Raw genomic sequence first — 45,525 nt, 5'->3', positions numbered from 1 at the left:
GACACCGGAACGGTGAGGGAGCGAGTTCGCGCCCTGAGCCACGATCGTCTGGACCCCCACGCGCGAAGGAGCGAGCGAGCGTGACCCTGGACACCGGAACGGTGAGGGAGCGAGTTCGCGCCCTGAGCCACGATCGTCTGGACCCCCACGCGCGAAGGAGCGAGCGAGCGTGACCCTGGACACCGTCAAGCACGCCTCGGGGAGCCCCGGCACCGAGCAGCCGTGGGCCGAACTCGGCCTGAAGCAGAACGAGTACGAGCAGATCCGCGAGATCCTCGGCCGCCGCCCGACCGGTGCGGAACTGGCCATGTACTCCGTCATGTGGTCGGAGCACTGCTCGTACAAATCGAGCAAGGTGCACCTCAAGCAGTTCGGCGACAAGGCCCCGCCCTCCGACGCCCTCCTCGTCGGCATCGGCGAGCAGGCGGGCGTCGTGGACGTCGGCCAGGGCTACGCCGTCACGTTCAAGGTCGAATCGCACAACCACCCCTCGTACGTGGAGCCTTACCAGGGCGCCGCCACCGGCATCGGCGGCATCGTCCGCGACATCATCGCCATGGGCGCCCGCCCTGTCGCCGTGATGGACCCGCTGCGCTTCGGCGCCGCCGACCACCCCGACACCAAGCGCGTGCTGCCCGGCGTCGTCGCCGGCATCGGCGGCTACGGCAACTGCCTCGGCCTGCCCAACATCGGCGGCGAGGTCGTCTTCGACCCCTGCTACCAGGGCAACCCGCTCGTCAACGCCCTCTGCGTCGGCGTCATGCGGCACGAGGACATCCATCTCGCCAAGGCCGCGGGCGTCGGCAACAAGGTGATCCTCTACGGCGCCCGCACCGGCGGCGACGGCATCGGCGGCGCCTCCATCCTGGCCTCCGAGACCTTCACTGATACATCAGCGGCTGACGCCGCGGGCGCCAAGCCCAGCAAGCGCCCCAGCGTGCAGGTCGGCGACCCCTTCCAGGAGAAGCTGCTCATCGAGTGCACCCTGGAGGCGTTCCACGAGGACCTCGTCGTCGGCATCCAGGACCTCGGCGCGGCCGGGCTCTCCTGCGCCACGTCCGAGCTGGCCTCGAACGGCACCGGCGGCATGCGCGTCGAACTCGATGTCGTACCCCTGCGCGACGCGACGCTTTCGCCCGAGGAGATCCTCATGAGCGAGTCGCAGGAGCGGATGTGCGCGGTGGTCGAGCCCGCGAAGGCCGACCGCTTCCTCGCCATCTGCGAGAAGTGGGACGTCACCGCCACCGTCATCGGCGAGGTCACCGACGGCGACCGGCTGGAGATCTACTGGCACGGCGAGCAGATCGTCGACGTGCCGCCGCGCACCGTCGCCCACGACGGCCCGGTCTACGAGCGGCCGATGGCCCGCCCCGGCTGGCTCGACGCGCTCCAGGCCGACGACGCAGCGAAGCTCCCGCGCCCGGCGGACGGCGCGGAGCTGCGCGCGCAGGTGCTGCGGCTCGTCGGCTCGCCGAACCAGGCCGACAAGTCGTGGATCACCTCGCAGTACGACCGCTTCGTCCTCGGCAATACCGTCCTGGCGCAGCCCGAGGACTCCGGCATGATCCGGATCGACGAGGAGACCGGCCTCGGCGTCGCGCTGGCCACCGACGGCAACGGCCGGTACGCCAAGCTCGACCCGTACGCGGGCGCGCAACTGGCGCTGGCGGAGTCGTATCGCAACGTCGCCGCCACCGGCGCCCGCCCGCTCGCCGTCACCGACTGCCTCAACTTCCCCTCGCCGGAGGACCCGGCGGGCATGTGGCAGTTCGCCGAGGCGTGCCGCGGCCTGGCCGACGCCTGCCGCACCCTGGGCACCCCGGTCACCGGCGGCAACGTCTCCCTCTACAACCAGACCGGCGACCAGCCGATCCACCCGACGCCGGTCGTCGGCGTGCTCGGCGTGATCGACGACGTGGCGCGGCGCACCCCGATGGCGTTCGCCCAGGAGGGCCAACTGCTGTACCTCCTCGGCGAGACGAAGGAGGAGCTGGGCGGCTCGGCTTGGTCGCAGGTGGTCCACGACCACCTCGGCGGGCTGCCGCCGGCGGTCGACCTGGAGCGGGAGCGGCTGCTCGCCGAGATCCTCATCTCCGCGTCACGCGACGGCATGATCGACGCGGCGCACGACCTGTCGGACGGCGGTCTGGTGCAGGCGGTGATCGAGTCCTGCCTGAAGGGCGGCCACGGCGCGCGCCTGGTGGTGCCCGAGGGGCTGGATCCCGCGGTGTTCCTCTTCTCGGAGTCGCAGGGCCGCGCGGTGGTGGCGGTGCCGCGGAGCGAGGAGATGCGGTTCACCGACATGTGCGGGGCGCGCGGGCTGCCGGCGACACGGATCGGCGTGGTCGACGGGGACGCGGTGGAGCTGCAGGGGCAGTTCACGCTGCCGCTGGCGGAGCTGCGGGAGACGTACGAGCGGACGATCCCGGAGCTCTTCGCCTGAGCCCGGAGGGCCGTCCGCTGCGGGGGCGGGTCAGCGCACAGGCTCCGACCCGCCCCCGAGGGCGTCCACGGCGCGGTAGATCTCGGCCTTCAGCCCCTCCGGGTCCGGTACGTGCCGGAGCGTCATCACGCCCTGCTCGGACGCGGACTGCACGTTGAGGGTGCCGTAGCGCATGATCCGTTCCCACAGGTTGGCCCGGAACGACACGTCGTTCACGCGCGACAGCGGGATGCTGCGGCCGGACTTGGAGAGGAAGCCGCTGCGCTTGTGGAGGCGCTTGGTGGTCAGGATGTACATCGTGCTGCGCCACTGCAGCAGCGGCACGAGCCAGAAGTAGCAGGCGAAGATCGCCGCCACCGCCAGCACCCCGAAGCTCGTGTACGTCCCCCAGTCCTCGTCCGTCGGCAGCCACCAGACGAGCGCCCCGGCGGCCACCGCGATGACGCAGAGCGCGAGGAACTCGTTGACCAGCGTGGTCCAGTGCTGGCGGGTCACGTACACCAGCGACTCGTCTTCTGCGAGGTAGCGGTCGGCGATAGGCATGCGCGCATGGTGGCACACGACCGGGTTGTCACACATCGGCCGTACGCTCCTGTCATGACGACCGCCAAGCGCAGCGGCGCCCGCAGGGCACGTACGTACGACCCGGACAAGACGTGGACGGCGCTCACGGCGCAGGTGCGCGCGCTCAGCGCCGCGGCGCACGCGCTGGACGAGCGCCGGCTCGCGCTGCCGTCGGGCCTGCCGGGCTGGGACGTACGGCTGCTGCTGGCGCATGTCGCCGGCGAGATCGAGACGGTGCCGCGGCTGCTCGCCGAGCCGCCGCCGGCGGCGGTCCGGGCGGCGGTCGACCTGCCGAGGTGGGCGGTGTCGACGGCGGGCGCGGCGGACGACCTGGCGGCGGGCGCCGTACGGGACGCGGAGCGCATCTCCACCGCGTACGGGGACGGGCCGGCGGCCCTCGCGTCGGCGCTGGACGCGGCGGCGGAGCGGCTGGCGGCGGCCGCGCCCGAGGCGGTACGGAGCGACAGGCTGCTGCCGCACCGCTTCGGCCCGATGACCGCGCTCGACGTGACGGTCACCCGCCTCGTCGAGCTCGTCGTGCACAGCGACGACCTGACCCGCGCCACCGGCGCGGACGTCACGCTGGACCGGGGCGCGGTCGCCGCCACGGTCCGCGTCCTGGCGGACGCCCTGGCGGCGAAGTCCCCGGGCGCGGCGGTGGAGGTCCGCATCCCGCCGTACGCGGCGATCCAGTGCATCGAGGGCCCCCGCCACACCCGGGGCACGCCGCCGAACGTGGTGGAGACGGGCCCCCTGACGTGGATCCGGCTGGCGACGGGGCGTACGGAGTGGGCGGCGGCGCTGGAGGAGGGCTCGGTCGCGGCGAGCGGCGAACGGGCGGACCTGAGCGGGGTGCTCCCCGTGCTCGCCTGACGCGGCGCGTGGCGCGCGCACCGGCGCCGGAACCGTCATCGAGGACGCTGCGGGCGGGCGGCGGGTGTCAGGGCCCCAGGGCACGGGTGAAGTCGCCGCGGGCGACGCGTGCCGCCAGCGGGTCGCTCACCAGCGAGCCGTAGCCGGTGGCTGCCCACAGGCTGCGCTCCGCGGGGACCTCGAAGTACGGCACGTCGCGGCCGTCCATCCGGTCGGTCAGCACCTCCGGGGCACGCCGGGCCTGGACCGCGGCGGTGCACGCGGCGCAGGCCGAGACGCGGAGGTGGTCGCGGCGGCCGAGGGGGCGCCACTTGACGCGGCGGGCACCGCGGCCGTGCAGGGGGTTGAAGAAGCACAGCGGCAGGGCGGTCCGCGAGCCCTGCAGCGCGTCGCGGCCTTCGAGGACCAGGGCGAGGACGCCCGCCAGGTCGGGGCGGCCACGGGCGCCGTCGAGCACGGTGCCGGCGGCGGCGTAGGCGTCCAGCGCGTGCTGGAGGCCGGCCGGGTCGGCGTCGTGCGGGCGGACCTGCGCCGCTTCGCCGAGGGTGATGACCTCGGCCTCCGCGCGGCGGCGCAGATCCGCCTCGTCGGCGGCCGCGGCAGCGGCGAACACCGCCCGGGGGAAGGTGAACGGAGCCGGGCCCCGGGCCGTCCGGCGTCGACGTACCAGGAGCAGCCCGGCGAGCCCGGCCAGCGCGACCGCGGCGGCGGCGATCAGGGCGACGGTGCCGACGGCGTCGTCGGAGGACTCCGCGGCTTCGGTCCCGGCCGGCTCCGGGGTGCCCGGGGTCTCAGGAGTGGCGGCCGTCGGCGTCGGCGTCGGAGTGCGCAGGTCGGCGGTGGCCTCTTCGTAGACCTCGTCACCGTTGCCCGCGGCGACGATCTCGACCGCCTTGGCCAGCCGGGTGCCGAGGCCGGCGTCCCGCATCTCGTCGAGGTGGAAGACGGCGGCCGCGGCACGTCCCGCCTGGTGCTTGCCGTGCGGCCACTCCCAGCCCTCCAGCGTGTCGGGGAGGTCGCCGGTGGTGAGGATGACGGCATCCCGGCCCAGCCGGTCGTGCACCGCGCCGGCGAGCTGCCGGGGGTCGCCGCCGAACGCGTCGCCCGTCGTCAGCGGCACCACCACCGCGTACAGCGGCAGCCCGGTGTCCTCGATCTGCGCGACCAGCTCCCGCTGCCGGGCCGGCGGGAGCGCGGTCTCGTACCCGTCGTCCACATACACCGGCGACCGCCGCAGCGCGTCGGCGATCTCCTGGGCGGCGCTGGGCTGCGCCATGGCGGAGCCGGAGCCGGGGAGCACCGCGACGGCCACGGCGAGCAGGACGGTGAGCAGGGCGGCCGGCAGGCGGCCGGCGGAGTCAGTGCGGTACACCGGCGTACTCCCGGACCTGGCGGATGAGTTCGGTGATCCCGGTCGCGGCGGCGGCCAGCGGTCCGGGGACGGAGTCGTACGGGAGGGGTCCGTGCGGGGTGGGCAACTGCAGGCGCATGACGTGCGGCGGAGCGGCGGCGTGCCGGCAGGCGGTGCAGAGCGGTACGGGGCCTGGCGCGTGACCGGGTACGGGCCCGGGCGCAGAGCCCGGTGCCGGTCCCGGCGCGAAGTCCGGCGCGGCGGCCTCGGGCCCGTGCAGCGGGTTGGTCGCGCAGCATCGGTAGTCGGCGGCGGCGTGGGGGGCGCCGCCGAGCGCCGCGTGCCCGGCGCGGGCCAGCACCAGGGCGCAGACCAGGGCCTCGGGGGCGGCGTCCCGGTCGACGTGCCCGTCCTGCCGCCCGTCCACCACGAGGAGCGCGGCATCGAGGCAGTCGGCGGCCCGGATGACGCCCGGACCGTCAGGAAGGCCGCCGTGGCCGCCGGGGACCCCCGCTGCTTTCCCGGGGCCGTCCGCCACGGCCGCGTACCGCTGGGCGAGCGACCGCAGGGCTTCGTCCGCCGCCCTGTGCAGCTCCGCCCGTCCCGGCGCGCGGAAGCCGTCCGCGCCCGGTGCGGTCACCGCTAGGGCGCCCGGCCGCCCGGCCGGAAGCTGGGCGGGCAGCGGCACCCACATCGCGGCGCGGTGCCGCCGCCGCGCCCGCATCGGCGTGCACGCCGCGACCACCAGGCCGAAGAGCACCAGCGCGAGGAAGGCGCCGACGCCGAGGCCGGGCCCGAAGTCCGCGCCGAACACCGACGGCAGCGGCTCCGGCTCGTACTCCTCCTCCTCGTCCGCCGGCAGTTGGTACGGGGGCTCTCCCGGCGTGCTGTTCCGCGGCGCCTCCTCCAGCAGGGTCATCAACGTGCCGAGCCGCTCGGGGAGCCGCAGGTCGTCGACGTCGGAGTCCACGTCGGCTCTCATCACCTCGCGGGGCAGCTCGTCTTCGAGGTGGTCGCTGTCCAGCAGCGTGGCGTAGTTGGCGACTTCGATGTCGCCGACGTACGGATCGGCGACGACGTAGACGCCGTCGCGGTCGAGCTGCTCGTGCAGCCGCCGCATCAGCTCCACGGCGTCGCCGCCGGACTCGTCCTCCCGCTGGGTCGGCACGATCGCGACGAAGACCCCGTGGTCGAAGCCACGGATCCGGTCGAGCAGTTCACCGCGCTCCGCGGCCTCCAGCACCCGCTCGCTCTCCGGATCGGCGTAGAGCGGCTCCCGGGCGAGGCCCGCCCCGACCCGCTCCACCCGGAGCCGCAGGTCGGCCTCCGTCGGCGGGTGCGCCGCGGACGGCCCGGGCTCGGGGCGTGCGCCGGCCGGGGTCGTGGAGCGGAACCCGTACCGCTGGCCGGCGACCACCGCGACCAGCACCGCGACCAGCACGGCGGCGACGATCTCCGGTCGCCTGCGCAGCCACGTCCCCATCAGCGCCGCCCCGGTCCCGACGCGTGCGGGAGCCGCCGCAGCCGCCGGACGTAGGCGCCGACGAGGAGGATGAGCAGCGGCACCCCGGCCAGCGAGATCCCGGTGACGAAGCTCTGGTTCTCCCGGTCGGTGACCGACACGTCGTCGGTGCTCTCCGGCTCCTCCGGGGGCGGGGTCCGGTGCAGCGGCTCGGGCGTGGCCGTCGGTGACCGCCCGTCGGGCCCGCCGCCGTACTTCTCCCGCGCGGCCTGCGCCCGCTCGGCGACGTCGTCGGAGGTCAGCGCTTCGACGAAGAGCGCGAACGACTCGATGGGCCAGGCGTCGAAGGGCATCTCGTACGTGACCACCGACCTGGCGTCCTGCACCGGCACGTCCACCCCGTAGGACGTGGCGTCGATCCATGACATGCCGGCGTCGATCAGCACGTACAGCCCGTCCTCGCCGAGCCGGTCGTGCACGGCGGCGAGCAACTGCTCGGCGAACGCGGGCGCGTTCGGCAGCACGAGCACGTACGTCGGCACGCCGGTCCGGTCGGCCGTCTTCGCGAACTCTCCCGTCGCCGAGCGCGGGACGGCCAGGGGCACCTGATCCGAGATGTAGACGGGGTTCTCGCGCAGCCGTTCGGCGAGATACCCGGCCTGTGTCTCTGCGTCTTCCGCGGCGGCCTGCCCGGCACCGGGCCCCAGGGCCAGCACCAGCCCGGCGACGAGCCCGGCCACCCCACGCCCTCGACCCCGCAAGTCCCCCAACCCTCCCCGCTTGTGCCGGTTTCCGACTCTACTTCGCCACACCGGCACGCGCGACGGCATGGCGCGGCCTGACCGGTGGTCCGGTCCCCTTGACGGTCGTCCGGTGCTGAAGACTGGAGCGCATGGAGTTCTTCTGTTACCACCGCGACCGGCCCGGCTCACTGGAGCTGCGGTATGAACTGCTGGAGGAGCACTGGTCCTACATGGACCGGTACGCGGCGGAGATGATCGCGCGCGGCCCGACCACGGCAGGCGACGGTGAGGTGCCGACCGGCAGCGTGCACATCCTCGACCTGCCGGATCCCGCCGCCGCCCGCGCGTTCGCCTTCGGCGAGCCCGGCTGGCAGGCGGGTGCGTACCGCGACGTGATGCTGCGCCGCTGGCGCAACGCCCTGGGCCGCACGATGTGGGACTTCCCCGGCGGGCGTACGGGCGGCGACCGCTACCTCGTGCTCGGACTCGGCGCCGGTGAGGCGGTCGACCTGGACCTGCCGCGGGAGCGGGACGAGTTGATCGCGTACGGGCCGCTGCTGTCGGACGACGGCGACAGGTGGCTGGGCACCGCCGCGCTGCTGCGGGCCCCGGACGCGGCCGCGGCGCGGGCGGTCCTCACGGCGGCCGCGTACGCCGCGGTCGAGGTGCACGACTGGCACTTCGGCGGCCGGCCGGAGTGAGGCCGGCCGGCCGCCGATCGCACCGCGGCCGTCACGCGGGGGCGGGCCGCTCGGGCAGCGCGGCCGTCCCGGGCTGCTGGTCCGTCGCCGGTTGCCGGGACTCCTCGGGGCGTTCGGTCTTCCCGGGGCCGTCCGCCAGCTTGAGCCAGACGACCCCCGCGATGATCACCGTGAGCCAGAGGGCCTTGGCGGGGGTGAGGGACTCGTCGAAGAAGACCGGGCTGAGCAGGGCGGCTCCCACGGCGCCGATCCCCGCCCACACCGCGTAGCCGATGCCGACGTCGACGGTGCGCAGGGCGACGCTCAGGGCGTAGAGCGTCAGCAGGAAGAAGACCACGGCGACGAGCGACCACGAGAGCACCGTGAAGCCCTCGCTGCCGCCCACGGACAGGGCGTAGCCGACCTCGAAGACGCCGGCGAGCAGGAGTACGAGCCACGCTCGCGCGCGGGCGCTCATGCCGCACCGCTGAGCTGGAGGCCGACGACTCCGGCGATGACGGCGGCGATGCCGAGGAGCTTGCGCCAGCCGAGGCGCTGGCCGAAGAGGAGGACGCCGAGGACGACGATCCCGACGCCGGCGACGGAGGTCCAGATCGCGTAGCCGGCGCCGACGTCGAAGGTGAGCAGCGCCCGGCTGAGGAGGTAGGTGGCGACGCCGCCGCTGATGAGCGTGGCGGCGGTCCAGGCGGGCCGGGTGAAGCCCCGGGCCTTGCCCGCGGACAGCGCGACGGCGATTTCGAAGACGACGGCGAGGCCGAGATGGAGCCAGTGCATGGCGGTTGTCCTTCCTGGCGGCGGGTGACGGAGCCGGCACCCGATCGTCGGACTTCACACCGGTGTCAAGTGCAAGAATGGACACCCGGCGACCAGCCAGGAGAGGAGTCATGCGCATCGGCGAGCTGGCCGCCGCGAGCGGCGTCAGCACCCGTTCCCTGCGGTATTACGAGGAGCAGGGCCTCATCCGCTCCCGGCGTACCCCCGGCGGGTGGCGGGACTTCGACGGCTCCATGGTCGAGCGGGTGGTCATGATCCAGCACCTGTTCGCCGCCGGCCTGTCGAGCACCACGGTCCACGAGGTGCTGCCCTGCCTGGAGGCCCCGCCCGAGGAGCGTACGGGCGTGATGGAGCGGTTGCTCTCCCAGGAAGTCGAGCGGCTCGAGGCCAAGCGACGGGACATCGACCGCGAACTCGACACCCTGCGGGCGCTCCGCGCCGAGACGGCCCTGGTCGGCGAAGCCCCGTAACCGGGCCCGACTAACCGGGCCCGACCGCCCCGCCGGCGGGCCGAGCCGGTCGGGCCGGGAATTTCCGGCCCCATGTCAGTCCCGGCCGGTGCCGTGTCAGCCCAGCGTCTCCCGCAGCCAGGCCCTTTCCGCCCGGCTGGTCGCGCGGGCGACGGTGAGCATGCCGCGCCGGTACGGGTCGTCGGTGTCGCCGGCACTCAGCGGGCGGTCGCCGTCGTGGAAGAAGCTCGCCGGCTGTTCGAGGAAGTCCAGCCGGCGGCGCAGCACCGCGTGCTGGTCGGCGGTGTCGGGCAGGCGGGAGAGGAAGGCCAGGACGGTGAAGAACCGGCTGCTGTCGCTGACATCCAGGCCGTCGGCCTCCCGCAGCCGGCGCAGCAGCTCCTCGCGGCCGGCGTCGGTGAGGCTCAGTGTCTGCCGCTGCGCGGCGGAGGCGCCCGGCTCGGTCCGCCGGTCGAGCAGCCCGGCCCGGACCAGCCGGTTGATCGCGGGGTAGAGGCTGCCGTCGCTGACCGGCCGGGTGTGGCCGGACAGGTGGGCGATGCGGCGGCGCAGTTGGTAGCCGTGGAGCGGCTCCTCCGCCAGGAATCCCAGGATCGCGAGTTCGAGCATGGTGTTACTCTCGCACATCGAAACGAGGTGTATCGAAACGATGTACGGGAGACGGGATGGCGATGACGTACACCGAGGAGTGGGTGACCGCGCGGGCGCGTACGGCCTACGAGAGCGGCCGGGCGTCCTTCCATGTACGACCCGAACGGACAGCGTTGCTGGTCATCGACATGCAGGACGAGTTCGTCCGCCCCGGCTGGAGCCCGTACTGGGTCCCCGCGGCCACCCGGATGGCACCCCGCCTGCAACGCCTGATCGAAGACTGCCGGGCCGCCGCTGTCCCGGTGATCTGGACCATCTTCGACGACACCCACCTCGGCCTGGACCGCCCCCGTGCCCTGCGGTTCCTCCCGCACGCCGACACCGACTGGCGCCGCCCGGGCCCCGCCGAGGTCTGGGCCCCTATGGGCCGCCGCCCCGACGAAGTGGTGATCCGCAAGCCCTCCTACGGCGCGTTCTACGACACCCCGCTCGACACGATGCTGCGCAACCTCGGCCGCGACACGGTCATCGTCACGGGCACGCTCACGAACTACTGCTGCGGCACCACGGCCCGGCAGGCGTACGAACGCGGCTACGAGGTCGTCTTCGGCTCCGACGTCACGGCCACCGACGACGAGTCCCGCCAGGAACCCGAACTCGCGGTCCTGCGCAAGGGCTTCGCGCTGGTCCTGACCGCCGGGGAGATCACCGCACGCCTGGCGGCGGCGACGGGCGGCGTGACCGCGTCGGGCATGGTGCCGGCGGTCGATCACCCGCCGACCCTGAACTCGGCCCAGACCGCCTTGCCGGGGCCGGTACGTTCGCTGACGCCCCATTCGTCGGCGAGGGCCGCGACGACGTGGAGTCCGCGGCCGTGGCAGTCGTCGCGACCGGGTGTGCACAGGCGGGGAGGGCCGTCCCCGGCGTCGTGCACTTCGATGCGTACGGCGTCGTCGCGGGTGGCGACCCGGACGAGGAAGTCCCGGCCGCGCGGCCCGTACCGGACGGCGTTGGTGGCGAGTTCGGAGACGCAGAGGCGGATGTCGTCGGCGGTCTTGGCGTCGACGTCGGGGTCGAGCAGGCTTGCGACGAAGTCCCGCGCACGACCCACCGCCCTCGCCCTACGGGCGAACTGCCGCTTCCCGGCAAGCCGGTTGCCGCCGTCTGGGGCGGGCGGATCCACGGCCGGGCCCGCACCAGCGATCCGGCCACGGTGATCGAGACTCGCGCCCCGGGGTCTGCGCGGAAGGGGTGTGAAGGTGTCGACGGTCGTGCTCTGAACGGTCTGGACGGACTGCTGCGATTCGTTCGCCATGTTCGTCTCCCTGGCGATGGGGCAGTGGGGGATGGGGGCAGTGGCAGGACGGCGTGCAACTGCCGGTGACCAGGCAATCCGCTGGCGCCCTGCGGGACCACAGCAACTTCGCCGCAATTCGGCCCCACCGGTACCGCAACGGGTAGGCTGACCAGGGGAGATGCGCGATACGAAGCGGTGAGGCCATGGCTGTCAGGCGCGTACGTATGTCCGAGCGTCGACGATCCTTGGGGCATTCGCAGGAAGACCTGGCTGAACGTGTCGGGGTCGCGCCGTCGACCGTGCAGCGCTGGGAAAGCGGCGAGAGCAACCCGCAGCCGTGGCAACGTCCGAAGCTCGCCCGCGCGCTGGAGGTGACCCCCGCCCAGCTCACCGCGCTCCTCGGCACGTCTCCGGCGCGCTGGGCTGCGCTCGACGCGGAAGCCGTGGACGACGAGACAGCGGCATGGGAGTTGGCGCGGCGCGTGCACGTGAGCGACGTGGGCGGCGAGACCCTGACGCAGCTTGAGCGGGCCTTCGACGAGTTAGCCACGGCCTACCCGGTCACGCCCCCGCAGGTCCTCCTGCGGCGAGTGCGGAAGCACACTGCGTACGTCGCGCAACTCCTCGACGAACGGGCGACCCTCGCGGAGCGCCGCCGGCTCCTCACCGTGGGCGGGTGGCTGTCGCTGCTGGGCGCGACAGTGCACGTCGACCTCGATCAGCGGGATGCGGCGACAGCGCGCTTGGGGACTGCCGCGACCCTGGCGCGCGAAGCCGAGCACCGCGAGATAGAGGCGTGGTGCTACGAGACGGACGCGTGGCGCGTGCTCACTGCGGGGGATTACGCCCGCGCTCTCGAACTGTCCCGCGCGGCGCAGTCCCTGGCCCCCGCCGGTACGTCCGCGCTGGTCCAGGCGACGGCGCAGGAGGGGCGCGCGCTGGCGAGGCTGGGCGAGGCGCGGGAGACCTACGCGGCCATCGAGCGCGTCCAGCGGATGTCCGCGGCGATGGGGCTGTCGGAACGTCCGAAGGAGCACCACTACCAGTACGACCCGGCGAAGGCACTCGCCTACACGGCGACGACGCTCGCGTGGCTCGGCGACCGCGGTGCGGAGCCGTACGCGCGCGAGGTGATCGCCCGGCTGAGCCCGTCGGACGACGTGCAGAAATGGCCGCGCCGGGTGGCCTCCGCCACCATCGACCTCGCTCTGGTGCTGCTCGCTGACGGCCGGCTCGACGAAGCGTGCGATGCGGCCCGGCTGGCGATGCTCAGCGGGCGGGTGGTGCCGTCGAACCACTGGCGCGCGCTGGAGATCGTGAACGCAGCGGAGTCGCAAGCACTACCGGAAGCGCCCGACTTGCGTGAGGCGTACGAGGAGATGCGGGCGCCGTCGAACCCGGACGGCTGAGCAGGGCTTTACTGCTGGGCGGGCTGGGTGCCTTCGGGGAAGGCCAGGCCGCGCAGGGCGAGTTGCTCTACCGCGAAGCGGCCTTCGACGGTGGCCTCCACGTCGAACTCGTGCGCAACGGTCGGCTCGTACCCGATCAGTTCGACCGCGCGGCTCGGCAACTGCTGCCGGGACGCCTCTTCCGACTCCCACAGCAGCACCGCCCCCCACCGGTCGGCATCAGGGTCGGAGAGCCACATCTTGAAGCGAAGTCCGGGTACGTCCGCGAAGGCGGAGACGGACTCCTCGCGCAGGTAGTGGCGCAGGGATTCGATGGTCTGGCCGGAGTCGGCCAGGTCCCACCAGACGATGACGGCGTGCACGGAAAGCCTCCCGGTCGGCAACGTGGCTCCATTCTCGATCCTGGAAGCCGTCAGAGGTGGGCAGCCGGCCCGCGGGTGCGGCGCGTCGGCGGCATGGGAAGCTGATCTCATGCCCGTCAAGCTCGCCTGACGCGTCGAGAGCGCCGATGGCGACAGTGACAAGCCTCACTGTCCGTACGGGGCACACCCCCGTGTGGGCGTCCGATCTTCGGGCTGTGCCCCGGGAAGAGGCCGCCCGCGTGGCAGGGACGCTGGTCACCTGGCTCGGCTGGTTCAGATCCAGACGGGTTACAGTGGTCTTGTGCGTGGTGACGGACGACTCAACCACGACCTGCTTCCCGGCGAGAAGGGCCCCCAGGACGCCTGCGGCGTCTTCGGCGTCTGGGCCCCGGGTGAGGAGGTCGCCAAGCTCACCTACTTCGGACTGTATGCACTGCAACACCGGGGACAGGAGTCCGCGGGAATCGCGGTGAGCAACGGTTCACAGATCCTCGTCTTCAAGGACATGGGCCTGGTCTCGCAGGTCTTCGACGAGACATCCCTCGGCTCCCTCCAGGGCCACATCGCCGTGGGTCACGCGCGCTACTCGACCACCGGTGCCTCCGTGTGGGAGAACGCGCAGCCCACCTTCCGGGCCACCCCCCACGGGTCGCTCGCGCTCGGCCACAACGGCAACCTCGTCAACACCGCCGAGCTGTCCGAGATGGTCGCCGCGCTGCCCCCGGACGGCGGCTCGCGCAGCGGCAGGGCGGCGGCGACCAACGACACCGACCTCGTGACCGCGCTCCTCGCCGGGCAGGTCGACGACGACGGCAAGCCGCTCACCGTGGAGGAGGCCGCGCCGCTGGTGCTGCGGCGGGCCAAGGGCGCGTTCAGCCTCGTCTTCATGGACGAGCAGACGCTCTACGCCGCCCGCGACCCCCAGGGCATCAGGCCGCTCGTGCTCGGGCGCCTCGACCGCGGCTGGGTGGTGGCGTCGGAGAGCGCCGGGCTCGACATCGTCGGGGCCAGCTTCATCCGCGAGGTGGAGCCGGGCGAGCTGATCGCGATCGACGAGAACGGGCTGCGCGCCAGCCGCTTTGCCGAGGCAAAGCCCAAGGGGTGTGTCTTCGAGTACGTGTACCTCGCCCGGCCCGACACCGAGATCGCCGGCCGGAACGTCTACCTCTCCCGCGTCGAGATGGGCCGCCAGCTCGCCGCGGAGGCCCCCGCCGACGCCGATCTGGTGATACCGACGCCCGAGTCCGGCACCCCCGCCGCCATCGGGTACGCGGAGGCCAGCGGCATCCCGTACGGGGCCGGGCTGGTCAAGAACAGCTACGTGGGCCGGACCTTCATCCAGCCCTCCCAGACCATCCGGCAGCTCGGCATCCGGCTGAAGCTGAACCCGCTCAAGGAGGTCATCGGCGGCAAGCGCCTCGTCGTCGTGGACGACTCCATCGTCCGCGGGAACACGCAGCGTGCGCTGGTGCGGATGCTCCGCGAGGCCGGCGCCGCCGAGGTGCACGTGCGCATCTCGTCGCCGCCCATCAAGTGGCCGTGCTTCTTCGGCATCGACTTCGCCACCCGCGCCGAGCTGATCGCCAACGGCATGTCGGTGGAGGAGATCTGCCAGTCGCTGGGCGCGGACTCGCTCGCGTACATCTCCACCGACCGCATGATCGAGGCCACCGGCATCCCCAAGAACGACCTCTGCCGCGCCTGCTTCGACGGCGAGTACCCGATGGACCTGCCCGACCCGGAGCTGCTGGGCAAGCACCTGCTGGAGACCGAGGTCGCCGGCGGGCGCGACGCCGCCGACGCCCTGCGCCGTCCGTAGCGCCGGCGCCCAGTCCCCATCCGATCCCAGGTGAACGACCCGGAGGACCCCAACGCCATGTCTGGTGCCAGCCAGCCCCCCGCCCCCGGCTCCTACGCGGCGGCGGGCGTCGACATCGAGGCCGGTGACCGCGCCGTCGAGCTGATGAAGGAGTGGGTGAAGAAGACCCGGCGGCCGGAGTCGGTCGGCGCGCTCGGCGGCTTCGCCGGCCTCTTCGACGCCTCCGCGCTCAAGCGCTACGAGCGCCCCCTGCTCGCCTCCGCGACGGACGGCGTGGGCACGAAGGTCGCGGTCGCGCAGCGCATGGACGTGCACGACACGATCGGGCACGACCTGGTCGCCATGGTCGTCGACGACTTGGTGGTCACCGGCGCCGAGCCGCTGTTCATGACGGACTACATCTGCGTCGGCAAGGTCGTGCCGGAGCGGGTCGCGGCGATCGTCAAGGGCATCGCCGAGGGCTGCGTGCTAGCCGGCTGCGCGCTGGTCGGCGGCGAGACGGCGGAGCACCCCGGGCTGCTGGGCCCCGACGAGTACGACGTGGCGGGCGCCGGCACCGGCGTCGTCGAGGCGGACGCGGTATTGGGCGCCGATCGCATCCGTACGGGCGACGCGGTCGTCGCGATGGCCTCCTCGGGCCTTCACTCCAACGGGTACTCGCTGGTGCGCCACGTCCTGCTGGACCGCGCGGGCTGGGCGCTGGACCGGGCGGTGCCGGAGTTCGGCCGCACGCTCGGCGAGGAACTGCTGGAGCCGACGAAGATCTACTCGCTGGACTGCCTCGCGCTGCTGCGCGCCACCGAGGTGCACGCCTTCTCGCACGTCACGGGCGGCGGGCTCGCCAGCAACCTGGCCCGGGTGGTGCCCGAAGGACTGCGGGTCGTCATCGACCGCGGGACCTGGGCGCCGGGCGCCGTCTTCGACGTGGTCGGGGAGGTGGGCCGGGTCGAGCGGGCGGAGCTGGAGCGGACGCTGAACATGGGCGTCGGCATGGTCGCCGTCGTGCCGCAGACGTCGGTGGACGTGACGCTCGCGCTGCTCGCGGACCGCGGGGTCGACGCCTGGGTCGCCGGAGAGGTGCGCGGGCAGGAGGAGACGGGGACGGGTGGTGTCGAGCTTACGGGGGACTATGCCCGCTGAGACGGCCGCCGCCGGCGTGTACGCCGCGTACCGGGCGTACGGCGCCCGCGTCGCGTGCGCGGAGTGTGCCTACGGGCCCGTACGCCCTGAGTGTGCGGACGGCTGGGCCCGATTCACGGCAGCAAAAAGGGCCCGTCCGGGGGTGCCCCCGAGCCGAGCTCCGATTTGCTGTCTGCCGTTCAGGCCCCGCGACGCTGCTCCGACGAGCCGGCCGAGTCCTCGCCGCCGTCGTCGTCGTCCTCGTCCTCGTACAGCTCCGCGTAGCGTGCGTACAGGTCGTCGTCGGGAGACTCTTCCTCGACTTGCTGCTGCTGTTGCTGTTGACCGTTCGACGGCGGCTTCGTCGTCGATGCGCCCAGCTCTTCGGCAAGGCGTGAGAGGTCAGTCCCACCGCTGCTGTACTTCAGCTGGCGGGCGACCTTCGTCTGCTTGGCCTTGGCCCGGCCGCGCCCCATGGGTCGACCCCCTCAAACGACGGGGCTCGGTGGCCCCAGAGTCTGACACGCGTTCATGATCGGAAGCGGACTCTCCGTTAAGAGAGACCGTCCATCGGGGTTCAACGGTACCTGTTTCTGCACCCTGACGGTACGTCGCTGGCAGCACGGGCCCCGCCGCCGATCCCGGTGGAGCCCGCGTCCCCGCTGGTCAAGACCCGATTCTATCGTCTGACGAGGAGCGACCCGCCGCGCGGTGGTGAGATGCGTTACGTGACGTCGCTGCTTTGCCTTGGCGAATGCGCACATTCCCCTCGCCCGCCCCGCCGTGCGTGGGGCGGGCCGAAGGGCGCCCGGGGGCGTACGGCGTTCAGCCGCGGCGCCTGGCCTCCGCCATGCGCTGCTCTGCGATCCGGTCCGCCGCCACCGCCGGGGGTACGCCGTCGGACGCCGCCCGGTGGAATATCTCCACCGTCGTGTCGAAGATCCGCGCGGCCTTCGCCCGCGCCCGGTCCATGTCGAAGCCGTGCAGCTCGTCGGCGACCTGGATGACGCCGCCCGCGTTGACCACGTAGTCCGGGGCGTAGAGGATCCCGCGGTCGGCCAGGTCCTTCTCCACGCCCGGGTGCGCGAGCTGGTTGTTCGCGGCGCCGCAGACGGCCTTCGCGGCGAGCACGCGCACCGTCTCGTCGCTGAGCGCCCCGCCCAGCGCGCACGGCGCGTACACGTCCAGCGGCTGGCGGATCAGCGCGTCCGTGTCCGCCACCACGGCCACGCCGGGGTGCGCCGCCCGTACCCGCGCCACCGACTCCTCCCGTACGTCGGTGACCACGACCTCCGCGCCGTCCGCCACCAGGTGGTCCACCAGGATGTGCCCCACCTTGCCGACCCCGGCGATGCCGACCCGCCGGCCGCGCAGCGACGGCGTGCCCCACAGGTGCTCGGCCACCGCGCGCATGCCCTGGAAGACGCCGAACGCCGTCAGGACGGAGGAGTCGCCGCAGCCGCCGTTCTCGGGCGAGCGGCCGGTGGTCCACCTGTTCGTACGGGCGACCACGTCCATGTCCTCGACGTACGTGCCGACGTCGCAGGCCGTGACGTAGCGCCCGCCGAGCGAGGCGACGAAGCGGCCGTAGGCCAGCAGCAGGTCCTCGGTCTTCGCCTGGTCGGGGTCGCCGATGATCACGGCCTTGCCGCCGCCGTGGTCGAGGCCCGCCATCGCGTTCTTGTAGGACATGCCGCGGGAGAGGTTGAGCGCGTCCAGGACCGCGGCCTGCTCGGGGTCGTCCGACGAGGCGTAGTCGTGGAAGCGGGTGCCGCCGAGGGCCGGGCCCAGGGCGGTGGAGTGCAGGGCGATGACCGCCTTGAGGCCGGTCTCGCGGTCCTGGCAGAGGACAACCTGTTCATGTCCGCCCTGATCGGAGCGGAAGAGTGTGGAGAGAACGTCGGTCACGGTGGTGACTCCGGTTTGGTCGCGGGCTGCTGCCCTCCAGGGGTGGGGAGGGCAGGTAGTGGCTCAAGCGTAGAGCGGCGCCGCCCTCCGGGACCCCCCGGCGGGGTCTCGGGTCCCCAGGAGGCGTCCCCCCGGAGGACTCAGCACCATAGTCTGCGGGAGACTCGGATACGTACGTGGGCGAGGGGAGAGGGTGTGGCCGTGATGTCGTCACTGGTGATCCCGTACGCGACGTATCTGCGCGTGTACGAGCCGCTGGCCGCCTTCCCGGAACCCGAACGCACCCACTGGTACCGCTACGCCGCCCGCGAAGCCGCCCCCACCAGCCAGGACGAGCTGCTGCGGGCGCTCGCCGGGCTGGCCGGCACCCCGCCGACGGCGGCCCCCGCGCACGAGAGCGGCGACGCCTTCGTCGCCGACGTGGACGGCGTGACGTGCGTGTGCCCCTGGCGCACCCGGCTGCGGAGCTGGCTGGCGCTGGACGAACTGGTCGAGGAGCTGCCCAAGCCGGTGCTTGAGGCGGCGCTGCCCGAGGTCGTACGGGAACAGGCGCTCGCCGATCACGCGCGCTGGCGGGTGGAGAACCCGGACGCCCGCCCCTGGATCAGGTCCGCGGTGTGGACGGTGCCGATGCGCTGGTTCGTGCTCTTCTCCGACGAGGAGCGGGAGTACGAGACCGGCGAGCGCACCCTGCTGCGCTACCGCACGCCCATGGTGCAGGCCAGGCGCCGGGTGGCCCGCGGGCTGAAGGCGCTGCGCGACGCGGTGGGGCAGGCGCCGCTGGTCGAGGGTCTGGTGGACGTCGGAAAGTGGCTGGAAGAGTTCCATCCGCGGTCGCTGGTGGAGCTGGACTACGGCGGCCTCGTGCACGTCCTGCCGAAGGAGCACCTGGCGGAGGACCGGTCCGCGGCGGAGGTCGCGGAGGGCATCGCGGCGCTGGCGGCCGGGGACGAGGAGCGGGCCGGGCGGGCGTACCAGCGGCTGACGGACCGCTGGGGCGTGGTGCGCGAGCGGCAGTTCGCCAGCTAGGGCGCTCCGGCGGGGCGCTTGGCGGCGGCCGGACGGGGGCGCCGTCGGGGGTCCTGGCAAGGGGTCGGACAGGCGCTCACTAGTGCGACGAACAAATCCGGACTAGTGTCCCGCCATGCCTCGGTACGGAAGGGGCCGTTCGGTCCCTGCCCCTGGGGACGTTGGTCCCGGACGAAGGTCCCGAACCAGGCTATTTGGTCAAGCGTGATGGAAAGCACGTACCTGGGTCTTGCCGTCACCGCGTAGCCTGGGTGACGATATAGGGCAAGGAGTCCAGATGGGGTATGTTCCGTCCAACTTAGGGTGGAATGCCGAGCATTGATCCTCTCGTGGGAGACCTTGTGGCCCCTGGTGGTGCTGTGACTGATCGTCACGAAGGTGTGACTGTCCGCTATGGCACGGTCCAGCGGGATCCGTCGAGGTTGAACACCTCAGAGGGCAATTCCATCGGTTTGGCCGACGCCGCTGGACAGATGGTGTAGTTGTAGTGCCGAGGACAAGACGTTCGTCCTATTACCGACTCGACCCCCGTTGGCCATATCGGTCAACGAGGGTCAAGGTGCAGAATTTAGAGGAAAGAACCGAGAAGGTTCGGTTCTCCCGAGGAGGCCGCTCATGACCGCTCGCACCCCTGACGCCGAGCCGCTGCTGACCCCCGCCGAGGTAGCCACGATGTTCCGCGTTGACCCGAAGACGGTCACGCGCTGGGCGAAGGCCGGCAAGCTCACGTCTATCCGCACGCTCGGCGGGCATCGCCGCTACCGCGAGGCGGAGGTCCGTGCACTGCTGGCGGGCATTCCGCAGCAGCGCAGCGAGGCCTGACCCACCCGCGTCGCCGGGGCCGGCCGGGACCCCCTAGCCCGGCTCACGCCCCTCGCACCACACGCGACGCAGCGTCATCGATCGCGCTGGACTCCGCCGGGTCCAGCGCGATTTGCCGACCGGCCCCCAGTGGCCGCCCTCCCCGGGCGGCCGCCGGGGGCCGTTCGCGTACGCGACGTCCGGAAGTGTCGGTGCCCGTCCGGGCATGGGTGCAATGGCATATACAAAATTGACCTGACCTAAGGGGGACGTAAATCCGCATCTTTCGAAACCGAATGAGTGATCCCCGTCACAGTCGTGACGGCTTGCGGCCTTGGTCTCCGCTGCGATAGTGACTCCTCGTCAACTCCTGCCCTACGCCGGGAGCGTTGCCCCGTCCCGCGCGGCCGTCTCCGCGGCGTCGTTCGCCCTCGCGCCGTCGTTCGCGTCCGCGATCTCCGGCGGCTGCCCGGACTCCATCGCCAGCCGCAGCAGACGGCTGCAGACGGCGCAGTGGGGGGTGAGGTGCCCGTAGGACGAGGCGGCGGAGAGATGGGCGCGCAGAAGGGCCTTGGTCTCGTGTCGCACCGTCGTCGTCATAGCCGTTGACTACCCGGTGGCCGTACGCCCGTCAAGAAAACGGGCAGCCGGTCTAGACCGCGTACCAGGGTGAACGCGCCACGGGAGAAACAGAAAGCCCCCGCCGTGACGACGGAGGCTGCTGAGTTCTGACGAGTTGCTGTGCGGTCCTGACGGGATGTGCTGCGTCTGTCTGCGGCTTCGCCGCGGGCGCGGCCTCGGACCGGGCCGAGGGGGGACTGTGCGGTCCTGACGGGATTTGAACCCGCGGCCTCCACCTTGACAGGGTGGCGAGCACTCCAAACTGCTCCACAGGACCTTGCTTGCGCGAACGCGCGTGCCTGACTCTACAGCAGCTCAGGCCGCCGGTCGAACCGGTTCCCGGGGGGCTCACCTCGTCGGCGGCACCAGCGCGTCGACCGCCTTCACGATCCGCTTGTCGGAGACCGGATACGCCGTCCCCAGCGCGTGCGCGAAGTAGCTGACCCGCAGCTCCTCGATCATCCACCGCACGTCCCGTACCGCCTTCGGCACCGGCCGCCCCCGCGGCTGCTGCTCCAGCAGCCACGCGTACTCGTCCTGCATCTCCTTGACCTTCGCCATCCGCGCCCGGTCGCGCTCCGCGTGCGTCGGGAGCTGCTGCAGCCGGCGGTCCGCCGCGACGAGGTAGCGCAGCAGGTCCGGCAGCCGGCCCGCGCCGTGCTCGGTGACGAAGCCTGGCTTCACCAGCCACGCCAACTGCTCGCGCACGTCCGCCGCGGACTCGGCCAGCACGGGGCTCTTGACGGCCCGCAGTCGCCCCTCGCAGGCGTGCCAGGCCGCCAGCACCTCCTGCACCTGCCGGATGGTCTGCATCGTCGCGTCGACGATGTCGGCCCGTACGGAGTCGAAGAGCTTGCGGAAGCCCTCCTCGTCCCACGCGGGCCCGCCGTGGGCCGCGATGAGCCGGTCCGCGGAGGCCGTCACGCAGTCCTCGAAGAGGGCCTGTACGCCGCCGTGCGGGGTGCGGGAGAGGGCGAGCTTCGCCTGGTTGGAGAGCGTGCTGTTGGCGAACTTAGCGGGGTTGGAGGGAAGTTGGAGCAGGATGAGCCGGCGGGTGCCGGTCCACATGGCGGCGGCCTGCTCCGCCTCCGTGTCGTACAGCCGCACCGCGACCGTCTCGCCCTCGTCCACCAGCGCCGGGTACGCCTTGACGGTGTGGCCCTGGCGGCGGGTCTCGAAGGTGCGGGGGAGGGCGCCGACGGTCCAGGAAGTGAGGCCGGTGCGCCGGTCCAGCGCGGGGGCGCCTGCGCCGCTCTCCGCCTCGGCGCCGCGCGCGCCCCTCCCGGCCCCCGCCGCCTCGTCGAACGCCCGGGTGATCGCCGCCTGCGTCTTGGGCTTCAGCTTCAGCCGCAGCTCCTCCAGATCCTTCGATTCCGCGAGTTGCCGCCGCCGTTCGTCGGTCACGCGGAACGTGACCTTCAGGTGGTCCGGCACCTTGCCCCAGTCGAAGTCCTCCGCCGCGACCGGCACTCCCACCATCCGCTGGAGCTCCCGCGCCAGCGCCGTCGTCAGCGGCTCCTGGACGGGCACGGCCCGCTCCAGGAACGCCTTGGCGTAGTTCGGCGCCGGCACGTAGTTGCGCCGGATCGGCTTCGGGAGCGAGCGGATCAGCTCGGTGACCACGTCCTCGCGCAGCCCCGGGATCTGCCAGTCGAAGCCCTCCGGGACCACCTGGTTGAGGATCTGCAACGGTACGTGCACGGTGACGCCGTCCGCGTCCGTGCCCGGCTCGAACTGGTACGTCACCCGCAGCTTCAGCTTGCCCTGCCGCCAGGAGTCGGGGTAGTCGTCCTTGGTGACGCCCTCCGCCTGCTCGTTGATGAGCATCGACTTCTCGAAGTTGAGCAGTTCCGGCTCTTCGCGCTGCTTCTTCTTCCACCAGGAGTCGAAGTGCGCCCCCGACACGACGTCCGCGGGGACGCGCTGGTCGTAGAAGTCGAAGAGCGTCTCGTCGTCCACGAGGATGTCGCGGCGGCGGGCCCGGTGCTCCAGCTCCTCGACCTCGGTGAGCAGGCGGCGGTTGGCGGCGAAGAACTTGTGGTGCGTCCGCCAGTCGCCCTCGACCAGCGCGTGCCGGATGAAGAGGTCGCGGCAGGTCTCGGGGTCGATACGGCCGTAGTTGACCGAGCGGCGGGCCACCAGCGGCACGCCGTAGAGGGTGACGCGCTCGTACGCCATCACCGCGGCCTGGTCCTTCTCCCAGTGCGGCTCGCTGTACGTGCGCTTGACCAGGTGCTGCGCCAGCGGCTCGATCCAGTCGGGCTCGACCTTCGCGTTGACCCGCGCCCACAGCCGGGAGGTCTCGACCAGTTCGGCCGACATGATCCAGCGCGGCGGCTTCTTGAAGAGCGCGGAGCCGGGGAAGACGGCGAACTTCGCGCTGCGCGCGCCCAGGTACTCGTTCTTCGCGGCCCCTTCTCTCCCGCCCTCCCCACCCGCGTTCTTCAGCCCGATGTGGCTGAGCAGCCCGGCGAGCAGCGACTGGTGGACCAGGTCGGGCGCGGCGTCCTGGTCGGCGGGGTGGATTCCCATGCCGCGGGCGATCGTGCGCAGTTGGGAGTAGATGTCCTGCCACTCGCGTATACGCAGGTAGTTGAGGAACTCGCGCTTGCACATGCGCCGGAACGCGGACGAGGACAGCGCCTTCTGCTGCTCGCGCACGTACGTCCACAGGTTGAGGAACGTCACGAAGTCGCTGGACTCGTCGCGGAAGCGGGCGTGGTGCTGGTCGGCCTGCTGCTGTTTGTCAGCGGGGCGCTCGCGCGGGTCCTGGATGGACAGTGCGGAGGCGATGACCATGACCTCGCGTACGCACCCGTTGCGCTCGGCCTCCAGCACCATGCGGGCGAGCCGCGGGTCGACGGGCAACTGGGCGAGCTTGCGGCCGGTCTGGGTGAGCCGCTTCTTCGGGTCCTTCTGAGCGGTGTCGAGCGCGTGCAGCTCCTCCAGAAGCTGGACGCCCGCCTTGATGTTGCGGCTGTCCGGCGGGTCGATGAAGGGGAACTTCTCGATGTCGCCGAGGCCGGCGGCGGTCATCTGGAGGATGACGGACGCCAGGTTCGTACGGAGGATCTCCGCGTCGGTGAACTCGGGGCGGGCGAGGAAGTCCTCCTCCGCGTAGAGCCGGATGCAGATGCCGTCGGCGAGCCGGCCGCAGCGGCCCTTGCGCTGGTTGGCGCTGGCCTGCGAGATGGGCTCGATGGGCAGACGCTGGACCTTGGTGCGGTGGCTGTAGCGGGAGATGCGGGCGAAGCCGGTGTCGATCACGTACCGGATGCCGGGGACGGTGAGCGAGGTCTCGGCGACGTTCGTGGCCAGCACGACGCGTCTGCTGCCGTGTCTCTGGAAGACGCGGTGCTGCTCGGCGTGCGAGAGGCGGGCGTAGAGGGGGAGGACCTCGGTGTTGCGGAGCCTCTGCTTCGCGAGCGCGTCCGCGGTGTCGCGGATCTCGCGCTCGCCGGAGAGGAAGACGAGGATGTCGCCGGAGCCGTCGCCCTCGGCCTGGAGCTCGTCGACGGCGTCGCAGATGGCGCTGATCTGGTCCCGGTCGCTGTCTTCCGCACCCTCGTCGAGGAGCGGGCGGTAGCGCACCTCGACCGGGTACGTACGGCCGCTGACCTCGACGATCGGGGCGTCGCCGAAGTGCCGGGAGAAGCGCTCCGGGTCGATGGTCGCGGAGGTGATGACGACCTTGAGGTCGGGGCGGCGGGGGAGGAGCCGGGCGAGGTAGCCCAGCAGGAAGTCGATGTTCAGGCTGCGCTCGTGCGCCTCGTCGATGATGATCGTGTCGTACTGGCGCAGCTCGCGGTCCGTCTGGATCTCGGCGAGCAGGATGCCGTCGGTCATGAGCTTGACGAGCGTGTCGCCGCCGACCTGGTCGGTGAAGCGGACCTTCCACCCGACGGCCTCGCCGAGCGGGGTGCGCAGCTCCTCGGCGACGCGCTCGGCCACCGTGCGGGCGGCGATGCGGCGGGGCTGCGTATGGCCGATGAGGCCGCGGACGCCGCGGCCCAGCTCCAGGCAGATCTTGGGGATCTGGGTCGTCTTGCCCGACCCGGTCTCGCCCGCGACGATCACGACCTGGTGGTCGCGTATGGCCGCGAGGATGTCGTCCTTCTTCTGGCTGACCGGCAGCTCCTGCGGATACGACACGGGGGGCACCGCGGCGCGGCGGCGCTCGGCGGTCAGCTCCGCGGCGTCGACCGCGGCGGCGATCTCGGCGAGCACGGCGGCCCGCGCCTCCGGCTTGCGGACGCGGCGGGCGCCGTCGAGGCGGCGGCCGAGCCGCTGCTCGTCGCGGAGCGTGAGAGCGGACAGGCGGGCGCCGAGGTCGGCGAGGCTGGGGGTGGCGGAAGTGGACATACGGAGTCAAGGATCTCACCCGGGCGGGGGCGTGGGCGAACTATTTCGGCAGGGGGACTGAGCAGTTCAAAAGCCATATATCACGCTAAGTCGGTCGCCTGTGACATAGGACGAGGGGCGGCTGCCGGTGCTGCAGGTAGCGGGGGTGCACGGGCTGCCGGCGGTCCGTACGCCGGGCGTCGGGGCGGTCTGGGCGTTGTCGCCGGGGGCGCGGCTGGTGGCCGGCGGCGGAGGACCTGGCGGGTACGGAGCACGAACGCGGCCTGGTGTCGGGATCGCCTCCGTACGAAGCGGAAAGGGCCCCGAGTGCGATGCGGGCCCTGGCCCGAACCCTGGACGGCACCTGGAGGGCGGCCCCAGCTACGTCATCCACGGACCCTCCCGCGCTGCCCCCGGCCCCGCTCCCGCTGCTGGTGTCGGACGCGCCGGGCCTGCGCCGCGCGTGGAGCCTGCGGCGGCCGGCCACTGGGAACCGGGGGAGTGGGCCGAACTGACGACGGGCACGCTGGGCCCGTGGGCGATGGCCGTCCACGACGACACCCCGGTCTCGATCTGCCACACCCCGGCATCGCCCCCGCACTCCGCCGAAGCCGGCGCCTGGACCCACCCCACGTACCGCGGCCGCGACCTGGCACCCCACACGGTCACGGCTTGGGCGAAGCACCTCGTAGTCGGCGCGCAACTTCTCTGTGAACGCCACGAATGCCTGGCGGTCGGGAATCCCCGTCGACGGCTTCATCGTCAAGTGCGGCCAGGAGTTCGCCCGTGGTGATCCGGGTCGGCGCATCGCGACGGAGGCAGCGCGCGACGATGGCTCTCATCGACTCCGGGAGCGCGGATACGTCCGCGTCGTGATGTGCGACCCGGTACATCAGCGACATGGGCGCTCCCCTGGTGCAAGGAATGCGCCAGCGTCAGCTGGCGGCGTGCGCGAGCGCCTGCCGGGCCTGGGCAGCGATCGTCGTCACGAGGTCTCCTGCAGAGACCTGGTCGTGGACGAGACCGGCTGACTGGCCCGCGTACAGGGCCAGTGCCTCGGGCTCTCCCGTCATGCCGGGTACGGGAATCATGTCGTCGTAGCGCTTGTGAGGGTGGCCATCAGGGCCGGTGGCGACCACCTCCCCCTCGCCGGGCCGGTGGGGGGCAGACGGACGCCCAGCGGCATCCCAAGCGGTCAGAGTGGCGTTTCCGAGGGCCCGATGCGGGGCGTTCGGCCAGCCGCCGTCGAAACACCGTGTATACACGGCATCCTCCCCGTGCGCGCGAAGCACGGCCTGACGGTACGACGCATGGGTGGCCGCCTCACGCGCGGTCAGGAAGCGGGTGCCGAGCCAGGCCGCCTGCGCCCCTAGGGTGAGGGCGGCGGCCAGACCGCGTCCGTCGGCGATGCCTCCGGCGGCGACGACCGGCGCAGCCTTGGCGGCATCGACCACCGCGGGGACCAGCGCCATCGTGGCGACCTGGCCCCTGACGTGGCCGCCGGCCTCCCAGCCCTGCGCGACCAGCACATCGACGCCCGCGCGCACCGCCTGCCCGGCCTCGGCGACCGAGCCGACGGTGTGCAGGTGAAGGGCGCCGCGAGCATGCACGCGTTCGCGTACGGTCGCCGGGTCGCCCCAGAACGTGGAGATGACCTGCACACCCGCCTCCAGACACACGGCAAGCAGATGGTCGATCGCGAAGTCCAGCACCAGGTTCACCCCGAACGGCCGGTCCGTCAGCTCGCGGACCTGCTGCACCTGCCGCACCGCCTCCTGCTCGCTCATCCAGGTCAGCGCCAGCATGCCCAGGCCGCCCGCGTTCGAGACGGCAGCCACCAGTTCCGGGGTGGCGGCCGAGCCGATGGGTGCCTGGATGAGGGGCAACTCGATCCCCAGACGGCCACACAATGGCGTCACCAGTGAGTCCGGCATCGAACCCCTCCTTGCCGCTGATTCTGATTCCGAAGTGTTGGCCCATGCTAGGGGGCCGATGACCGCTCCGGTCGACCTGACCTTGACCGCCGAGCACCGGCGTGGCAGGGCGCCATGTACGACGCACTGAACCGCGATCGCATCGACACAACGCGGCTCGGCCGGCTTCTGGCCGCGCTGCCCCAGCGCCGCAGGCGGTCGACGGACGGCTCGTCCTGGCGGTGGACGCCACCACCGACGACAAGGTCAGCCGCTGGCCGGAGGTCCGCGCCCCGTTCGCCTCCCGCCGCCTGCGCACCCTGGCCGAACTCAACGAGGCCGGCGTCCCCACCTACGCCTTCGTCGGCCCGCTCCTGCCCCACTTCGCCACCCTGACCGAACTCCTGGACGACCTCTTCGGCCGGCTCGTCGAGGCGGGAGTCGGTGAGGTGTTCATGGAGCACATCAACCTCAAGCGGTACATCCGCGAGCGCTTGGACCAGGTCCTGTCCGACCAGCCCGAAGACGTCCGCGAGGCATACCTCCAAGCGCGGACGAAGGAGCACCGCGAACAGCTCGACGCGATCGTGGCGGCGCTGCTGGACAAGCACGGGCCGCGGCTGTGCTTCGAGGAAGTCGTCCACCACGACGACAACGACGCCCTGCGGGAGAGGCTCGCATCCTCGGTGTGACCGTGACCGTGACCGTGTCCGGATCGCCGGGCTAGGCGTACGTCAGGCGGTGACGTCGGTCTCGGGATCCGGCACCGCCATGGCCCACGTCCCCATGGCCTCCAGGACCTCGCGCAGCCCCTCGCCGAGAGGGGTCAGCGCGTACTCGACGCGCGGCGGGATCTCCGCGTAGGTCGTGCGGGTGACGATGCCGTGCCGCTCGAACTGGCGCAGCCGGCTGGTCAGGGTGTGCGGGCTGATGCCGGGCAGGGCCTCGCGCAGCTGGTTGAACCGGTGGGGGCCGTGGAGAAGTTCGCGCACGATCAGGGTGGCCCACGGTCCGTTGAGCAGCGTGAGGAACCGGGCGACGCCGCACTCGGGCAGACAGGGGTCAGTCACATTTTTGACCGTACCCCATTAGTGCAGTTGATGTAACTGGTGCACCTCATGCACTAATGGCGTGATGACCTACGTGATTCACGGCGCCACCGGCGCCCAAGGCGCCCCCGTTGTCTCCGCTCTCGCCGCCACGGGCAAGACCGTGACCGCTCTGACCCGCAACCCCGACGCCGTCGTGCACGGCGCGCAGCGCGTCGTGGCCGTTGGCTACTCCTCAGCCGCCGACCTGACCGTCGCCTACCGAGGTGCCGAGGGGATCTTCGTCCACCTGCCGGTGGCCTCGGAGGAAGACCGCCAGACCTACGCCCGCAATATCCTCACCGCTGTCCGCGAGGCTCGGCCGGACCGCGTCGTGTTCTCCACCAGCGGCTTCCCCATCGATCCGGCCACCGGCGGTGCCGCCACGACCCTGGCCGCCGGCCTTGCCGACAGCGGCGTGTCCCACGCCGTGGTCGCGCCCGAGCTGTACCTCGAGAACCTGCTCATGCCGCACGTCATCGGCTCGGTCCGCGAGCGCGGCGTACTGCCCTACCCGATCCGGGCCGACTTCCCCGTCTCCTGGGCCTCCCACCTGGACATCGCCGACGCCGTCGTCGCCCTGCTCGACCGCACGGACGTCACCGGCGTGGTCTCCGTCGGCCAGTACCCGGCGATCACGGCGCCGGATCTGGCCGGGGCGTTCGGCGCCCGGCTCGGACGGGACGTGGTCTTCGACCAGATCACCCCCGAGGAGTTCCGTACCTCAATGGCTCCCCTGATCGGGGAGAGCGCCGCCGCTGACATCGCAGGGGCCTACCAGGCGATGAGCGCCATGCCTGGCCGCTCGATCGCGCCGGAGACCTCCGCCCAGAAGCTGCTGGGAGTCACCCCCCGGACCACAAGCCAGTGGCTGGCCGACATCGGCCTCTGACCACAACCGCCGTCAGCTCCGGACGAGTTCGCCAAGGCTTGGCAGGCCGCCGTATTCGGCAGCCTGCCAAGCCTTCAAGTACTGCCGACCGCCCGGGGCCGGGACCCGCCCCGCCAACACGCTGAACTTGACAGGGCAGACGCAGGTAGGCGGGCTGGTCCCGCGGGTGCTTGGGAGGCCGTGCGGCCACGGCGGCGGGCCCGCCGCTGCAGCGCACTGAAGCAGCGTTCCGGCGCATCTACACTGCGGCTCATGCCTGTCGTCGAGGAATCCGAGGGTCCGTGCGCGAGCGGGCGCGGCCTGCCCGTTGCGATCGTCGACGCGTGTTTGCGAGGCGGACTCGGCGGGAGTCCGACCGCGGTTCTTCAGCAGCCGCCCGCGAGCGAAGCCGAGCGCCGCCGCATACCCGCACTGCTGAGCACATCCCACGCCGTCTTCGTCCGCGAGGAGGGCCGCGAGGGCGGCCTCCCCGTGGTCTCGATGCGTTTTTCCACCGCCGAGGGGGACCTGCCCGCGTGCGGCCACGGTACGGTGGCCGCGCTTGCGGTCCTGGCCGAAGGCGCGGGCACAGAGGAGTATCGGGCCGTTCTGCGCGTCGCGGGGACGACGTTCACCGGCCGAGCCGTGCGCAACCGGGACGGGCTCGTCGAGGCCGTCTTCGAGACGGACTGCATCGCGCTGCGCGCCGCCACCCCCGCCGAACGCGGCCTCGTTCTACCCCCCTTGGGCCTCGCTGCGGGCGAGATGGGCGAGGCGTGCGTCGCCACGCTGGGGCGTCCGCGGATGCTCCTCGCGCTCCCCTCCCGCTCGGCGCTCGCCGCCCTGGCCCCGGATGCGGACCGGCTCCGCGCCGCGTGCGACCGATTCGGCCTGCTGGGCTGCTATGTCTACTGCGAGCCGGACGCCGACGGCCGCACCGCCGCCCGCCTGTTCGCCCCGTCCATCGGCGTCCCGGAGGACATCGCGAACGCCAACAGCACCGCCTGCCTCGCCGCCCACCTGGCACCCCGCGGGATCGCCCGCATCGCCGTGGACATGGGCGACTCCCTCGGCCACCCCGCCACCATCACCGCAGGCAGCAGGAAAACCTCGCAGGGCCCGCTGGTCCACGTCGGTGGCGTGGCAAGGATCGCTCGCAGAATCACCGTCAAGGCGGACGACCTGGCATGACCGCGCCACGGCGCTGCGGCCCAGGCTGTCACCCGCCGATGAAGGTCCGGATGAACGGCCGCCACACCACCCTGTTGCTCGGGCGTTGCCGGTGCTCACGAACGCCGAGGTCACCCGGTGACCGACGTTCATCCCCAGACGATCACCGTCGTCGTAGTCGGCGCGTACCGGGACGCCAGCGGTGAGGGTACGGGTGACCAGGCCGTCGCGTTCGAGCGTGCGCAGGGTCTGGGTGAGCATCCTCTGGCCGATGCCGGCGATGGTGGTGCCAAGTTCGCTGCACCGGCGCGGGCGGTCCGTCAAGGGTTTGTCTAGTAGGTACGGCCGCCCCCTGGAGTTTCTCTGTGCAGATTTACGGTGCATCCCCGGACCTCGTCCGGCAGACCTGCGCCCGCATGGCCAACAACGCCCAACTCATCCGGCAATCCGGCGGTTAAGTCGTCCCGAACCAGGAGGAGGCACAGGAGTGATCAGTCATACCCGTCACAGCGTCACCGCACAGGCTTCCGCCGGCGCTGTCCTCGGAGCGCTGACCGTCCCCGAGGTGATCTTTGCGCTCCGTATCAGCCGCAGCAAGGTTTACGGCCGCATTTCGTTCCCGCAGGTCACCCAGCTTCACGATCGGCCGCTCACGCCGGATTCCCGTCGGCGAAGTGGACCTACATGCGCGAGCGAATGGAGGACGATTCCTGATGGCCAAGCGTGCCAACGGCGAAGGCTGCATCACCCGCCGCAAAGACGGGACCCACTCGGCCGTCTTGCTCCTGCTCGACCTCGGGGCGCCGCCGCACATCGTTCGCCGGATCGCCGGCCACAGCGACATCGGGTGACGATGAAGGTCTACGCCCATGCCTCCCCGGACGAGCGGCGGAGGGCACGGCGGCGTCTCGGCGACCGGCTCTCCTGGCGCCCGTCGGCGCACGAGGGCATGAAAACGCCCCCTCCGAGGAGGGGGCGGCGTGTGGCTGGGGCCGGGGTCGAACCGGCGACCTTCCGCTTTTCAGGCGGACGCTCGTACCAACTGAGCTACCCAGCCCGGTGGCTGGGGACCGGGGTCCCCAGTCGGGTGGCCCCTCAGGCGTGCCTGAGGGTGGCGGTCCTGACGGGATTTGAACCCGCGGCCTCCACCTTGACAGGGTGGCGAGCACTCCAAACTGCTCCACAGGACCAGGCTTGCGCGAGCCCTAGTCTCGCACAGGTGATGCGTGATCCCTACCGGGATTCTCCGTCGTCGGCTACGGGCCGTGACGTCGCTGGATCAGCGTAGCAGAACCCCGGCCGGGTCCCCTAAACGAAGCCGCGGGTCGCCTCCAGCCCGAAGAGGCGGGCCGCGTTGTCGTGGCAGACGGCGCGGAGCCAGTCGTCGTCCTGGTCCTGGGTGGTCAGCGCGTCCAGGGCCGCCGCGTACGGGTACGGGGTGTTCGGGAAGTCCGTGCCCAGCAGGATGCGGTCCCGCAGGGCGGCCAGGCGGGGGCGGGCGTGGGGTGGGAAGGGGGCGGCGGACTCGGAGAAGGCGGTGAACGCCATCGTCGTGTCGAGCATGACGTCCTCGTGGCGCTCCGCCAGCGTCAGGAAGTCCTCGTACTCCGGCATCCCCAGGTGCGCCACGATGAGCCGCAGCCGCGGGTGCCGCTTCAGCAGCGCCGCGATCGGCGCCGGGCCGGTGTACGGGCCCGGGACCGGGCCGGAGCCGCAGTGGGTGACGACCGGGAGGGCGGCGTCGGCGAGGAGGGACCAGACCTCGTCGAGCACGGGGTCGTTCGGGTCGTACGCGCCGACCTGGAGGTGGCACTTGAACACCCGCGCCCCCTGCCCCACCGCCCGCCGTACGTCGTCCGCCGCGCCCGGCTCCGCGAAGAACGTCGCCGTGTGCAGGCAGTCCGGGGTGCGGGCGGCGAAGTCGGCGGACCAGTCGTTGAGCCACCGCGCCATCCCCGGCTTGTGCGGGTACAGCATCGACGTGAACGCGCGTACCCCGAAGCCGCGCAGCAGCGCCACCCGCTCGGCCTCTTCCTGCCGGTACATGATCGGCCAGGGCCGTCCGACCAGCGGGCCGGCGGCATCGAAGTACGCCCACACCTTCGCCAGCACCCGCTGCGGCATGAAGTGGGTGTGCACGTCGATCAGATGCTCCAGGCCGAGCGCGCGGCGGAACTCCGCCACCCGGTCGCGTTCGGCATTGCCGGCGCTGGTCACAGGGCTCTTCTCCCGTTCGGCTCGGGCAGGGGTCGAAAGCCTGCCTCCGTCGATCGTCCCCCGGCCCGGATGCGGTCCGTAAGCCGTCTCGGTGAGGAGAGACGGACGACTCAGCCGGCGTACCTCCCCGCCGGTGCCCGGCACGCCACGAGGCTGCTCCCTCCGGGCGAGGCGCGGAAGCCGCCCCACCCACGCCTCGCCCGGATGGGCAGAATGCCGCAAAGCAGCATATTTTGCTCGCTGAAGCATAAAATGTGGGCAATGCGCACCGAAGAGGTCCTATCCGGTCTGGGTACGGGCGTCTGGCGCTGGGCGGCGCACACCGACCGGGTCGTGCTGGATCCGCAGGCCGCCCGGCTGCTCGGGCTGCCGCCCGCGTGCGTCACCGTGCATGCCTCCGCGGTACGCGGCCGGCTGCACGGCGTCGACTTCATCGAGCTCAACGGCATCCTCGACCTCGCCCTCGCCGAGGGCACCCTCGCCGAGGGCCGGCTGCGGGTCGTCGACACCGAGGGTGACGTCGTACGGGTGGTGCGCTGCCGGATGCGGGCGCTGGAGTCGGCGCCGGGGGAGCAGACGGACATCGTCGGCACCATCCAGGAGGTCATCGACGCACCCGCCGGGCCCGCCGCCGGGCCGCCGGGGACCAGCGACTGGCGGCTGTCGCGCGAGGCGTTCCTGCTCTCCGCCGGCCGCGCGCTCGCGGAGGCGCGCTCGACCGACCAGGTGCTGCGGGTGGCGGCGTCGCTGTCGATGCCGGGGTTCTCACCGGACGGCATGGGGGTCTTCGCGGTGGAGGGCGACGACCTGGTCCTCATCGGTCAGCACGGCTACCGCCCCGAGGAGACCGGGCCCTTCCGCACCATCCCCATGGACTCCTCCTTCCCTTCCGCGGAGGCGGCCCGCACCTCCCGCGCGGTGTACATCGCGGGACGCGAGGAGTACGAGCGCCGCTTCCCCGAGGCGTGGCGGTACGTGCAGGCCGTGCCGCGCGGGTCGTGGGCGTTCCTGCCGCTGATCGCCGAGGGGCGGACGGTCGGGGCGTGGATGGCGGCGTTCGAGGACGTGGTGCCGTTCACGCCGGACGAGCGGTCGGTGCTGACGACGGTGGCGCGGATGCTGGCGCAGGCGCTGTCCGACGCACACGTACACGAGTCCGAGCGGGAGCTGGCGGACGGGCTGCAGCGCAGCATGATGCCGGCGGTCGCGCGCGTCCCCGGCTTCGACGTGGCGGCGCGGTACGTCCCCTCCGGCGGCGGGCTGCAGATCGGCGGCGACTGGTACGACGTCTTCGGCCTGCCCTCCGGGCAGACGGCCCTGGTCATCGGGGACGTCCAGGGGCACGACGTACGGGCCGCGGGGCTGATGAGCCAGCTCCGTATCGCCATCCGCGCGTACGCCTCCGAGGGCCACCGCCCGGACGCGGTGCTGGCCCGGGCCTCCGCCTTCCTCACCCGGCTCAACGAGCGGCGGGCCGGCGACCCCGCCGACGCCCGCTTCGCCACCTGCCTGTACCTCCAGGCCGACCCGGTGACCGGCACGCTGACGGTGGCCCGCGCCGGCCACCTCGACCCGGCGGTGGCGCTGCCCGACGGCACGCTGATCATCCACCCCAGCGACGGCGGCCTGCCGCTCGGCGTCGAGGACGACCCCGTGTACCCGCTCTCCGAGCACAAGATCGACCCGGACGAGACGATGCTCCTGTGCACCGACGGCCTGGTGGAGACCGGTGGCCACGACCTGTACAGCGGGCAGGCCCGGCTCGGCGCCGCGTTCGGGGCGACGCTCGGCGCGGATCTGGAGACGGTGGCGGAGGCGATCGTGGACACGGTCACGGGGCCCGGTTCGTACGCCACCCGCGGGCCGCACTCCGGGCGCAGCCAGGACGACATCGCGTTCGTCCTGCTCCGCACCGCGGGCGCGACCCGGCTGGCGCACCCGGAGTCGGAGCGGCACATGTACCTGGCGGTGCCGCAGTCCGAGCAGCAGCGCATCTCCGACGCCCGGCACCAACTGCGCGGCCTGCTCTACGACTGGGCGACGGCGGACCAGATCGACGCGGCGGAGCTGGCGCTCTCCGAGATGATCGCGAACGTCATGGTGCACACCGACAGCACCGCCAACGTCCTCGCGGACCTCACGGGACCGCCGGGACGGCGCGTACTGCGGATGACGATCGCCGACGCGGACGGCAACCTTCCGCACCGCAGGCACCCGGGGGAGATGGGGTCGTCGGGCCGCGGGGTGCTGCTGTTGCAGGCGCTGTGCGACAACTGGGGCGTGGAGCCGCGGGGGGACGGCAAGGCGATCTGGGCGGAGTTCCGCGAGGAGGACCAGGAGTGAGCTGTACGGCGGGTAACGTCCGTACGAACAGCAGTGCTTGTTCTCGCTGAACAAAACCGCCCGCTGAACAACTCTCCTCACCACCCCCTGACCTGCGCTCTCGCCCCGCCGTCCGGCAAACCGCTCAACGGAGGGAGTAACTCCGCGCGGTTTGTCGGATCATTGTGCGAATGAGGGCGGGGGCGCCAGTGACTCCCGGCCTCGTGAGGCAATGGGAGGGGTTCAGTGCGCAGACACATCAAGAGGGCGAGGGCCGCAGCCTTAGCGGCTGCCGCGGCGACGGCGCTCACGGCGGGCCTCACGGCCGCGCCCGCGGCGTCCGCCTCGCCGGCAGCCGGCTCGGCCGGCGCTGCCGGGTCGTCCGGGGGGAACGGCCAGGCGCAGTACGCGAAGCAGGGCGGCACCTGGGTGACGCTGATCACCGGTGACCGGGTACGGGTCGACGCCGACGGCAAGGCCGTGGTGATCGACCGGGGGCCGGGCCGCGCGGGGATACCCGTACGCACCTTCGAGCGGGACGGCCACACCTACGTCGTCCCGCGGGACGCCACCGCGCTCGTCGCGGACGGCACGCTGGATCGCCGGCTGTTCGACGTCACGTTGCAGGCGCGCCCCGAGTACGTACGCCAGCAGCGCGCCGGCCTGAAGCTCATCGTCGACTACCGCGGCGAGAGCCCCGCGGCGCAGAACCGGCTGCACGCCGCCGACGGCACCGACGTCGAGCACCGCTTCCCGCGGCTCAACGCCGAGGCCGTCACCACCGCCAAGGGCGAGGCGGCCGGGGCCTGGAAGGCGCTGACGCGTGCCCAGCGCGGCGGCAGCGCCGCCGAGCCGCTGGCCGCCGAGTCCGGGGTCAAGCGCGTCTGGCTGGACGGGGTGCGCCGCGCGAGCCTGGACGTCAGCGTGCCGCAGATCGGCGCCCCCGCCGCCTGGGAGGCCGGCTACAAGGGCGACGGCGTGAAGATCGCCGTGCTCGACACCGGCGTCGACGAGACCCACCCGGACCTCGCGGGGCAGGTCGTCGCCAGCGAGAACTTCACCCCGGCCGCCGACGCCGAGGACCGCTACGGCCACGGCACCCACGTCGCCTCCATCGCGGCCGGTACGGGCGCGAAGTCGGGCGGCAAGTTCACCGGCGTCGCGCCGGAGGCGAAGCTGCTCGCGGGCAAGGTGCTCGACGACGACGGCTACGGCGACGACTCCGGCATCCTCGCCGGCTTCGAGTGGGCCGTCGCCCAGGACGCCGACATCGTCAACCTCAGCCTCGGCGGCGGCGACACCCCCGAGGTCGACCCGCTGGAGGAGGCCGTCAACCGGATCTCCGCCGACGAGGGCGTGCTCTTCGCGGTGGCCGCCGGCAACGAGGGCTCCGGCAGCCACACCATCTCCTCGCCCGGATCCGCCGACGCCGCGCTCACCGTGGGCGCGGTCGGTGCGAACGGCGGCCTGGCGGGCTTCTCGTCCCGCGGCCCGCGGATCGGCGACAGCGCGGTCAAGCCCGACGTCACCGCCCCCGGCGTGGCGATCACGGCGGCCGCCGCGCCCGGCAGCGTCATCGACCAGGAGGTCGGGCAGAACCCCGAGGGGTATCTGACGATCGACGGTACGTCCATGGCGACCCCGCACGTCGCGGGCGCCGCCGCGCTGCTGGCCGAGCAGCACCCGGACTGGACGGGCCAGCAGCTCAAGGCCGCGCTCTCCGCGTCCGCCAAGCCCGCCGCCAAGCGCGGCGCGTTCGGCCAGGGCGCCGGGCTCATCGCCGCGGACCAAGCGGTGGGGCAGTCGGTGGTGAGCGAGCCGACGTCGCTGAGCTTCGGCCGGCAGGAGTGGCCGCACCAGGACGACCAGCCGGTGACGAAGACCATCACCTACCGGAACTTGGGCACCGAGGACGTCACGCTGTCGCTGACCGCGTCCACCGTGCAGCCCGGCGGCGCCGCCGCGCCCTCGGGGATGTTCAGCATGGGCACCGACGTGATCACCGTCCCGGCCGGCGGCACCGCCGAGCTGCCGGTGACCGTCGACACCCGCCGCGGCGGGGACGTCGACGGCGCCTACTCGGTGTACGTCACCGCGACCGGCGACGGCCAGCGCGTCGTCACCCCGGGCGGCGTGGAGCGCGAGGGCGAGGCGTACGACGTCACCCTGAAGTTCCTCGGCCGCGACGGGCAGCCGACCACGGACGGCACCGCGCTGCTGACCGGCATGGAGGAGAGCAACTGGGAGATCTGGGAGGAGCGCGCGGGCCAGAGCACCGCCACCGTGCGCGTGCCCAAGGGCCGTTACCTGCTCAACGGTGACGTCGCGAAGTTCGACGGCGACACGCTCACCGAGTACGACTGGATCAACCAGCCGCGCCTGGACGTCACCGGGGACACGACCGTCACCCTCGACGCCAGGACCGCGAAGCCGGTCGACCTCACCGTGCCGGACGGCGCTGCCGTGCGGACGAACCTCGACGTCACCGTGGACGTCAGCGCGGATGCCGGGGGCATGGGGCTGGGCACCTCCGTCGAGGGCGACGTCGACGCCCGCACCGCGCACCTCGGCCCGGCGCTCGCCGCCGGCGAGCTGTACCAGCAGGTGCAGGCGAACTTCGCGAGCGGCGCGCGCACCGAATACCAGACCGTCTACAGCGACGCCAACCGCACCACCGCCTGGACCGGCATCACGCGGGCCACCCCGCAGAGCGAGCTGGCCAAGCTCGACCTCACGCTCGGCTCCTCGGCGGAAGGCCGGCAGGGCCTGGTCTGGGCGGTGCCGTACATCGGCGGGAGCACCGGCGCCACGGCCACGGCGAGGGAACTGCCGTACAAGGGCACGCTCTACGTGCGCGGCGGCGACCGCATCAACTGGCAGCTGGAGTACTGGCAGCTCGGCGAGGAGTGGGAGGACATCGCCTACAGCACGGAGGCGCGCACCTACGCCGGCGGCAGCACGTACAAGGAGTCCTTCAACGCCGCCGTGGTCGGCCCGATCCTCACCAAGGACACCGGCGTCTACCGCGACGGCAACACGATCGACGCCCTGCTCCCGGTCTACCTCGACAACCCCGCCCACTACGGCTACTCGCAGTACGAGAACGCCGACACCACCCTCTACCGCAACGGCACGAAGCTGGGGTCGGTGGCCGACATCCCGATCGGCGTGGGGTTCACGGTGCCGGCGGGCAGCGCCGACTACAAGCTGACCACCAGCTCCACCCGCCCGGCCACGGTGGCGCGGACGTCCACGAAGGTGACCGCCACCTGGACGTTCTCCTCCGCCAGTACCGACAGCCCGAAGAAGCTGCCGTTCTCCGTGGTGCGCTACTCGCCGACGCTGTCGGCGGCGAGCAGCTCCAACGCGGGCGCGACGAAGTCGGTGCCGGTGAAGGTGCTGGGCTCGGCGGCGGGCAGCAACCTCAAGTCGCTGACCGTGTGGGCCTCCACCGACGGGGGCGCGACCTGGAAGGAGCTGCCCGTGCGGGACGGCAAGGTGTCCGTGGTCAACCCGGCCGCGGGCAAGAGCGTGTCGTTCAAGGCGAAGGCCGTGGACAAGCAGGGAAACAGCGTCCAGCAGCGGATCTTCGACGCCTACCGGGCGCGCTGACCGCGAGCGCGTCATGCCGGACATGCCGTACGGGCCGTACGTGAACGGTCGCTGACCGGCCCGTACGGCAGCACGGCAGCACGGCCCTTGGTCCAAAGACGGATCAAGGGCCGTTTCCCGTACGGTCCCTCAGGCCGCCGTCCGTACGAGCTTCCGCCGCGGCGCCGCCCGCTCCGCCGCCAGCGACGCGAACAGCTCCTCCCACCGCGGATGCACCGCCTCCGGCGCGTACATCCGCGACTTGGCGAGCGCTGCCATGCCCATGTCCACGCGCATGCCCTCGTCGTCCATCATCTGCCCCATGGCCACCGCGAGCGCGCCGACGTTCTTCGGCGGTACGAGCAGCCCCTCGCGGCCGTCGGTGAGGACGTCCGCCGGCCCCGTCGGGCAGTCGTAGCTGACCACCGGCAGGCCGTGCGTCATCGACTCGATCATCACCATCGGCAGGCCCTCGAAGCGCGAACTCAGCACGAACATCGACGCCTTGGCCAGTTCGTCGTCGAGCCGGGCAGTGAAGCCCATGAGGAAGACGTGGTTGTACACGTGGTGCCGCTCGATGAGCCGCCGGAGCTGCGGTTCCTTGTCGCCGGTGCCGAAGATGCGCAACTGCCAGTCCGGGCGGGTGGCGACGGCCTGCGCGAACGCCGGGATGAGGAGGTCGAAGCCCTTCTGGTTCTTCAGCCGGCCCGCCGCGACCACGATGTGGTTCGCGTACGTCGACTGCCGCTTCGTGCCCGTGTGGACGGCGTTGGGGATGCACACGACGCGGGTGCCGGGCAGCAGCCGCGCGTACTCCTCGCGGTCCCGCCCGGTGAGCACGGCGACCGCGTCGAAGCGCGAGTAGAGCCGGGTGATGGCGGCGCGCACGTCGGGGTGGTGGGTGGCCAGGTTCATGTGCTCCTGGCCGACCCGGATCACGTCGGTGCTGGCGTGCTGCGCGGCGAGGATGTTGAGCGACGGGCGGGTGGTGACGAGCACCCCGCCGCGCAGCCGCGCCATCCAGCGGATCACCCGGGTCTCCACGTCCCGCGTGAAGTGCTCGCGCGAAACTTCGCCGTTCGGCACGAACCGGGAGGGCCGGCCGCGGTTGCTGAACCGGGCGGCCCACACCCGCGGTTCGGGGCCGGCGGGGGCGCCGTAGGAGTCGACGATCGCGGTCACCCGCACCCGCCGGTCCAGCGGGAACCACGGCGACTCGCGGCGGCGCAGGACGCTGATCACCTCGACGTCGTGGCCCGCGGCGGCCATGGAGCCGGCCTGGTTGAAGACCGTGCGGATGGTGCCGCCCTTGCCGTACGCGTTCAGGAGCAGATAGCGGATCTTCACGAGAGCGTCCGGGAGAGGTCGTCGCGGAGCTGGCACGCGATGGAGAGGTTGTCGCGGACGGTGTAGTAGGGCTTGACCTGGATCGTGTCGGCGTCGGACGACACGGACTGGGCGGGGAACACCATGATGTTCTTCTTCTGCTCGATGTCGTCGAGGATCCGGGTGGCCCGCAGCCGGACCTCCCGGGCGCCCGCGCCCGTGGTGAGGTGGAGGTCCCACTTCGCCGGCAGCGCGATCCCGGAGGGCGCCAGGTCGACGACGGGCACGCTGGCCTCGAACGTGTCGCCGTGCAGCGTCGCGGGGTAGTCCAGGCGGCGCTCGGGCGAGCCGGTGAGCGTGACCGCCAGCCGCCAGCGGGGCGCGGGCTCCTCGGCCGCCGGGACGCCGTGGAGGCGGCCGACGATGCGGATGAGCCCGTCGCGCGGCCAAACCTCGGTGACCTCGGCGCAGGGGTCGTCGGCCGCCGCGTCCGCGGGCGCTCCCGCGGGGTCCGTGAGGTAGCCCCACGCGGCGCTGATCTCCCGCAGCGGCTCGGGCACCTCGGCGGGCTCGGGCAGCGCGCGGCCCTGCTGGACGCGGCCGCTGCGGATCTTCTCCTTCCAGTCGCCGAGCCCCTTGGGCAGCTCGCCCTCCTCGCGGGTGCCGTAGTCGAGCATCTCCGGCTCGTACGCGATGCCGAGGAAGTCGCAGATGCTGCGGAGCACGCTCTCGGGGTCGGTGGTGAGGTCCTCGTAGCGCACGAGGTGTCCCGGCAGCTCCCGGCGGGCGCGCTCGGTGGCGCGGGTGTAGTGCAGCGCCTGGAGCGCGGCCTCTTCGGGGGTGCGCTGGGAGGGGTCGGCCTCGTACCAGGACTGGGCGATGGAGGCCGGGTGGCGCAGCAGGAAGACGAAGCGGGCGTCGGGCCAGCAGGCGGCGATGCGCTGGTACGCGAAGGCGTTGTTCGGCGTCTTCTCGACCAGGATGTCCTTGCCGGAGCGGACCAGCTCGCGGTGGAGCACGCGGTCCCAGAGCAGGTGCTCCAGGTCGGTGCGCTGGAGGTCCAGCTCGTTCATCGCCTCGACGGCCAGCTCGGTGCCCGCGGTGACCTCCAGCCGGCGCACGTGCAGTTCGTGCGGCGCGTGCAGCCGGGAGTGGCCGCCGAGGAGCATGCGCAGCAGGGTGGCGCCGGAACGTACCGGGGTGATGATGAAGACGGGCTGCCGGATCAGCCGGTCGACCTGCGGGTTCCGGGGTGGGCGGTAGTCGGGCCGGCGGCCGGGGCGCACGGCGGGGGCGGCGGCCTTCGTCTTCTTCCGGTGCGGCTTGGGCGCGCGCCGGATCTGGAGGCCGGTCAACCGGCCCAGTGCTCTGTTCAGTAGCCGCAGCATTGTCCACCCGTCCGTGCGAGAGGTGTTTCCGGCCCGGAAAACGACGCGGGGGGCGAAGGGTTGCGCTCCGGCGGATTCTTCAGATCTCCGTACGGGGGAACCTGCCGGTGAGGCGGGGGGTGCTCGAACGGTTCGTGCGCGGGGGGTTGACAGCCCCGCGGGCTTGCCCGACGGTGGGAGCGCTCCCATAGCTTCAAGCCTTGCACGCAGTACGCACGTGGCACGTACGTGGCAGGCAGTGCGCCGCGCACGTGCTCCGCACGTCGATCCGAGGGCACTCCCCCACGTGCCGCGCACGCACGCAAAGCCCCGGTGGCGGGAGAGCCTTCCCGCTGCGTCCCGCCACCGGTCCCGCTATCCGAGAGGAGCACGAGAGCCGCGATGACAGTGCGAAGAAGCAGCAGTGGAACCGGCAGTGGCGGCAGCCCCGGCCGAAGTGGCGGACCACGCGCCAGCACCCGTGCCCGTACGCGCCGCAGACCGTGGCGGCCCGCCGCAATCCTCGCCGCACTCGCCGTCGGCGCCACGCTGGTGCTCACCGGCACCGCGGCGCCCGCCGCGGGCGCGGCGGCCGCCCGCGTGGACAACCCGTACGCCGGCGCCACCCCGTACGTGAACCCCCAGTGGGCCGCGAGGGCCACCGCCGACGGCGGTGAGGCGATCGCCGACCAGCCCACCTTCGTCTGGATGGACCGCCGCGCCGCCATCGGCGGAATCGGCGCGGCCTGGGGTCTGGAACGGCACCTGGACGAGGCGCTCGACCAGGGTGCCGACCTCTTCCAGGTCGTCATCTACAACCTGCCGGGCCGCGACTGCTCCGCGCTCGCCTCCAACGGCGAGCTGAAGCCCGAGGAACTCGGCCTCTACAAGTCCGAGTACATCGACCCGATCGCCGACATCCTGGCCGACCCCAAGTACGCCAGCCTGCGGATCGTCACGCTCATCGAGCCGGACTCGCTGCCCAACATGGTCACCAACGCCGGCGGCACCGACGGCTCCACCGACGCCTGCGTACAGATGAAGCAGCTCGGCAACTACGAGAAGGGCGTCGGCTACGCGCTGAGCACGCTGGCCGACATCCCCAACGTCTACAACTACGTCGACGCCGCCCACCACGGCTGGCTCGGCTGGGACTCCAACCTGGCGCCCGCCGTGGACGAGTTCAAGAAGGCCGCCACCTCCGAGGGCGCCACCGTCTCCGACGTGCACGGATTCATCGTCAACACGGCCAACTACTCCGCCCTGCACGAGCCGTACTTCGAGGTGGGCGGCAACGTGGGCAGCACCCCGGTGCGGCAGGCGGAGTGGATCGACTGGAACCAGTACGCCGACGAACTGTCCTACGCCCAGGCGCTGCGCGACCTGCTCGTCTCCCGCGGCGGCTTCGACCCGGGCATCGGCATGCTGATCGACACCTCCCGCAACGGCTGGGGCGGCGCGGCCCGGCCCACCGGCCCCGGGCCGACGACCTCCGTGGACGCCTTCGTCGACGGCGGCCGCGTCGACCGGCGCATCCACGCCGGGAACTGGTGCAACCAGTCCGGCGCGGGTCTGGGCGAACGGCCCGTCGCCGCACCCGAGTCGGGGATCGACGCGTATGTGTGGGCCAAGCCCCCGGGCGAGTCGGACGGCTCCAGCCGCCCCATCGACAACGATGAGGGCAAGGGCTTCGACCGGATGTGCGACCCCACGTACGAGGGCAACCCGCGCAACGGCAACAACCCCACCGGCGCCCTCGCGGACTCCCCGCTCGCCGGTCACTGGTTCTCCGCGCAGTTCCGCCAGCTCGTCGCGAACGCCTACCCGCCGGTCGACGGCGGCGGTCCCGGCCCCGGCGACGACACCCAGGCGCCGACCGTGCCCACCGGGCTCCGGGTGACCGGGACGACGGGCGCCAGCGCCTCCCTGTCCTGGACGGCGTCGAGCGACAACGTCGGCGTCACCGCGTACGACGTCTTCCGCGACGGCACGCAGGTCGGCTCGACGGCCGGCACATCGTTCACGGACAGCGGGCTGCGGGCGAGCACGTCGTACGCCTACGCCGTCCGCGCCCGCGACGCGGCGGGCAACGCCTCGGCGCGTACGTCCACGGTGACCGCCACCACCGGCAGCGACGGCGGCGGGGGCGGCGCGGTGAAGGTGCAGTACAAGAACACCGACTCGGCCGTGACCGACAACCAGATCCGGATGGGCCTCCAGCTCGTCAACACCGGCAGCACGCCGGTGAACCTGGCCTCGGTCAAGGTCCGCTACTGGTTCAGCGGCGACTCCGGCGCGACGTCGTTCTCCACGTGGTGCGACTGGGCCGTCGTCGGCTGCGGGAGCGTCACGCACGGCGTGAGCGCGTCCGGCTCCTCCGCACCCGGCGCGGACCGGTACCTGGAGGTCGGCTTCGGCTCCGGCACGCTGGCGCCGGGCGCGTCGACGGGCGAGATCCAGGTGCGGCTGGCGAAGAGCGACTGGTCGACCTTCAACGAGGCGGACGACTACAGCCGCGCGACGAACACCGGCTACGCGGACAACCCGCGGGTCGGCGTCTACTCCTCCGGCACCCTCACCTGGGGCACCGCCCCCTGACCGGGCGGGCGGACCCTCCCCCGCCCGCCCGCCCCGGACCACCCGTCCGGGCCCGACGCCCCCACCCGGCCCACCACCGGCGTGGGGGCGTCTCGTTCCGCCCGGTGCGGCCGGCCTCGGTATGCCGTGGCGCGGGGTTGTCAGGTGCGTCGGCGTCAACGAGCATGGCAGCACCCGTAATTGACATGGCCACTGCCAGTTTACGGAGGGGAGACCCCGTGTCGCCGCACCCGCGAGGTACGAACCGGAGGACCGTCCTGGCGGCCGGTGCCGCCGCCACCGCCGCCGCCGGGATCACGGCCGGGCCCGCCGCCGCGAGCGGCCCCGCCGCGCCCGCGGACCAGGGCGCCGGCCGGCCGCCCGCCACCGCCCAGCGGCCGGGACGGGAGCTGCGGGCCCTGCTCGCCGAGGTGGACGCCGGCCGGATCGAGGCCGACGTACGCCGCCTCGCCGCCTTCGGCACCCGGCACACCCTCTCCGTCCAGGACGACCCCGACCGCGGCATCGGCGCGGCCCGCGACTGGATCCACCGCCGGATGCGCCGGCACGCCGCCGCCTCCGGCGGGCGGATGACCGTCGAGCTGCAGTCGTACGTCCAGCAGCCCGCCAACCGCATCCCCGTCCCCACCCGCATCACCAACGTCCTCGCCACCCTGCGCGGCGACACCGACCCCGACCGCGTCTACGTCGTCTCCGGCCACTACGACTCCCGCGCCAGCGACGTCATGGACGCCACCTCCGACGCCCCGGGCGCCGACGACGACGCCTCCGGCGTCGCCGTCGCCATGGAGCTGGCCCGGGTGCTGGCCACCCGCCGCACCGCCGCGACGATCGTGCTGGCCGCGGTGGCGGGGGAGGAGCAGGGGCTGTACGGGGCCGCGCACATGGCGGAGCAGTTCCGGGCCGGCGGCGTCCGGGTCCAGGGCATGTTCACCAACGACATCGTCGGCAGCTCCACCGCCGACGACGGCACCCGCGACCCCCGGACCGTACGGCTCTTCGCCGAGGGCGTCCCCACCGCCGAGACCCCCGCCGAGGCCAACACGCGCCGCTCCGTCGGCGGCGAGAACGACTCCCCGGCGCGGCAGCTCGCCCGCTTCGTCCGCGACGTGGCGGAGAACGACGCCACCGGCATGGGCGTCCGGGTGATCTACCGCCGCGACCGTTACCTCCGCGGCGGCGACCACATCCCGTTCCTCGAACGCCGCTTCCCCGCCGCCCGCTTCACCGAGCCCGCCGAGGACTACGCGCACCAGCACCAGGACGTCCGTGTGGAGGACGGCAAGCAGTACGGCGACCTGCCCGACTTCTGTGACTTCGACTACGTCGCGCGCGTCGCGAGGGTCAACCTCGCCGCCGTCTGGACCCTCGCCCAGGCCCCGGGCACGCCGACGGGCGTGGGCATCGTCACCTCCGCGCTGACCAACGACACCGAGCTGGTGTGGGACCGCGGTACGGAGCCGGACCTCGCCGGGTACGAGGTGGTGCGGCGGGAGACGACGGCGCCGGAGTGGACGGAGGTGGAGCCGGTCGGCGACGTGACCCGGCACACCGTGCGCGCGTCGAAGGACAACCTCTTCTTCGGCGTACGGGCCGTGAACCGCGCCGGGCAGCGCAGCCCGGTGGCCTTCCCGGTCCCGCGGAGCTGAGTGCCGGGCCCCGGGCCCTCCGGGCCCCCCGGGGCCGCCGGGGCCGCCGCGGACGGCGGCCCCGCTCGGTCCGGGTCTCGGCCCGGGTCTCAGTCCAGGTCCGGGACCCTCGCCAGCTTGTCGGGGTTGCGCATGATGTCGATCGCCGTGATCCGCCCCGCGTCCACCGTGAACGACAGCACCGACAGATACCCGTCGTTGCCCCGCATCGCCAGCCCCGCCGTGCCGTTGACCTTGATCGGACGGATGTCCAACGGGCCCACGTAGCCCGCGTACGCGACGATCATCTGCGCCACCCGGCCCGACTTGCGCTCGGTGCGCTGGAGCGTGACGGCCTTGCCGCCGCCGTCGCCCCGCAGCACCACGTCCGGGTCGAGGAGCGCGATCAGCCCCGGCAGGTCGCCGTCCTGGCACGCCGCCGTGAACGCCGCCACCAGCTCCCGCTGCTGCGCCTCCGTCGCCGGCGTCCGCGGCCTGCCGTCCTCTACCTGCCGCCGCGCCCGCGACGCCAACTGCCGTACCGCCGCCGGCGAGCGGCCGACGACCTCGGCGATCTCGGGGAACGGCACGCTGAAGACGTCGTGCAGCACGAACGCGGTGCGCTCGGCGGGCGACAGCCGCTCCAGCACCACCAGCAGCGCCATGCTCACCGACTCGTCCAGCGTCACCCGGTCGGCCGGATCGTCCGAGCGCTCCGCCACCAGCGGCTCGGGCAGCCACGTGCCCACGTACTGC

36 protein-coding genes, 3 tRNA genes and 2 pseudogenes (1 of these 41 running past the window's edge) are annotated in these 45,525 nt (G+C 72.4%); 18 read left to right on the top strand and 23 right to left on the bottom strand.

What is annotated here, in order from left to right:
* Positions 1-169 precede the first annotated feature (169 nt).
* A complete protein-coding gene (purL, locus tag FB457_RS19820; protein ID WP_047017145.1) occupies positions 170-2,443 on the top strand; it encodes a phosphoribosylformylglycinamidine synthase subunit PurL in 2,274 nt (757 codons plus the stop codon).
* A 30-nt stretch (positions 2,444-2,473) separates the two neighbouring features.
* Here purL and FB457_RS19815 read toward each other — a convergent pair whose 3' ends face one another.
* The gene (locus FB457_RS19815) at positions 2,474-2,986 is read right to left on the bottom strand and encodes a PH domain-containing protein (RefSeq protein WP_047020192.1); all 513 of its coding nucleotides are present in this window, start codon (positions 2,984-2,986) and stop codon (positions 2,474-2,476) included.
* A gap of 54 nt (positions 2,987-3,040) precedes the next feature.
* On the opposite strand from FB457_RS19815, the gene FB457_RS19810 reads away from it, so the two are divergent.
* Positions 3,041-3,880 (top strand): sterol carrier family protein, encoded by an 840-nt coding sequence (locus FB457_RS19810; protein ID WP_047017146.1) that lies wholly within the window; start codon positions 3,041-3,043, stop codon positions 3,878-3,880.
* Positions 3,881-3,947: 67 nt separating this feature from the next.
* On the opposite strand, the gene FB457_RS19805 is transcribed toward FB457_RS19810, so the two are convergent.
* Genes FB457_RS19805 through FB457_RS19795 form a run of 3 tightly spaced genes read right to left on the bottom strand, consistent with a single transcriptional unit; the run spans position 3,948 to position 7,433 of the window.
* A complete protein-coding gene (locus tag FB457_RS19805; protein WP_047017147.1) occupies positions 3,948-5,252 on the bottom strand; it encodes a hypothetical protein in 1,305 nt (434 codons plus the stop codon).
* Positions 5,239-6,714 carry a hypothetical protein gene (locus FB457_RS19800; RefSeq protein ID WP_145782619.1) on the bottom strand — a complete coding sequence of 492 codons (1,476 nt, stop codon included), beginning with the start codon at positions 6,712-6,714 and terminating at the stop codon, positions 5,239-5,241. Before FB457_RS19800 ends, FB457_RS19805 begins: the two co-directional genes overlap by 14 nt.
* Positions 6,714-7,433 (bottom strand): hypothetical protein, encoded by a 720-nt coding sequence (locus tag FB457_RS19795; RefSeq protein WP_253911339.1) that lies wholly within the window; start codon positions 7,431-7,433, stop codon positions 6,714-6,716. Before FB457_RS19795 ends, FB457_RS19800 begins: the two co-directional genes overlap by 1 nt.
* Positions 7,434-7,585: 152 nt before the next feature.
* Between FB457_RS19795 and FB457_RS19790 the strand changes: the two genes are divergently transcribed.
* Positions 7,586-8,137 carry a YciI family protein gene (locus FB457_RS19790; protein ID WP_047017150.1) on the top strand — a complete coding sequence of 184 codons (552 nt, stop codon included), beginning with the start codon at positions 7,586-7,588 and terminating at the stop codon, positions 8,135-8,137.
* A gap of 31 nt (positions 8,138-8,168) precedes the next feature.
* Here the strand turns inward: FB457_RS19790 and FB457_RS19785 are convergent, their stop codons facing one another.
* Positions 8,169-8,594, bottom strand: a complete 426-nt coding sequence (locus FB457_RS19785; protein WP_222439510.1) for a DMT family transporter — start codon at positions 8,592-8,594, stop codon at positions 8,169-8,171.
* On the bottom strand, positions 8,591-8,911 hold the full coding sequence (locus FB457_RS19780; protein WP_047017151.1) for a DMT family transporter: 321 nt from the start codon (positions 8,909-8,911) through the stop codon (positions 8,591-8,593). The genes FB457_RS19785 and FB457_RS19780 overlap by 4 nt, the downstream gene beginning before the upstream one ends.
* A gap of 110 nt (positions 8,912-9,021) precedes the next feature.
* Here FB457_RS19780 and FB457_RS19775 point away from each other — a divergent pair, with 110 nt between their 5' ends.
* Positions 9,022-9,381, top strand: coding sequence for a MerR family transcriptional regulator (locus tag FB457_RS19775; protein ID WP_047017152.1), 360 nt, complete (start codon positions 9,022-9,024; stop codon positions 9,379-9,381).
* Positions 9,382-9,477: 96 nt separating this feature from the next.
* Here FB457_RS19775 and FB457_RS19770 read toward each other — a convergent pair whose 3' ends face one another.
* A complete protein-coding gene (locus FB457_RS19770) occupies positions 9,478-10,008 on the bottom strand; it encodes a PadR family transcriptional regulator (protein ID WP_107086132.1) in 531 nt (176 codons plus the stop codon).
* Positions 10,009-10,046: 38 nt separating this feature from the next.
* Between FB457_RS19770 and FB457_RS19765 the strand changes: the two are divergent.
* A pseudogene (locus FB457_RS19765) lies at positions 10,047-10,658 on the top strand (cysteine hydrolase family protein); the annotation flags it as partial.
* A gap of 83 nt (positions 10,659-10,741) precedes the next feature.
* On the opposite strand, the gene FB457_RS19760 reads toward FB457_RS19765, so the two are convergent.
* Positions 10,742-11,287, bottom strand: a complete 546-nt coding sequence (locus tag FB457_RS19760; protein WP_145782665.1) for an ATP-binding protein — start codon at positions 11,285-11,287, stop codon at positions 10,742-10,744.
* A gap of 185 nt (positions 11,288-11,472) precedes the next feature.
* Here FB457_RS19760 and FB457_RS19755 point away from each other — a divergent pair, with 185 nt between their 5' ends.
* The gene (locus FB457_RS19755) at positions 11,473-12,678 is read left to right on the top strand and encodes an NsdA family TPR-like regulatory protein (protein WP_186462009.1); all 1,206 of its coding nucleotides are present in this window, start codon (positions 11,473-11,475) and stop codon (positions 12,676-12,678) included.
* An 8-nt stretch (positions 12,679-12,686) separates the two neighbouring features.
* On the opposite strand, the gene FB457_RS19750 is transcribed toward FB457_RS19755, so the two are convergent.
* A complete protein-coding gene (locus FB457_RS19750; protein ID WP_145782615.1) occupies positions 12,687-13,040 on the bottom strand; it encodes a hypothetical protein in 354 nt (117 codons plus the stop codon).
* 301 nt (positions 13,041-13,341) lie between these two features.
* Here FB457_RS19750 and purF point away from each other — a divergent pair, with 301 nt between their 5' ends.
* Both purF and purM read left to right on the top strand, forming a co-directional pair.
* Positions 13,342-14,859 carry an amidophosphoribosyltransferase gene (purF, locus tag FB457_RS19745; RefSeq protein WP_186462008.1) on the top strand — a complete coding sequence of 506 codons (1,518 nt, stop codon included), beginning with the start codon at positions 13,342-13,344 and terminating at the stop codon, positions 14,857-14,859.
* A 57-nt stretch (positions 14,860-14,916) separates the two neighbouring features.
* The gene (purM, locus tag FB457_RS19740; protein WP_047017157.1) at positions 14,917-15,999 is read left to right on the top strand and encodes a phosphoribosylformylglycinamidine cyclo-ligase; all 1,083 of its coding nucleotides are present in this window, start codon (positions 14,917-14,919) and stop codon (positions 15,997-15,999) included.
* Between the two features lie 179 nt (positions 16,000-16,178).
* Here the strand turns inward: purM and FB457_RS19735 are convergent, their stop codons facing one another.
* Positions 16,179-16,454, bottom strand: a complete 276-nt coding sequence (locus FB457_RS19735; protein ID WP_145782613.1) for a DUF3073 domain-containing protein — start codon at positions 16,452-16,454, stop codon at positions 16,179-16,181.
* A gap of 349 nt (positions 16,455-16,803) precedes the next feature.
* Complete coding sequence (locus tag FB457_RS19730) at positions 16,804-17,886, bottom strand: Leu/Phe/Val dehydrogenase (protein ID WP_047017159.1); 1,083 nt, start codon at positions 17,884-17,886, stop codon at positions 16,804-16,806.
* A gap of 195 nt (positions 17,887-18,081) precedes the next feature.
* Between FB457_RS19730 and FB457_RS19725 the strand changes: the two genes are divergently transcribed.
* Both FB457_RS19725 and bldC read left to right on the top strand, forming a co-directional pair.
* Positions 18,082-18,915 (top strand): DUF8083 family protein, encoded by an 834-nt coding sequence (locus FB457_RS19725; RefSeq protein ID WP_047017160.1) that lies wholly within the window; start codon positions 18,082-18,084, stop codon positions 18,913-18,915.
* Between the two features lie 615 nt (positions 18,916-19,530).
* A complete protein-coding gene (bldC, locus tag FB457_RS19720) occupies positions 19,531-19,737 on the top strand; it encodes a developmental transcriptional regulator BldC (protein ID WP_003949541.1) in 207 nt (68 codons plus the stop codon).
* Positions 19,738-20,091: 354 nt separating this feature from the next.
* Here bldC and FB457_RS19715 read toward each other — a convergent pair whose 3' ends face one another.
* From FB457_RS19715 to FB457_RS19695, 4 genes are all read right to left on the bottom strand, one after another.
* Positions 20,092-20,316 carry a DUF6274 family protein gene (locus tag FB457_RS19715; RefSeq protein ID WP_145782611.1) on the bottom strand — a complete coding sequence of 75 codons (225 nt, stop codon included), beginning with the start codon at positions 20,314-20,316 and terminating at the stop codon, positions 20,092-20,094.
* Between the two features lie 223 nt (positions 20,317-20,539).
* Positions 20,540-20,614: transfer RNA gene (locus tag FB457_RS19710), tRNA-Asp, on the bottom strand.
* A 71-nt stretch (positions 20,615-20,685) separates the two neighbouring features.
* Positions 20,686-24,699: an ATP-dependent RNA helicase HrpA gene (gene hrpA / locus FB457_RS19705; RefSeq protein ID WP_047017162.1), complete on the bottom strand. Its 4,014-nt coding sequence runs from the start codon at positions 24,697-24,699 to the stop codon at positions 20,686-20,688.
* A 914-nt stretch (positions 24,700-25,613) separates the two neighbouring features.
* On the bottom strand, positions 25,614-26,612 hold the full coding sequence (locus FB457_RS19695) for a nitronate monooxygenase (RefSeq protein WP_145782609.1): 999 nt from the start codon (positions 26,610-26,612) through the stop codon (positions 25,614-25,616).
* A 221-nt stretch (positions 26,613-26,833) separates the two neighbouring features.
* Between FB457_RS19695 and FB457_RS19690 the strand changes: the two genes are divergently transcribed.
* Complete coding sequence (locus FB457_RS19690) at positions 26,834-27,283, top strand: radical SAM family protein (protein ID WP_486589079.1); 450 nt, start codon at positions 26,834-26,836, stop codon at positions 27,281-27,283.
* 42 nt (positions 27,284-27,325) lie between these two features.
* Here the strand turns inward: FB457_RS19690 and FB457_RS19685 are convergent, their stop codons facing one another.
* Positions 27,326-27,661: a winged helix-turn-helix transcriptional regulator gene (locus FB457_RS19685; protein ID WP_145782607.1), complete on the bottom strand. Its 336-nt coding sequence runs from the start codon at positions 27,659-27,661 to the stop codon at positions 27,326-27,328.
* A 64-nt stretch (positions 27,662-27,725) separates the two neighbouring features.
* On the opposite strand from FB457_RS19685, the gene FB457_RS19680 reads away from it, so the two are divergent.
* Positions 27,726-28,571 carry an NmrA family NAD(P)-binding protein gene (locus FB457_RS19680; RefSeq protein ID WP_145782606.1) on the top strand — a complete coding sequence of 282 codons (846 nt, stop codon included), beginning with the start codon at positions 27,726-27,728 and terminating at the stop codon, positions 28,569-28,571.
* 252 nt (positions 28,572-28,823) lie between these two features.
* Positions 28,824-29,741, top strand: coding sequence for a PhzF family phenazine biosynthesis protein (locus tag FB457_RS19675; protein ID WP_145782604.1), 918 nt, complete (start codon positions 28,824-28,826; stop codon positions 29,739-29,741).
* A gap of 210 nt (positions 29,742-29,951) precedes the next feature.
* On the opposite strand, the pseudogene FB457_RS19670 reads toward FB457_RS19675, so the two are convergent.
* A pseudogene (locus FB457_RS19670) lies at positions 29,952-30,104 on the bottom strand (winged helix-turn-helix transcriptional regulator); the annotation flags it as partial.
* Between the two features lie 329 nt (positions 30,105-30,433).
* On the opposite strand from FB457_RS19670, the gene FB457_RS36285 reads away from it, so the two are divergent.
* The gene (locus tag FB457_RS36285) at positions 30,434-30,571 is read left to right on the top strand and encodes a site-specific integrase (protein WP_486589078.1); all 138 of its coding nucleotides are present in this window, start codon (positions 30,434-30,436) and stop codon (positions 30,569-30,571) included.
* A 132-nt stretch (positions 30,572-30,703) separates the two neighbouring features.
* Here the strand turns inward: FB457_RS36285 and FB457_RS19660 are convergent.
* The 3 genes from FB457_RS19660 to FB457_RS19650 form a co-directional block, all read right to left on the bottom strand.
* A tRNA-Phe gene (locus tag FB457_RS19660) sits at positions 30,704-30,777 on the bottom strand.
* Positions 30,778-30,832: 55 nt separating this feature from the next.
* Positions 30,833-30,910, bottom strand: a tRNA-Asp gene (locus tag FB457_RS19655).
* Positions 30,911-31,028: 118 nt separating this feature from the next.
* The gene (locus FB457_RS19650) at positions 31,029-31,937 is read right to left on the bottom strand and encodes an amidohydrolase family protein (RefSeq protein ID WP_047017165.1); all 909 of its coding nucleotides are present in this window, start codon (positions 31,935-31,937) and stop codon (positions 31,029-31,031) included.
* 261 nt (positions 31,938-32,198) lie between these two features.
* Between FB457_RS19650 and FB457_RS19645 the strand changes: the two genes are divergently transcribed.
* Entirely contained in the window at positions 32,199-34,280 is a 2,082-nt protein-coding gene (locus FB457_RS19645) for a SpoIIE family protein phosphatase (RefSeq protein WP_145782602.1), read from the top strand.
* Between the two features lie 225 nt (positions 34,281-34,505).
* On the top strand, positions 34,506-37,871 hold the full coding sequence (locus tag FB457_RS19640) for a S8 family peptidase (protein WP_047017167.1): 3,366 nt from the start codon (positions 34,506-34,508) through the stop codon (positions 37,869-37,871).
* Between the two features lie 129 nt (positions 37,872-38,000).
* Here FB457_RS19640 and FB457_RS19635 read toward each other — a convergent pair whose 3' ends face one another.
* Complete coding sequence (locus FB457_RS19635) at positions 38,001-39,197, bottom strand: glycosyltransferase family 4 protein (RefSeq protein ID WP_145782600.1); 1,197 nt, start codon at positions 39,195-39,197, stop codon at positions 38,001-38,003.
* Positions 39,194-40,531 carry a sulfotransferase family protein gene (locus FB457_RS19630; protein WP_486589077.1) on the bottom strand — a complete coding sequence of 446 codons (1,338 nt, stop codon included), beginning with the start codon at positions 40,529-40,531 and terminating at the stop codon, positions 39,194-39,196. Before FB457_RS19630 ends, FB457_RS19635 begins: the two co-directional genes overlap by 4 nt.
* A 564-nt stretch (positions 40,532-41,095) precedes the next feature.
* On the opposite strand from FB457_RS19630, the gene FB457_RS19625 reads away from it, so the two are divergent.
* Together FB457_RS19625 and FB457_RS19620 are read left to right on the top strand one after the other, a co-directional pair.
* A complete protein-coding gene (locus FB457_RS19625; protein ID WP_145782661.1) occupies positions 41,096-43,141 on the top strand; it encodes a glycoside hydrolase family 6 protein in 2,046 nt (681 codons plus the stop codon).
* Between the two features lie 218 nt (positions 43,142-43,359).
* Positions 43,360-44,790, top strand: coding sequence for a M28 family metallopeptidase (locus FB457_RS19620; protein ID WP_145782596.1), 1,431 nt, complete (start codon positions 43,360-43,362; stop codon positions 44,788-44,790).
* Between the two features lie 89 nt (positions 44,791-44,879).
* Here FB457_RS19620 and sigJ read toward each other — a convergent pair whose 3' ends face one another.
* Positions 44,880-45,525, bottom strand: partial view of an RNA polymerase sigma factor SigJ gene (sigJ, locus tag FB457_RS19615; RefSeq protein WP_047017172.1) — the 3' portion only. The gene runs 290 nt beyond the window's last position; the window shows 646 of its 936 coding nt (coding positions 291-936); the start codon falls outside the window, past its right edge; it ends in the stop codon at positions 44,880-44,882.

This window comes from Streptomyces sp. CNZ287 (genome assembly GCF_007827615.1).
This window is presented reverse-complemented; position numbering and strand designations above follow the sequence as displayed.

Bases quoted from the DNA above. Each gene is read 5' to 3' on its own strand.
- FB457_RS19815 (WP_047020192.1), bottom strand. From the start codon at position 2,986: ATGCCTATCGCCGACCGCTACCTCGCAGAAGACGAGTCGCTGGTGTAC.
- FB457_RS19810 (WP_047017146.1), top strand. From the start codon at position 3,041: ATGACGACCGCCAAGCGCAGCGGCGCCCGCAGGGCACGTACGTACGAC.
- FB457_RS19800 (WP_145782619.1), bottom strand. From the start codon at position 6,714: ATGGGGACGTGGCTGCGCAGGCGACCGGAGATCGTCGCCGCCGTGCTG.
- FB457_RS19790 (WP_047017150.1), top strand. From the start codon at position 7,586: ATGGAGTTCTTCTGTTACCACCGCGACCGGCCCGGCTCACTGGAGCTG.
- FB457_RS19785 (WP_222439510.1), bottom strand. From the start codon at position 8,594: ATGAGCGCCCGCGCGCGAGCGTGGCTCGTACTCCTGCTCGCCGGCGTC.
- FB457_RS19780 (WP_047017151.1), bottom strand. From the start codon at position 8,911: ATGCACTGGCTCCATCTCGGCCTCGCCGTCGTCTTCGAAATCGCCGTC.
- FB457_RS19775 (WP_047017152.1), top strand. From the start codon at position 9,022: ATGCGCATCGGCGAGCTGGCCGCCGCGAGCGGCGTCAGCACCCGTTCC.
- FB457_RS19770 (WP_107086132.1), bottom strand. From the start codon at position 10,008: ATGTGCGAGAGTAACACCATGCTCGAACTCGCGATCCTGGGATTCCTG.
- FB457_RS19760 (WP_145782665.1), bottom strand. From the start codon at position 11,287: ATGGCGAACGAATCGCAGCAGTCCGTCCAGACCGTTCAGAGCACGACC.
- FB457_RS19755 (WP_186462009.1), top strand. From the start codon at position 11,473: ATGGCTGTCAGGCGCGTACGTATGTCCGAGCGTCGACGATCCTTGGGG.
- purM (WP_047017157.1), top strand. From the start codon at position 14,917: ATGTCTGGTGCCAGCCAGCCCCCCGCCCCCGGCTCCTACGCGGCGGCG.
- FB457_RS19735 (WP_145782613.1), bottom strand. From the start codon at position 16,454: ATGGGGCGCGGCCGGGCCAAGGCCAAGCAGACGAAGGTCGCCCGCCAG.
- bldC (WP_003949541.1), top strand. From the start codon at position 19,531: ATGACCGCTCGCACCCCTGACGCCGAGCCGCTGCTGACCCCCGCCGAG.
- FB457_RS19715 (WP_145782611.1), bottom strand. From the start codon at position 20,316: ATGACGACGACGGTGCGACACGAGACCAAGGCCCTTCTGCGCGCCCAT.
- hrpA (WP_047017162.1), bottom strand. From the start codon at position 24,699: ATGTCCACTTCCGCCACCCCCAGCCTCGCCGACCTCGGCGCCCGCCTG.
- FB457_RS19695 (WP_145782609.1), bottom strand. From the start codon at position 26,612: ATGCCGGACTCACTGGTGACGCCATTGTGTGGCCGTCTGGGGATCGAG.
- FB457_RS19680 (WP_145782606.1), top strand. From the start codon at position 27,726: ATGACCTACGTGATTCACGGCGCCACCGGCGCCCAAGGCGCCCCCGTT.
- FB457_RS19675 (WP_145782604.1), top strand. From the start codon at position 28,824: ATGCCTGTCGTCGAGGAATCCGAGGGTCCGTGCGCGAGCGGGCGCGGC.
- FB457_RS36285 (WP_486589078.1), top strand. From the start codon at position 30,434: ATGGCCAAGCGTGCCAACGGCGAAGGCTGCATCACCCGCCGCAAAGAC.
- FB457_RS19645 (WP_145782602.1), top strand. From the start codon at position 32,199: ATGCGCACCGAAGAGGTCCTATCCGGTCTGGGTACGGGCGTCTGGCGC.